The organism is Eubacterium sp. AF19-12LB, from assembly GCF_003479125.1.
Lineage (GTDB): Bacteria > Bacillota > Clostridia > Lachnospirales > Lachnospiraceae > Eubacterium_U > Eubacterium_U album.
Genome location: NZ_QUGP01000004.1, coordinates 172,038 through 229,708, shown reverse-complemented (window position 1 = coordinate 229,708; position 57,671 = coordinate 172,038). Strand labels below are relative to the sequence as shown.

The following is a 57,671-nucleotide window of genomic DNA, read 5'->3' as shown; positions in this document are numbered from 1 at the left end:
AATTGAAGATGCGGATTTGTTTATATATAATGGAGGCACTTTAGAAACATGGGTTGACTCTGTTTTAGGGGCATTGTCAAATGATGAACAGGTTATGCGAATGATGGACTATGTTGATGTTATGGAAGAAGAAACGGTAGAAGGAATGGATTTGAGATATGAGCATTCCCATGACCATAGTGAAGAAATGCATAGTCATAGTGAAGAAAGTGAGCATTCATATGACGAAGAAAGTGAACATTCACATGATGAAGAAAATGAACATTCACATGACGAAGAAAGTGAACATTCACATGATGACAAGGAATATGATGAGCATATTTGGACATCACCTGTAAATGCAATGAAGATGGTTGGGTATATATGTGATGAAATGATAAAGATTGACCCTGAAAATGCAGAAATATATAAAGCAAATGCGGATGAATATATAGGAAAAATACAAAACATTGATACACAGATAAGGAAAATTGTAAATAAGATGGACAAAAAAGAAATTATATTTGCAGACAAATTTCCATTATTATATTTTGCAAAAGAATATGGATTAAGTTATTATGCAGCATTTCCGGGATGTGCCGAAGACACAGAGCCAAGTGCAAGAACAATAGCGTTTCTTATAGACAAAATAAACGAAGATAAAATTAATAAGGTTTACTATTTGGAATTAAGCAGTAAGGCAGTGGCAAATACAATATGCGAAGACACAGGAGCAAAGGCATATGAGTTTAACAGTTGTCATAATATAACGGAAAAACAGTTTCAAAGTGGGGTTACTTATGTAGACCTGATGACAAAAAATCTTGAAGTATTAAAAAAATAGAGAGCAGGGATTGATATGATATTTGAATGTGAAAACGTAACGTTAGGTTATGAGAATAAAATAGTTACATCGAATTTATCATTTACAATTGATAAAGGAGATTATGTGTGTATTGTAGGTGAAAATGGAACAGGAAAAAGTACATTAGTAAAAACAATTCTTGGTCTTATAAAACCTCTTGAAGGAAAAATGAATTTAAAAGAAGGAAAGATTGGTTATCTTCCGCAGCAGACAATGATACAGAAGGATTTCCCGGCAAGTGTATGGGAAGTTGTATTATCCGGAAACTTAAATAATAAAAGAAAAATTCCATTTTACACAAAAGCAGACCGACAGGAAGCAATGAAAAATATGGAAAAACTTGGGATAACTAATTTAAAAAAGACATGTTACGGAGAACTTTCAGGAGGACAACAGCAAAGAGTACTTTTAGCTAGAGCATTATGTGCAATGAGCAATGTACTTATTTTAGATGAACCTGTTACAGGACTTGATCCTACAGCAACAAAGGAAATGTATGAATTAATAAAAGAATTAAATGTGAAAGACAATGTTACGATAATTATGGTAACACATGATATTGAAAATGCAGTAAATTATGCTAATAAAATATTGCATTTAGGACGAAAGAAATATTTTTACGGAACTGTAGAAGAATATGAAAAATCAAATACATCAGATGCTTTTTTAGGAGGTAATGAATAATGTCAGTAATTATAGAAATGATGTCATATCCATTTATGCAAAGGGCATTTATAGGTGGATTATTAGTGGCATTATGTGCTGCACTTTTAGGAGTGAGTCTTGTATTAAAGAGATATTCAATGATTGGAGACGGATTATCTCATGTATCATTTGGGGCACTTTCAATTGCGGTAGCATGCGGATTTGCACCAATAAAATTTTCAATACCTGTAGTAATTATTGCAGCCTTCTTTCTTCTTAGAATGGCTGAAAATGGAAAAATGCACAGTGATGCGGCAATTGCAGTTGTTTCAGCGTCAGCACTTGCAATTGGTGTAATTGTTACAAGTCTTACAACAGGTTTAAGCACAGATGTATACAGTTATATGTTCGGAAGTGTTCTTGCAATGTCAAAAGATGATGTGGAAATGAGTGTAATACTTTCGATTATCGTATTAACAGTATTTGTATTTTGCTATCACAAAATATTCGCAGTTACATTTGACGAAAATTTTTCAAAAGCTTCAGGAGTTACAGTAAATTTTTATAATACATTGATTTCTATCTTTACAGCAGTTACAGTAGTAATAGGTGTAAAAATGATGGGAGCGATGCTTATTTCAAGCTTAATAATATTTCCTTCCCTTACATCAATGAGAGTATATAAAAGTTTTTTAAGTGTAACAATATGTTCAGCTGTAATAGCGATGATTAATTTTATTGCAGGACTTATTGCATCATATGTATTATCAATACCGGCAGGTGCAAGTGTAGTAGTGGCAAATTTAATTATGTTTGTTGCGTTCATTATTGTTGGAAATATATTAAATGTAATTCGATTGAGAAAATATAGTAAATAAAATAGAAAAGAAAGGAAAGGACGAGCTATGGATATTCAGGTATTTTTAAATGGGTTAGATAAATTATTTGCAAAAAAGGCGATAGATGAGGTGGAGCCATTTTTAAATGAAAGTATGGAAAATGCAAAAAAAGAAAATGACAAATCAGCTCAGTTTACCATATTAAATGAAATGATGGGATTCTTCAGAGATACAAGTCAGTATGACAAGTCTATAAAAGCCTGTAATCAGTGCCTTTCTTTAATGAAAGAAATGAATATTGAAGGAACGGTTGATTATGCTACTTCTTTGCAAAATATAGCAAATGCCCATCGTGCTGCAGGTAAACTTGAACAGTCACTTATGTTTTACAATGAGGCAATGAAAATTTATGAGAAAAATATTGAACCAAATGATTTTAGAATGGCAAGCATAAATAACAATATAGCCCTTCTATATCAGGAAATGGGAGATTATGTAAATGCAGTAGCGCATTTGAAAATGGCATTGTGTATTATTGAACAACTAAGTGATTCCAGAATAGAGGTGGCAGTTACCCATTCTAATCTTGGAGCATCTTTGGTTCAGTTAGGAAGAATTGATGAAGCTGTAAAACATTTGAATAAAGCATTAGCACTTTTTAGACAGGATGAGGTAAAAGATTTTCATTACAGTGCCGCTTTATCAGCGATGGCATCATTAAAAGCTCAGATAGGAGAATATGAAGCAGCAGCTAAATTGTATGAGGAAGCCTTAGATGAGATAAGAATTAATATGGGCAAAGGAACTGCATATAAAATAACAGAAGGTAATTTACGACAGATTTACAGTATTTTAGGAGTTCATACAAATTTAGATTCAGATAAAATAGAAAATGGAGTTGAATTAAGCAGAAAATTTTATGAGACATATGGAGAACCGATGATTCACGAAAAATTTTCTGATTACGAAAATAAAATCGCAGTAGGTCTTGTTGGTGAGGGCTCGGAGAGGTTTGGATTTGATGATAAATATTCAAGAGACCATGATTTTGGTGCAGGATTTTGTATGTGGGTTAGCACATCTACATATGATGCAATAGGCAAAGAATTAGAAGAAGAATATGAAAAAATAATTTCTGAACACGAAGAAGAATTTATGAAAAAATATGGGTTCTTAAGTGAAAATGAAAAATTATATAAAACACCAACAGCTGATGGAAGATGTGGCGTATCAAAAATAGGTGATTTTTATGAAAAATATACGGGATATAAGTTACCACCAAAGACTGTAGGAGAATGGATAGAAATTGATGATTACAAATTAGCGACAGTAACTAATGGAGCTGTATTTAAGGATAATGAAGATAAGTTCTCAACAATAAGAAGTGAGTTCACAAACATTCCGGAAACAGTAAGAAGAGTTAAAATTTCAAGAGAATTAGCAGCAATGGCACAGACGGGTCAGAGCAATTACGAAAGGGCAATGGCAAGAAAAGATTTTGTTACTGCGAATATTTGTATTTCAGAATTTATGCAACATACAATGAAAATTGTTTATTTGCTTAACAGAAAATATGCTCCATATTACAAATGGATGCTTAAGGGAATGAAAGAACTGGAAATTTTGCCGGAGGTATCTGCGGTATTAAAGGCTTTAGCTGACTTGCCTGACCAAAGAGAAAACTGGGAAGATTATTCATATTCAAGTCGTGATAAGAACGAAAATGATATGAAAGTTGCAGCAATTGAAATAATCAGCAAGATGATAATAGAACAGCTAATTAAACAAAATATTATCGAAGAAGGCAGTTGCACAACAACATTTTTAAATGATTATTCAAGAATAATTATGGAGAATCTGACTTTGAAAAATAAAGAAAACGCATTTGACAGGGAAAAAGTAATAGATAAAATTATAGATTTGGAGTTTGAAGCATTTGATAAAGTACAAAATGTAGGTGGAAGAGCGGAATGTCAAAACAATTTTCCAATGTTTTACATTATGCGTAAAAGCCAGTATTTGACATGGACAGATGAAATGCTTTCATGCATACTTGAACTGTGGACGGAAAACAGGGAAAAAGGACTGAATATGATTACGGAAAAATATGCAAGGATGATGGAAAGCACTTCACCTGATGAATATGCTGAATTTGCAGATAAGCTTCCTAAAAAAACAGAGAAGACAAGAAAAATTGTGGATGAAATCGCAAAAATTCAGGTTGATTGGATGGAAGAGTTTTCAAAAGAATATCCAAAACTTGCAAATAATGCAAGAGACATAACCAGCGATTCTGATAATTTATATAACACATCTTATGAAACATATTTAAAAGGTGAGTTGTTGACATATTCAGAAAAATTATTAAAATTGTATGGGCAGTTTGTAATTAATCTTGCAAAAGAAGGCAAAAATCTTGCGGAAATGACAATAAAAAATACAGCTTTACTGTCAGGTTACAAATCGTTAGATGAAGCAGAGAAAAACAATTAGTATAAGGAATAAAAGTATGAGTTTTTTACCGGTATCAAAACAGGATATGATAGACAGAGGAATAGAGCAGTTAGACTTTGTCTATGTAATAGGGGATGCGTATGTTGACCATCCTTCATTTGGACACGCAATAATAAGCAGGGTTTTAGAATCTCACGGATATACAGTTGGAATTATTTCACAACCGGACTGGAAAGATGATAATAGTATTAACATATTAGGAGAACCAAGATTGGGATTTTTAGTAATGGGCGGAAATATGGATTCTATGGTTAATCATTATTATGTATCTAAAAAGCATAGAACAATGGATGCATATACGCCGGGTGGTGAAATCGGAAAAAGACCGGACCATGCAACGGTAGTATATTGTAATCTTATACGTCACACATATAAAAATAAGCCAATTATAATAGGCGGAATTGAAGCATCTTTAAGAAGAATGGCTCATTATGATTATTGGAGTAATAGTTTTAAGAGGTCTATTTTGTTAGATAGTCAGGCAAATCTCATATCTTATGGAATGGGTGAAAAATCTATTGTTCAGATAGCTGATGCCTTAGATAGTGGCTTAGACGTAAATGACATTACTTTTATACCGGGAACAGTATATAAGACAAAGAATTTAGATTCAGTATATGAACCGATTATTCTTCCAACTTATGAAGATATGAAAAATGACAAATTAGAATATGCTAAGAGTTTTAAAATTCAGTCTGAGAATACTGACCCATTTAATGGTAAAACTTTAGTAGAGGAATATCCGAATGGAAATTTTGTAGTACAGAATCCACCACAGGAGCCTTTAACTCAGCAGGAAATGGATGATGTGTATGATTTGCCTTATATGAGAACTTATCATCCGATGTATGAAGGAATGGGTGGAATTCCGGCAATTCAGGAAATACAGTTTTCGCTTATAAGTTGTAGAGGATGTTTTGGCGGATGTAGCTTTTGCGCACTTACATTTCATCAGGGAAGAATTATACAGACAAGAAGTCATGAATCAATTATAAATGAAGCAAAAAAAATAATTGAGATGCCAAACTTTAAAGGATATATACATGATGTAGGAGGACCTACAGCGAATTTCAGACATCCGTCATGTAAAAAACAGTTAAAATGTGGCGTATGTAAAAATAAGCAGTGTCTTTTCCCGGAACCTTGTAAGAATTTAAATGTAGACCATAAAGATTATTTGTCACTTCTTAGAAAATTAAGAAGTCTGCCAAAAGTAAAGAAAGTATTTGTACGTTCAGGAATAAGATTTGACTATCTTATTGCAGATAAGGATGATACGTTTTTTAAGGAATTGGTAGATTATCATATTAGTGGACAGCTTAAGGTTGCACCTGAGCATATTTCAGATAAAGTATTACAGAAAATGGGTAAGCCAAAGAATGCTGTCTATGAAAAATTTATAGATAAATATAAGAAATTAAATAAAGCTGCAGGAAAAGATCAGTTCGTAGTCCCTTATCTTATGAGCTCTCATCCCGGTTCAGATATGAAAGAGGCAGTAAAACTTGCAGAATATTTAAGAGATATAAATTATAATCCACAACAGGTTCAGGATTTTTATCCAACACCGTCAACAATGTCAACAGTAATGTATTACACAGGAGTTGACCCTAGAACAATGGAACCGGTGTATGTGCCTAAAAATCCACATGAAAAAGCAATGCAAAGAGCATTAATGCAATATAGAAATCCTGCTAACTATGAATTGGTAAAGGAAGCGTTGCAAATAGCAGGCAGAGAAGATTTAATTGGATTTGGACCGGAATGTCTTATCAGACCAAGACAATTTTCTAAGGAAAAACAGATGTATGGTAAGAATGGTGCAAATAAAAATAAAAGACAAAATAGTGGAAAGAATGATAAGGGTACAAATAGCAGAAATTTAAGAAACAAAAAAGGTGAAAAACAAAATAATAACAGCTCAAATGGTAAAAATACTAATAGGGATAAAATAAAGAAATTAGATAAAAGTAATAAAAAATCATTACAAAACAGTAGAAAATCACCAAAAAAAATAAAAAACGCACTAAAAAGTAAAAAAAATGTAAATAAAAGTAATAAAAAACAATAAAAAAGGTGGCTTGTTTAATGAATTTTTAGTATACTATAGTTTCGAGTAATATATAAAAAGATGCATGATATTAGTATCATCATCTGATATTATAGCTTTGCTATAAAAAATAAGAACAGGAGATAAAACATGGAAAAAAAGAATGAGTTTAAACCATTTATTCCTGCAGACAAAATTGTGCCTGAATTTACAGTGACATCTGTTATTCTTGGTGTTATTTTAGCAGTAATCTTTGGTGGAGCAAATGCCTACTTAGGACTCAGAGTAGGTATGACAGTATCAGCTTCGATTCCTGCAGCCGTTATTTCAATGGGTGTTATAAGAGTTATCATGAGAAAAGACTCTATCCTTGAAAATAATATTGTTCAGACAATAGGTTCAGCAGGTGAATCGTTAGCAGCCGGAGCAATTTTTACTATTCCGGCAATTTTTATCTGGGCATCAGAAGAAGGAAGTGGAATAAGTGAACCATCATTTATTACAATAGCCCTAATAGCACTTTGCGGAGGTATACTCGGCGTGTTATTTATGGTTCCGCTTCGTACAGCCTTAATAGTTGAAGAACATGGAGTTCTCCCATATCCTGAAGGAACAGCTTGTGCAGAGGTTCTTTTAGCAGGAGAAGAAGGTGGAAGGAAGTCAAAAGTAGTATTTTCAGGACTTGGAATTGCAGCATTATACAAATTTGTAGCTGATGGGTTAAAATTATTCCCAAGTGAAGTTGATTTTTCAATGCAGGGAAGTTACACATGTGGCATAGGTATGGATGTACTCCCGGCTTTATCAGGTGTTGGTTATATCTGTGGTATAAAGATTTCAAGTTATATGTTTGCAGGTGGTGTATTATCATATCTTGCATTAATACCGGCTATAGCATATTTTGGTGGAGACGCAGCCTCAAAGGTTGTCGACGATGCCGGAAAAGCAATTGCATTTAATCAGTTAGCACCGGGACAGATTTGGAGTAATTACATCAGATATATCGGTGCAGGTGCAGTAGCAGCAGGTGGTTTAATAAGCTTAATTAAGTCATTACCTACAATGGTTAAAACATTTAGTCGTGCAGTTAAAGGATTTGGTAAAAAAGGTGAAGCAGGAGATAGAACTCAGAGAGACATTCCAATGTCAGCAGTTCTTGGCGGAATCGTTGTTATAGCAGTAGCTATATGGTTACTTCCTGAAATACCGGTATCATTTGTAGGAGCAATTATTATTGTTGTATTTGGTTTCTTCTTTGCAACAGTATCATCTAGAATGGTTGGTATCGTAGGAAGTAGTAACAATCCTGTATCAGGTATGGCAATCGCTACATTAATTGTTACAACAGCTATCTTAAAAGCAACAGGAAGTACTGGTGCAAGTGGTATGGTAGCAGCAATCTCAATTGGAACAGTTATTTGTATCATAGCAGCAATGGCAGGTGATACATCTCAGGATTTAAAAACTGGATATATCGTAGGAGCAACTCCTGCAAAACAGCAGATTGGTGAATTAATTGGTGCTGTAGTATCAGCAATTGCCATTGGTGGTGTTATGTATCTTTTAAATGCAGCATGGGGATTTGGCTCAGAACAGATTCCTGCTCCACAGGCTACTTTAATGAAAATGGTAGTAGAAGGAGTTATGGGGGGAACATTACCTTGGGTATTAATATTTATGGGTGTGTTTATCGCAATAGTTGTTGAAATTCTTGGAATTCCTGTATTAGCATTTTCAATTGGTTTATATTTGCCAATTCATTTAAGTGCACCTATTATGGTTGGTGGTGTGATTAAATGGCTTATGGAAAATAAGAGAAAATATGCAAATGACAAAGAAAGAAAAGATTCAGTTGACACAGGCGTATTATATGCAGCAGGTATGATTGCAGGTGAAGGTATAATAGGTATTCTTCTTGCAGTTTTAGCGGTTGTAGGATTGGACAGTGTAATTGATTTATCATCAGTATATGGAGACGCTTTCCAGTCAGTAGGTAACTGGGTTGGATTAGTAGCATTTGTATTATTACTTTCAACATTATTTATCTTCACAAGACCAAAAAATGCAGTTGAAGTTGATGCAAAATTAGATAAATAAATTAGAAGCAAATTTAGAACAATAAAGCAAGGCACTGCTACAGAAAATGTGGTAGTGCCTTAAATAGTTAATAATTGGAGCGGCTATGAAGAAAGAAAATTATATTGATAATATTCCTAAAATAAATAAAAAATGGGAAATATTAGAAGATGGAATAGTTGAAGTTACAATAGAAAATAAAGGATTTTATAATACGTTGGCTCAGAAGTTATTTAAAAAGCCAAGATACAGTTTTATAAAATTAGATGAGTATGGAAGTTGTGTGTGGAAACAGATTGATGGTAAAAAAACAATATATGAAATTGGAAAAATATTAGAAAAAGAACATAAAAAAGCAGGAGCTCAGTTGTATGAAAGACTTGCTAAATATTTTAAAATTTTAGAAACAAATAAATATGTCGTATTTGTAAATGAGGAAGATAAATGAAATTAGTAACGGTAATTGTAGGAGTTTTATTATTTGCACTGGCTACAATGATTATTTATGGTTGGGGAATAGTAAAACAGAAAAATGAGTCACAGGATTTAATGAATCTTTTATTTAGCAAAGGTGAAAGTAAAGTAAAAAAATACTTAAAAAATCATGAGTACATTACAATAACAGATGTTGAAAAGTTAAGCGAAAATTTAGAAGCAAAACAGATATTTTCACCTAATAAAATAGTTGTAAAAGATAAGAAAGATTATGCAAAACAGCTTATGAATTATATGGTAAAAACAGGTCAGGTTGAAACAGAAGGAAACAGATATAAAAAGATAGGAAAACATTAAGACTTTGTGCTTATGTTATAATATGATGTTGGGGGCAAAAGCCCTTGACTTTGATGCCTATGTATTGTTAAAAATGTTAATGAAAAGCAGTTGAATTTGTGAAAATGTTAATAATATTAAAAATATCTCGAAATACTTTAAATTGTATTTTGTAATAGCATATTTTATATGGTATACTAAAGTATAAAAGTAAAAATACACGAATTAAGTGCTATATATGTACAGAGGAGGGTGTATCAATGGGATACGAAGAGTTGCAGGTGCGATGGATGTATTCAAAATTACCTGAAACTAAAGCAGAAGTTTTGAAACCACTATTACCACCTGAAAGTATATTACTAAACGTTGTTCTACAAAGAGGACGTTGGGACGAGTATGGTATATTGATGACAATAGATGCGACCTGTAAGGGAACCGCAGGATATCATGCAGCTTCGTTTTTTAAAGATTTTATTGTTATAACTGATGCCGGCATGAATCAGGAAAGAACTTTTGGTACAGGAAAGGTAAGAGGAATTATTCCTTATATAACTATAGAGAGATATGAAATTGCAAGTAATCAGATAAGTGAAGATTATACTGAATACTTTCTTGTTTTTTATATGAAAGACAAGAGAGAAAAGTTTTCATTCAGATTATTTGAAAAGAGAAAATATGATGATAACTTTAATTATCCATGGGAATTTACACCAAAAATGAACGGACGTGATATTAATTTCTATGACAAGGTAATGAAAGAAGTAATGGCAGACCCAATAGATTATGAAAGCAGGGCACATCTACTTTTGAAAGTAATGGGAATGCGTGAAGAAGGATTTACAAGAAAGTTCTTCGAACAGGAAATGGGTAAGTCGGAAGAGGAATTTTGGAAATCAGTTATGAAATTCCTTCAGGCTGAAAAAGAGGCCGGAAATAAAGAATTTGGAAATATTTATGATGAATACTCTAAGATAAGGGATGAGTCACAGAATTCAATTATAGAATTTAACAGAAGTATTAAGGAAAATCATCTTAGAGTAAAGAATATTGAAGAAGAAATGAGCAGACTTCAGGCAGAAATTCAGAATCTTGGAAGATTTTCTAAGAATATGAAGAATGAGAAACTTAAGCAATTAAGTGTAGACATGCAGATGATGCCTGAAATTACAAGAGAAAACGATGAGTTAAAGAGACAGATTGCAGAACTTAATGATAAAATTTATTCTGTAAGAAAGACTAAGCTTATTCAGGTATTTGAAACATTAGCTGCTGACGATGGAAATGACAAGGTTATTAATTGTGTATCAAATCTTATAAAAGCAACAGGAAAGATTTCTATTGAAGATTTGATATTTATAATAGACATGCTTGATTGGAAACATTATCCGCCAACAGAAACTGAGGCAAGAGCAGAGCTTACACCGCTTATTGCACAGGGCAAAGCAGTATATGAAAATGGTATTGTATATGATAAGTCAAGCATTGATGAATCATTACTTGAAGAAATTGAAGCAAGAAAAGATGAAATAGCTCAGGAAACATTTGACAGTTGTAGAGATAAGATTTATGACACAATATGTGCTCAGGTTATTAAGAGCAGAGTTGTAAGACGTCAGGCAATGGAAGATATGCTTAATCGTGAAATGATGGGCTCAATAGAATGTTTATCTGAGAAATTTAATCAGGAAATTATTGATATGCTTATTGATAATGGCGTAATGAAAGATATGAATAAAATTTTTGTTGCATTAAAATAGCAACTGGAAAGAAGGCATATAAATGGACATTAAAACATTACAAAAAGACATGATTGCAGCTATGAAAAACAAAGACAAACCAAGAAAAGAATCTATCTCAGCACTTATTCAGGCTGTAAAGAAAATGGCTATTGATGAAGGATGCAGAGATGATATTCCAACAGAAATGGTAGACAAAGTAATCTTAAAAGAAATGAAAACTGTAAAAGAACAGATTGATTCATGTCCTGCAGACAGAACAGATTTAAAAGACGAATATCAGGCAAGATACGATGTGTTTAGTGAATACGCTCCACAGCTTATGTCAGCAGAAGAAGTTGAAGCAATCTTAAAAGAAAAATTTGCAGATGTTCTTGCTACAAAGAATAAAGGTATGATTATGAAAACAGTTATGCCTGAATTTAAAGGCAAGGCAGATGGTAAGGTGATTAACCAGACGGTAGCAAAGCTTTGCCAGTAGATTAAATCTTAAAATAAATATAAAAAAATAAAAGCATCACAAATATGACAATTGATTAGTCGGATTTGTGATGCTTTTATTTTTTATGGTGTTGAGTTATTGCTGTTCGGGATATCGAAGTTGTAAAAGGTCTCAATGCGCTTACCAAAAATCTGGAGACCTGCAAAAACGATAACGGCTACTAATATTAACAGTAGTCCATATTCAACAAGACCTTGTCCATCTTCATCAAAAATAAAGTCTAGAATATTATTCATGTTAAAACCCCTTTTCTATTGAAAACTTACCTAACTCTATAATATAATAACGTTCAATATTTTACAATAAATATAGTAAATAAAAATGTATTTATTGATGTTTTATGCTAAAATTAGTAGAATAATTTGTAAAAGTTAAATGATGTGTATGAGGAATGTTAATATGAATAACAATGTGTCAATAAAGGATATTGCAAAAATGGCAGGGGTATCAATTGCAACGGTATCGAGAGTAATTAATAAAAGTGGAAAAGTGGCAAAGGAAACGGAAGAAAAGATTCTTCAAATTATGAAAGAAAATAATTATGTTCCAAATTTGTTGGCAAAAGGAATGCGAACTAATAAGGTTACGACCATAGGTATTGTTATACCTGATATTTCAAATGAGTTTTTCAGCAAGATAGCAAAACAAATTCAGACGTTATTTTTTAATAAAGGTTATGCATCAATTATATGTAATACAAGTGAAGATGATAAAATAGAAAAGCAATGTATAGAAATGCTTCAGGCACAGCAGGTAGGAGGCATTATCCATATTGTTTCAGAAAAAGCAAATAAAGAAAACAAAATATTAATTCCTACAGTATATTTAGATAGAGAGCCCAAATTTAGTAATAAAAGAAAAGATATGGCGATAATAGAAAGTGATAACTTATCAGGTGGATATATAGCAACAGATGCAATGATAAAGAAAGGATGTAAAAATATAATTTGCTTAAGCCCTAAAGACGTTGTTTCTACTCATAAAAAAAGATGTCAGGGCTATGCATATGCAATGAATGAGAACGGATTAAATCTAAAGATTATAATTGTAGATAATGTGTCTTTAGAAGAAGGATATAATAAAACAAAAGAATATATAAAGAATAATAAAATAGATGGGATTTTTGCAACTACAGATATTATAGCAATAGGAGCTATAAAAGCTATAAAAGAAGCAGGATTTAAAATACCGGAAAATGTAAAAGTATTTGGATATGATGCAAGCAATATGTCGGAAGTGATAGAAACACCATTGTCAACAATTGTTCAGCCAATTGAAGAGATGACATTGGCAGCAGTAGAAATGTTGGAAAAAAATATGAATGGAGAGAAGATAAAAGAAAACAGATTGATACTTCCGGTGAAAATAAAAGAAAGATAAGTACAGGTTAGATATTGTTTTTAATAAAAATATGGTAAAAAAGAACACGTTATAAATAAAAAATAGAATTAAAACGATTTTAATAAAAAAGGAGTTAATGTTTAGCTCCTTTTACTTGACAAGAAAAATGTAAACGTTTACACTAATGATAACATAAGAAAAAAATTTATACAAAAATGTAAACGCTTACATAAGATAAGAACTTAAAAATAAAAAAGTAATATGAAAAGCAATTCAAGAAAATATTTAAAGTTAATTGAATTGCAGAGTGCAGAAAGGAGAATACAATGGAAAAGTTATTATGTCCATCAATGATGTGCGCAAATTATGGAAATTTAAGTGAAGAGGTAGAAAAGTTAGAGAAGGCAGGAGCAGATATATTTCATATAGATATAATGGATGGACAGTTTGTTCCTAATTTTGGAATGGGACTTCAGGATGTGGAATTTATCTGCAAGAAAGCAACTATACCGGTAGATGCGCATTTAATGATTGAAAATCCTGGAAATTACGTTGAAAAGTTTGCAAAAATGGGAATTAAAATTATTTACATTCATCCTGAGTCAGATGTTCATCCTACAAGAACTTTACAGTCTATTATAGATGCAGGAGCAATACCGGGGATTGCAATTAATCCGGGAACGGCAGTAGCAACGATTAAGCCATTATTGCCATTTGTAAAATATGTAATGGTAATGAGTGTAAATCCGGGATTTGCAGGACAGAAATATATTAGTTCTGTTGATGAGAAAATTAAGGAATTAATTGAATTAAAAGAAGAATATGGATATGAAGTAATGTTAGATGGAGCATGCTCTCCGGAAAGAGTAGAAACATTATCTAAGATGGGTGTAAAAGGATTTATTCTTGGAACATCAGCTTTATTTGGAAAAGGAAAAACATATAAAGAACTTTTAGATGGATTAAGAGCATTATAGAATATGCGAAATTTGCATGACATCATATAGATGAAAAGAAAACGTATTAAGTTTATTTGGCAAAATGACACAGATAATTGATTGCCTGGTAGAGTGGTTAATGTGTATTAATAGGAGAAAACAAAATGAGTGTAATAGGAATAGATATCGGAGGAACAAATATCCGAATAGGTCATGATTGTAATGGTAAACTCAAGGATTTTGTTAAAATATCCACTAAGGAAAATTTAAAAGAAGGAAAAATAGTAGAGTGTTTAGCTAATATAATAAAAAAATATATAGGTGAATATTGCAAGGATGAAGAGATACAGCAGATAGCAATAGGTATACCTGCAACTTTGAGTGCTGATCGAAAAGAAATTTTGCAGGTTCCCAATATAAAAGGAATGAATAACATAAGACTGGGAGAGGAATTGGAGAAAGTTCTTGGAATTAAAGTGGCACTGGAGAGAGATGTTCATATGCTTTATTTTTGGGATAAATATGAGCAAAAAATTGCAGATGATGGAATTGGAATAGGAATATATATTGGTACAGGAGTTGGAAATGCAATATTCATAAATGGTAAACCTCTTGCAGGAAAAGATGGAGCAGCGGGCGAATTGGGACATATACCAATGATTGGAGGAAAAGAACAGTGCGGATGTGGAAATCTTGGATGCTCTGAATGTTATGCTTCAGGATGGAAACTTGTACAAATTAAAGATAAATGTTTTCCTGAAACAACTATGGATGAATTATTTGTAAAACATAGCAATAGTCATATATTACGTGAGTATGTAGATGCCATAGCTTGTGTGGCTTGCAGCGAAATTAATATATTAAATCCGGATTCCATAATATTTGGTGGCGGTGTAATTAATATGGATGGCTTTCCTAAGGATTTACTTGAAGAAAGATTATATGTTCATGCAAGAAAACCATATCCGGCAGAGAATCTGGATATCAAATATTCTGTAGATAAACCTGATAATGGAGTTAAGGGTGCAATTATTTTTGCAAAAAGTTTAATATAATTTCAAAAAACTTCAAATTGTTGAAAAGAGAAATTGGAAATATTCTAGTTTCTCTTTTTTTACTGTAAAATTAGTCTAAACTAACTTAATATATTTGGTAATAATTTCTAAAAGGAAAAAGGATGCTAAATTTAAATGAAAGAAAATGAAACGTTTTCAACTGAAGAAAATTGTGCAATATTCACATATAAACGCGTAAAAAGTTGTGATAATAGTTGAAAATGATGAAAGATATTGACATAAAACAACAAAAGGCATACAATTATGACAAGAGATGAAAATAAATGAAAACAAATGAAAGAAAAATAAAGAAAGGATGAGCATATGAATTACGCAGGAAGATTTAATTCTTTTATTTTAAAAGGTCAAAATGTATTTGATGCAATTAAAGCGTATCATGAAATGGATGGAATTACTCATTTAGAGTTTAACTATCCGGAACATTTTGAAGGATATGATTTAGAAGAAATTAAAAAAGCAATGGGTGATTTAAAGGTAAACGGTTTAGCAGTTCGTTGGAGAAATGATTTTACAAACGGTGATTTAACTAATCCTGATCCAGAGCTTAGAGAAAGAGCAATAAGGTATTGCAAAGAGGCAACAGATATTTGTAGAGAACTTGGAGGAACCTACATTACATTATGGTTAGAAAACGATGGTTTTGATTATGCGTTTCAGGTTGATTACGAAGAAGCATGGAAACAGATGGTAGATGCATTCAGAGAAATAGCAGACTATGGACCGGACATGAAGTACAGCATAGAATATAAACCATTTGAACCGAGAAACTTCTCAATGGTTGACAGTACAGGAATGACATTACTTCTTATTAAAGAAATTGATAAACCAAATGTTGGATGTACATTAGATTTTTGCCATATGTTAATGAAGAGAGACTCCCCGGCATATGGACTTGCACTTGCAGCAAGTATGGGAAAACTTTACGGATTGCATATGAATGACGGATATTCACAGATGGACAGCGGAATGATATTTGGTTCAGTTAATATAGCTCATGCAGCAGAATTTATATATTACTTAAAGAAATATAATTATCAGGGAGTTGTATTCTTTGATACATTCCCAATAAGAGAAAATGCAAAACTTGAAACACAAGCAAATATTAATTCATTCGAAAAGATTTCTAAGATAGTAGATGAAATCGGAATGGATAGAATTGCCAAAGTAGTATCTGAACGTGACGGAGTTGAGGCACAACGCCTTGTTCTGGACATGTTAAAATAAGGAAAATTAAAGCATAAGAAAAGGAGAAAATGCAAATGAGAAAGAAAATTTTAGCAACAGCATTAGTTGCAACAATGGTATTTGGTTTAGTAGGATGCGGAAGTGGCTCAGGAGATAGCAGCCAGGCATCAAACAGTGGTTCAGGTTCTTCAGCAAAAACACAGACAGAAGAATTTAACCCGGACACAGTTGAAGATAGTATGACAATCGAAGAAATTCGTCAGAACTTAGGAGATGAAGTTAAGGTTAAAGGTGGACTTCAGTTAGGAGCTATCGCAAAATCATTCTCAAATGAATTTTGGCGTAACTTCAAGAATGGTTATGAAGCAGCAGAAAAATCACTTAAAGATGCAGGAGTTGATGTTAAAATCAAAGTAGACGGAACAACAGATGAAAGTGATGAAATCGGACAGCAGACAATGACAGATAACTTAGTTAACCAGGGATATAACGCATTAATGTTAAGCCCAATTTCAGATTCAAACTTAACATCATCAGTTGACAATGCTAAGACAAAGAAGATTCCTACAATCAACGTAAATGACGGTTTAATTTCAGCAGCAGATTATTTCGTAGGACCTGATGCTTACCAGAATGGTGAATTGGCAGCTGAATGGGTTTCAAAACAGCTTGGTGACAAAGGCGAAGTTGCTATCGTAGTAGGTATGGCAAAGGCATTTGCAGCTCGTGAAAGAACAGCAGGATTCAAAGGATGGATTAAGGACAATAACTCAGGACTTAAAGTAGTAGCAGAACAGAATGCTGACTGGGATAGACAGAAAGCAAAAGAATTAGCAAGCACATGGATTCAGCAGAACCCTGACTTAAAGGCAATCTTCTGTAACAACGATGATATGGCTTTAGGTGTTGTTGAAGCAGTAGAAGAAGCAAAAGCAGACATCTTAGTAGTAGGTGTTGACGGTATCGGCGAAGCTTATGATTCAATTAGAGAAGGCAAGTTAGATGCAACAGTTGACTCATTTGGATACTATATGTCACAGGTTGCTACAGAAGTAACATTACGTGTATTAGCAGGACAGGATATTCCAAGAGTAACACATACACCACAGGCTCTTATTGATTCAACAAACGTAGACAAAGACGCAGCTGAAATCATTGGATGGACAGATGCTAAATATGTAACTGAATAGTAAAAAATAAAAAGGAACAGTTAGGTTTAGATAATGGGAGAAAGTGAGAACTTTCTCCCATCTATAAAGAAGGAGGAACTATTATGGCGAAGGCTGTTGAATTTGTTAATATTAACAAACGCTTTCCAGGAGTACACGTCCTTAAAGATATATCTTTTTCAGTAGAAGAAGGAGAAGTTCACGCACTATTAGGTGAAAATGGAGCAGGAAAATCAACTCTGCTTAATATTCTTCATGGTGTTTATCCGGAATATGAAGGTGAAGTAAGACTTCATGGAGAAAAAGTAAGCTTTAAAGACACAAATGATGCTATTGTAAATGGCAAAATATCTAAAGTTCATCAGGAAACACTTGTAGTAAAGGATCTTACAGTTGGTCAAAATGTAACAATGGGTTATGAACCTAAAAAAGGAATTTTTATAGATTTCAAAAAAATGAATAAAGAAGTAGATGAAATATTGGCAGAATTAAATTGTAACTTCAAATCATCTGATTTAGTTAGTACATTGACAGCAGGTGAAATGCAGATGTTAGCAATAGCAAGAGCGTTGTATCATCATTCAACGATTATTTCTCTTGATGAGCCAACAGCATCTATTACATTAAAAGAAACAGAAGCCCTTTTCGATGTAGTTAGAAAATTGAAAAAACAGGGTGTTACAATTCTTTATGTAAGCCATAGACTGGAAGAAATTTTCCAGATTTGCGACAGGGCTTCCATTCTTAGAGATGGTGAATACATTCAGACAATGGATATTGCAAACACAACAAGAGATGAACTTATACATGCAATGGTTGGTAGAAATGTATCAGCAGTTGCATCAAGACTTAAACCAAGTCCAAAAACTGATGAAGTTGTATTGAGTGTAGAACATTTAACAAATGAAAATTATAACGATGTTAGTTTTGAACTCCATAAAGGTGAAATTCTTGGTTTCTTTGGCCTGGTAGGTGCAGGAAGAACAGAAGTAATGAGAACCATTATAGGAGCGGATCAAAAAACATCCGGAAAGATTATCCTTAAAGGAAAAGAAGTAAAGAATGGCTGGAATACTACAAAAGCGTTGAAGGCCGGAATAGGATTATTACCTGAAGATAGAAAAACACAAGGATTTATGAATCTTTCTAACAACTATGAAAATATAGCAATTTCAAGTTTGGAAAAATATATGAAAGGTCCGTTTACGGATGAAAAGAAGAAAATAAAAAATGCAGAACGCTTTTTTGAAGAAATGGATGTACATCCAAGAAGAGTTGATTATCTGACAAGTAACATGTCAGGTGGAAATCAGCAGAAAGTAATTTTAGCAAGATGGATGGCTACAGATGTAGATATAATCATATTTGATGAACCTACAAAAGGTGTAGACGTAGGTGCTAAAGCAGAAATTTACAGATTGATGGAAGAACTTGTTGAAGAAGGTAAGAGTATAATCGTAGTTTCTTCAGAGTTACCGGAAGCAATGGGTATTAGCGACAGAATCATCGTAATGAGTGAAGGAAAAGTAACAGCTGAACTTACAAGTAAGGTTGATTTTGTAGAAGATTCAATTCTTGATTTGGCAATTGGAGGTAATTAGAATGAAAGGTATATGGAATAAATATAAACGTGAATTTGTAGTGTTAATAGCTACACTTGCAATGTGTGTAGTATTCACAGTGTTAAATAAAAATTTCTTAAATTACAGTAACTTTTTAACAGTTTTGCAACAGATGGTATTAAATGGTATACTTGCCGTAGGTATGATGTTTACAATCATTACCGGAGGTATCGATCTTTCAGTAGGATGTACATACGCAATCACAGGTATTGTAGTAGCTTCATGTACAGTTAACTATGGAATGAATCCATTTTTAGCTATTTTAGTAGGTATATTAATTGGAGCAGTTCTTGGAGCATTCAATGGTTTCCTTATTAATCAGTTAAAACTTCAGCCTTTCATTGCTACATTAGGTACAATGAGTTTATACAGAGGTATTGCTTACGTAGTAACAGGTGGTGTTCCTGTAACTAATGTTCCAACATCATACAGAGACATTTTCAATGGAATCGTGTTTGGTGGTGTAAGAAACTACATCATCGTAATGGTAGTAGTATTCGTAATAGCTCACATTCTTTTATCAAAAATGAGAAGCGGAGATTACTTATATGCAGTAGGTGGAAATGAAGAAGCAGCTAAATTATCAGGTGTTAACGTAATTAAAACAAAGTATATCGCTTACATTTTCTGCGGAATATGTGCAGCAATAGCAGGTATGATTATGTTAGCAAGTTTAGGTTCAGCAGAAGCTACAGCAGGTCAGGCTTATGAAACAAATGCCATCGCAGCAGCAGCTATCGGTGGAACAAGAATGGCAGGTGGTAAAGGTACAGCACTTGGAACATTCATTGGAGCATTAATGCTTGCAGTATTAAAAGTAGGTATGGTAGTTATCAACGTTGACTCTTTCTGGCAGTTCGTTGTAACTGGTATTATAATCATTGTAGCTTCATACTTTGAATTTATTCAGCAGGATATTAAAGGATTTGTTGCACGTCATAAAAAAGCTGCAAACTAAATAATGGCATTATATTATGAACATTATAAGAAACTAAAATAAATATTTGATTTAAGAGGTGCAGGAATATTAATTTAAATATTTATGCACCTCTTGTTGTATAATTACATAATGTAAGTGTCAAAAGAATAAATGGCGATTGTGTTTGTGAAAATAAGAAACTTGTGTTGACACTTAGCAATGTGAACGGAAAAATGTCAAAGGAGAAACATAAATGAAAGATAAGATTACAGTTATTGGTAGCCTGAACTATGATATTATTTTAAAAATATCAAGATTGCCATATAAAGGAGAAACATTGCCGGCAAATGAAGCTGCATACAGTGCGGGTGGAAAAGGCGCAAATCAGGCAGTTCAGGCAGCAAAGCTCCATACACCGACATATATGGTTGGATGTGTAGGAACAGATGCAGCGGCAGATTTTCTTGTAAGTACAGCGAAGCAGTATGGAGTAAACACAGATTATATAAGAAAAGTTCCGGGAAGCAGCGGAATGGGAATTATAAATGCAATTGATGACGGAAGTGTATTTGCTTGCATAGTAAGAGGTGCAAATTATGAAATAACAAAGCAGGATATAGACCATGCAATGCCTGCATTAAAAGAATCTAAAGTTTGTATTTTGCAAAATGAAATTCCTGTAGAAATGATTGAATATGCAATTGATAAAGCTAAGGAAGCCGGATGTATTGTAGTTTTAAATGCGGCTCCGGCGATAGAACTCAAAGATGAATATTTGGCGAAAACAGATATATTAGTTGTTAATGAAGTAGAAGCAGCTTTTTATTGCAAGACAGAAATTGATTCTCTTGATAAAGCAAAAGAAGAAATAAAGAAAACTGCTGAAAAATATGGAAACAATGTAATCTTTACATTAGGTAAGGATGGAGCGGTTGTATACGAAGATGGTAAAATAGAAGTAATTCCGGCAATGAAAGTAGATGCGGTAGAAACTACAGGTGCCGGAGATTCATATATTGGAGCAGTAAGTCATTCGATAGTTGAAGGAAAAGGATTAATAGAAGCTTGTAAATTTGCAACAAAGTGCAGCGCAATAACTGTATGCAGATATGGCGCACAGCCTTCAATGCCGACATTAGAAGAGATTGAATAAAATTGACAAAAATTGACGAAAAATGATTGAAAAGTTTTCCGCAAAAGTATAAACTATAAATAGGTATAATTTATCTAATAAAACCAAGAAGGAATAGGATATAGAAAGTATAAACTATAACTGTTTATTTATACTTTTCAATGTTAGGAGGCAGATATGATTCCATATGAAAGAAGGTTACAAATATTAGATTTACTGGAAAAAAGCGAAGTCGTGTCTTTGGATGAGTTCTGCAAATCTTTAGGGGGCGTATCGGAGTCTACCGTTAGAAGAGATTTGAAGACTATGGAAAAAGAAGGAGAGATAATTTTACTCAGAGGTGGTGGTGCCTGTTTAAAGAGAGGAAGTTATGAAGTACCTGTAATTTCTAAATTTAGTAAAAATGTCGAAGAGAAAGAACGTATTGCAAAGTATGCGGCTGATTTAGTTAAAGACGGTGAATCAATTTATATTGATTCAGGAAGCACAGCTTTAATGATGATAAAATATTTGAGAGAAAAAAATATTACTGTTGTAACAACAAATGCAATGATTTATCAGGAGTTGCAGACCAATAATATTAAATGTATTGTTGCAGGAGGAGAGATTAATATAACAACTGCATCAATAATAGGAATTACAACAAATAATTTCCTTAAAAAATATTATTTTGATAAAGCATTTATTGGAATGTCCGGTTTCTCAGAAGGGGCAGGATTCAACACACCTGATTTACTTGAAGCTGAAAAGAAGCGTATAGTACATCATAATTCAACAAAATCATACGTTCTTGCAGACAGCACGAAATCAGGCAAAAATACATTATGCAAAGTTATGGAATTAGAGGAAGCAACAATAATTTGTGATAAGAAAACAAGTGTTGTTGAAGCAGGCAATAATTACATAATAGCAGAATAAACATAGTATTAAATTTGTTGCAAAAATTTTCACAAAAATAAAACATGTGAATACAAAAATAAATATTAGAGGTGTGAACTATGAAGATAGGAATTGGAAATGATCATGTTGCAGTAGACATGAAAAATGAAATTAAAGAATATCTTGAAAGCAAAGGATATGAAGTTGTAAACTTTGGAACAGATTCTAAGGAAAGATGCAATTATCCTGTTTATGGTGAGGCAGTAGCAAATGCTGTTGTAAGTGGAGAAGTAGACTGTGGTGTTTTAATCTGTGGAACAGGCGTAGGAATTTCACTTGCAGCTAATAAAGTTAATGGAATAAGAGCATGTGTATGTAGCGAACCATATAGTGCAAAATTATCGAAGCAGCATAATAATTCTAATATCATAGCATTTGGCGCAAGAGTAATTGGTGTTGAAACAGCCAAGATGATAGTAGATGAGTGGTTAAATGCTGAATATGAAGGCGGACGTCATCAGGTTAGAATTGATATGATTAAGGAAATTGAAGAAAAACAAAAACAAAAATAAAAAAGGAGATAGAGAGCTATGAAGGTAAAAAATATTTCAAATCCCGAAGAATTTTTAAAGGTTATTGACAGTTGTGAAGGCAAAGTAGAATTAATTACAGATGATGGAGACAGATTAAATTTAAAATCAAAATTATGCCAGTTAGTTTCATTATCAACAATTTTTTCGTCAGCAGCAAAAATACCTGAAATGGAAATTATTGCCCATGAATTGGAAGATTCTAAAAAGATAATGGATTATCTTATGCGTGGATAAATAAAAAAGTAACTTAATATTTAAAGGAATAGTAATAAAGCCGATGCGAAAGCATCGGCTTTATGTTATAATGTGCGATATGGGTAATGAAATAAAAAAAGACAAGGAGAAGAGTTTTATGAAACGAAGAAACAAAGGTTTAATGTTGCTTGTTACATTGCTGTTGATAACATTATTTTCAACAACGGTATTTGCAGCAGATAAAGCAGAGTATGTTCCTAAATTATTTGGGACATTTTGGGCATTGATACCGCCACTTGTGGCAATTGTACTTGCATTGATTACAAAGGAAGTTTATAGTTCATTGTTTATCGGAATTGTAATTGGTGGAGTACTATATGCGGGTGGCTCATTTGAAAGAACACTTACACATGTACTTAGTGATGGAATAGTTGGTTCACTTTCAGATTCTTATAATGTTGGAATTTTAGTATTCTTAGTTGTTCTTGGAACAATAGTTGCATTGATGAATAAGGCAGGAGGATCAACAGCGTTTGGAGAATGGGCTTCTAAGCACATTAAGACAAGAGTAGGAGCACAACTTGCAACTATAGCACTTGGTTGTTTGATTTTTGTAGATGACTATTTTAACTGTCTTACAGTAGGTAGTGTTATGCGACCTGTAACAGACAGACATAATGTATCAAGAGCTAAGCTTGCATATTTAATAGATGCTACGGCAGCTCCTGTATGTATTATTGCGCCGATTTCTTCATGGGCAGCAGCAGTTACAGGATTTGTAAAAGGTGAAGACGGATTTGTAGTATTTATAAAATCAATACCATATAACTATTATGCTTTATTGACGATTGTTATGATGATTACAATTGTTGTAATGAAAGTAGATTTTGGCTCAATGGCAAAGCATGAAACAAATGCAGCTAAAGGAGATTTATTTACAACAGGTAAAAAAATATATGAAGAAATTGATAATGAAGTAAAAGAGAAAAAAGGTAAAGTATGTGACCTTGTAGTTCCTGTAATTACACTTATTATATGCTGTATTATTGGCATGATTTATACGGGAGGATTTTTCTCAGGTACAGATTTTGTGACAGCATTTTCAAATAGCGATGCATCAGTTGGTTTGGCATTAGGTAGTATATTTGCACTTATCATTACATTAGTATTTTATGTTGTACGAAGAATATTACCGTTTAATGAGTGTATGGATTGCCTTCCGGAAGGATTTAAGGCAATGGTTCCTGCAATTCTTATTTTAACATTTGCATGGACATTAAAGAATATGACAAGTAGTTTAGGAGCAGCAGAATTTGTTGAAGTAATAATGAAGAATAGTGCTGAAGGCTTTGCAATATTCCTTCCTGCGGTTATATTTATAGTAGGATGTGGACTTGCATTTGCAACAGGTACATCATGGGGAACATTCGGTATCCTAATTCCTATTGTTGTACAGGCATTCCAGAAAACTGACCCTGCAATGATGATTATTGCCATATCTGCATGTATGGCAGGAGCTGTTTGTGGAGACCATTGTTCTCCAATTTCAGATACAACAATCATGTCATCGGCAGGAGCACAATGCGAACATACAAATCATGTATCTACACAGATTCCATATGCAGTAACAGTTGCTGTAGTTTCATTTATAACATACATAATTTCAGGAGCATTGCAGAAAGCAGCAGGAATTGGATGGGCTGCACTTCCTATCGGAATTATTCTTATGATTGGAACTATTGTAGGAATTAAAGTTTTAGGCTCGGGAAAAGAAGTAGTTAATGATTAGTATTACAAATAAAAAACAGCATAAAATATAATTGAAAACAGTATGAAATATAATTAAAAAACAGTATGAAATATGATTAAAAAATCAAAAAATAATCAAAAGAAAAATGAATTCATTTAAAGAAACAGTGGCTAATTTATCATAGTCACTGTTTCTTTTGTAGTTGAAGTCTATTGTTCATTTTTTATCTGTTTTCCTTCTGAATTTATATGATAATTGTCAGTATAAATAAGCTGTGAAACGGGAACAATTTCATATCCTTTATTCTTTAACCCTTCAATAATTTTAGGAAGAGCCTGAGCAGTATATTTTGCTCCGTTATGCATTAGAATAATTGCACCGGCCTTTAATTCCTTATTGTTAAGAACTTCATTTACAATTGCATCAACACCATAGTTTTTCCAATCTAGAGAATCTACAGACCATTGTATTGTAAAATAACCACATTCTTTTGCTTTAACAATAACATGATTATCATAATCGCCGTAAGGAGGTCTAAACAAATTCATTTGATAGGAAGTAAGATTTTTAACGTTTTCGGTAACAGTATTAAGTTCATTGCATATTTCTTCGTTTGACAGAGAACTCATATTCTTATGATTTGCACTATGATTGCCTAAATCATGCCCTTGCTCGTAAATCGCTTTTACGTCATTAGGGTATTGCTTAACCCAGCCACCTGTCATAAAGAAAGAGGCTTTAATATTATTTTCTTTTAAAATATCTAATATTTTTTGTGTATCATCATTTCCCCAAGCAGCATCAAAACTAATGGAAACCTGAGGTTTAGCAGTATCTACACAATAAATTGGAAGTTCTTTTGCAGTAGATGAAACAGGGAGAGAATCAAATGTATCTTTATAGGAAAAACCCTGAAAATAATATGTAACACCAATTGCTAATGCGATAAAGAAAAGCCAGGAAATACTCCTTTTTGTCATACTAAGATATTCAGAATTATTTGACATTGTAACCTCCTATGTTTTATTGTACAGTTTATGAAAAATACGGGATGGATATGATTACAAATTTATAAATTATAGAGTATAATAAGCCGTGGAAAATATATGAAATTTTATTTAATTAAGAAACATAGGATGGCATAAAATGAGATACATGAGAAAATCAAAACGTAGAAAAGAAAGAATTAAAAAAATCGGAATATTATTAATAGTTGCATTAGTGGCTATGGTTGCATGGAAGGCAAGTGAAATTTATTATGGCAAAATAAATTTGAGTAAGTTGGAAAACATGGAAAGACCGGAGTGGATAGATGACCAGATTATAGATGTGGATGGAGCATCAAGAAGTGGAGAAAAACTTGACAGCGTTAAAGATATAGTTATTCACTATGTCGGAAATCCGGGAAGTACGGCACAGCAAAACCATGATTTTTATGCTGGAAATCAGTCAAATGTAAGTTCTCATTTTGTGGTAGGATTAGATGGCGAAGTAATTCAATGTATTCCGCTAGATGAAATGTCAGCAGCAAGTAATTGGCGAAACAATGACACTATATCGATAGAGGTATGTCATCCGGACAAATCAGGAAAATTTAATAAAAAGACTTATAAATCTTTGGTAAAACTTACTGCATGGCTCGAAATGGCATGTGGGTTAAATGAAGACCATGTAATTAGACATTATGATATAACAGGAAAAGAATGCCCAAGATACTATGTTAAACATGAAGATGCGTGGAAAAAATTTAAAAAAGATGTAAAGAAATACAGAAAATAATCTGAAAAAACCATAAGAAAATACTCACGTGAAAATAACAAAAAAGAAAATGTTATACGAATATAATCACTGAAAAGAAGCGAAGCGGATTTGGCATGTCAGGAAGAAAAAATAAAAGAAAATTTGCCTAAAGTGGCTATTATATGTGAATATGATGCAATGCCTGAAATTGGACATGGTTGTGGGCATTCGGCAAGTTGTGCAGCAGGAATTATATGTGCACTTGCAATTAAAGAAGAACATAGTGAGTATAGAAACCGATAATTGGGATTTTTTATATCCTAAATAAAAAAGGCAAAACTGGGGCAAATTCTTAATTTTACTAATTTGCCCTTTAAGAAATAAAAAAATGTATTATAATATGTTAGGTGTGTAAAGCACAAAAATATATGAGTAAGGAAGAAAATCATGGGAAATCAAGTAAAAAAAATGGGAAAAGCATTAATGCTTGTTCTTGCAATGTTAGTATGTTTTAACATTGGTGTTATGGCGCAGGAAATAGAGGCAACAATGGCACCGGAAAATGTAAAAGAAGCAGAAACGACAAAGGTAGCAGGAGAAACAGAAACAACAAAACATACAGGTGAAGTTGAAACAACAACTAAAGCAAATGAGACAGAAACAACAAAGCCTTCAGGAGAGACAGAAACAACAACCCCTAGTGAAAACAATAATGGAACAAATACAACGCAGCCAAATGTAAGAATTTTATTTGTTGGTAATAGTTCAACTTATTATAATGATATGCCACAGATGGTAAAAGGACTTGCACAGGCTGATGGAGTGAATGTAACAATTCAGGCACTTACAGCAGCAAATTACAAACTTTATCAGTTCGCTGATGAAAAGGATACATATGGTTCTCAGCTTATAAGTGCATTAAAAAATTATAAGTGGGATTATGTAATTCTTCAGGACCACAGAGAAATGATTATCACAGATATTGCAAAAACTCAGACAGCAATTGAAACATTGAAACCATTAATTCAGAGTTCAGGTGCAAAGATGCTTCTTTATGATACACAGGCTGATTATATTGGAAGGAGTTTTACTGCAACAGGATATAGCTATTATTTATCACATAATGAAATACAGCATTATATGATAAAGGGTTATTATATGATGGGAAATAAGTATGGCGCGCAAGTTATTTCATCAGGAGTTAATTTTGAAAGATGCTTAAAACAGTTTCCTGATATAAAATTATACAATGCGGATAACATACATCCTACACCTACAGGAAGTTATTTGGCAGCGTGTACAATTTATGGAACAATATTTAATACAACAGCATTAGAAAATAAGTATTTACCTGAAAGTGAATACGATTCTAATGGACTTCTTAAGAAAGTTACTAAAGAAGCTGCTTTAAAAATGCAGGCTATAGCAGACCCAAGATTGACAATTGATACTTCATATGTAGAGGTAAATAAAGGATTTAATTCAAAAGTAACAGCAACATTGATTGCAAATGAAAAGAATGAAATTTTGAAAGATTATAAAAATGAAATTCAGTATTCAAGTTCAAACGATACAGCTATTTCAGTAAACAAATATACCGGAAGTTACAATGCAATTGGCGTTGGAGATTCAATGATAATGGCAACAACAGACAGTGGATTGATTACAATGTGTACAATAAGTGTAAAGCAGCCTTCGACATCATTTGCAATTAACGAAACAGGAATAGCCAAATTATATAAGGGCGATACTATTCAGTACACAACAAAGATAGCACCAAGTGATACAACAGATACAGTTAAATGGACAAGTAATAACACAGCTGTAGCAACTGTAAGTGATACAGGTCTTGTTACAGCAAAGAAAGTAGGAACTGCAAAAATAACAGCAACTACAACAAGTGGTATTAAGGCAGTACGTTACATAAGAGTAAAACTTATTAAACCTAAAAATGTAAAAGTTAAAAAGCTTTCAACAAAAGCAAAAGGAAGCAGATATGCAAATATAAGAATTAAATGGACAAAGAATACTAATGCAGTTAAATATTATGTATATCGTTCATCAGGTTCAGGATACAAAAAAATTGCTACAACTAAAAAGCCGAAATACACAGATAAAAATAAGAAAAAAGGTGTTAAATACTATTATAAAGTAAGAGCAGTTTATTCAAACTCTAAATGCAATAGTTATTTGTCAGATACAAAATCAATTTCTTTAAAATAATAGAGAAATTGGTTAGAAATTAAGAATGATTAATCTATTAGAAATGACAGATGAAACAGAATAAATTAAGACAATAGTTTTAAATAAAAACGGAGTTGACATTTTACGACTATTTAAATATAATTACACGAGAAATTAATAGTCCGTGAGGGAGTAGTTCGCGTGAAAGCGTGATTTGTCAACAATCCCGATAGCATAAGCTATCTGGCAAATATTAAAGAATGAGACTTATGGTTTTGAAGATACTAATAATAATTAGTATCTTCAAAATTATGAGTCTTTTTTATACCTGTAATGTCAAGGCATAGACATATGAGATTAAATCTGTTTTGAATATGACAAAAATGTATATTTTAGATATCGTTAAAACATTAGATTGTTAAAATGTATATTTGGGACAAAAGACGTTAATTTTTAAATAATTTACATGGGAAATAAATTATTAAGTATAAATACAAGATATATACTATGAACAAATCGGATATTAAATCTAATTCTATTATACAAAAGGGCAGGAGATAAAAATGGAATATTTAGTTGAGTTCTTATTGTTGGGAGTTGGACTTGCAATGGATGCGTTTGCAGTGTCTATTTGCAAAGGATTAGCTATGCGCAAAGTCAATAAAAAACAGGCAGTTGTCATAGCGTTGTTTTTTGGTGGCTTTCAGGCAATTATGCCGATAGTCGGATGGTTTTTATGTAAGGGTTTTCAAAACTATATAGAAGCTTTTGATCACTGGATAGCTTTTGCATTATTGGCATTTATTGGAATGAAAATGATTATAGAAACATTGAGTGAAAAGGAAGAAGATGTAGTTGTTGAAAAAATGGATCCGCCACTTGACATGAAAGAAATGCTTATGCTTGCAATTGCAACAAGTATAGATGCATTGGCAGTAGGTATATCTTTAGCAGCCCTTGACAGACCAATAGTGGAATCAGCTACTATTATAGGTGTGGTTACATTTATTATATCTATTGTAGGCGTTTATATTGGAAACTTTTTTGGAAACAGATATAAGAAAAGAGCAGAGCTTGCAGGTGGAATTATTTTAGTACTAATAGGTGTAAAAATTCTGTGTGAACACATGGGATGGATAGCATTTTAAATTCTGTAATGAAAATAAATAAAATGAATGAAATTCATTTTTAATAAATGTTCTCAACAAATAGCCGCCGACCGGAGGGAGGGGCAGTACATCTTTTTATGGAGGAAAAAGATATGATAAAAACAATAATAACAGCATTAGTACTTTTGGTAGTTGGATTTATATTACTGGTTAAAGGAGCAGATTTTTTTGTAGAAGGAAGTGCAAGCGTTGCGAAAAAATTAAAGATTCCATCACTTGTAATTGGTATGACAATTGTGGCAATGGGAACCAGTTTGCCTGAATGTTCAGTCAGCATTATTGCTTCAATGAATGGAAGTAATTCTTTATCAATCAGCAATGCAGTTGGTTCAAATATATTTAATCTTATGGTTGTGTGTGGAATTTGTACTTTATTTATTCCACTTGAAGTAGCTAAAGATACAATAAAAAGAGATTTTCCATTTTCAATAGCATGTACACTCCTTTTATTATTTACAGGTTATACATCAATGACATTGGGAAGAACAGAGGGAATAGTATTTTTAGTTTGCTTTGCATTTTTTATTCTTATAATGGTTAAAAGTGCAATGAAATCAAGAAAGATTTCAGATGAGGAAATGCAGGAAATTGATGAAGAACTTGAAGAAATATCAGAGGATTTGTCAGGAATAAAATGTTTGCTGTATATAGTTGGAGGAGCTATTGCAATAAAATTTGGTGGTGATTTTGTTGTAAATGGTGCTACCTCTATAGCAAGAACAGCAGGAGTGACAGAAACCGTTATAGGACTTACTATCGTAGCACTTGGAACCAGCCTTCCTGAACTTGTAACATCAATTGTGGCAGCTAGAAAGAAAGAAGTTGATATGGCTGTTGGTAATGTAATAGGTTCGAATATATTTAATATTTTGATGGTACTGGGAATTGCAGCAACAATAAGTCCGATTACATTTTTAACAGAAAACATAATAGACATTATTGTATTAGTAGTATTTAGTGGTCTTGTATGGGCATTTGCATGGACAAAGAAGCAACTTGATAAAAAAGAAGGAATAATAATGTTAGTTCTTTATGCTATTTATACAGTTTATATTATTATGAGATAAAAGAAGTTCCACATTTAGAATCGAATGATCATGAGATGATTACGGAAGTGTAAGACTAAAATCTACTTTGCCCCACACTTCAAAGTGAAAATAAACTTTTAATTTCACAAATGATTACGGAATATTAAGTTTAGTTTGACAATAAAAAAAGAGTGGTTTATAATCACATTAATTAGGTGCATTTGCACAATATATCAGTAAGGCTATGACGAAGAGAAGTAACATAGATTATCGCTTCCAGAGAGCGGATGATGGTGAGATGTCCGCAGAATGAATTTATGTGAATAACACTTTCGAGCTGCAATCCGAAAGCAATGGCAAGTAGGTGCGACGTGGTTGTACGACACACAACAGGGTTTATCCCATGAGTGGCTGCAATGCAGCAAATCAGGTGGTACCGCGGAATAAGTTAGATTAACTGTCCGTCCTGAACTGTAGTAGTTTAGGATGGGCTTTTTTTGTTTGAATTTGCTATAAAATTTGAACAATATAGTTTAATTGTTTTCCTAAACAATATATAAAAATATGAAGGAGACTAACAGAATGGATACAAACACAAATAACATTTATCGTGATGTTACAATGGACAACATATCTGAAGCAAATGTTGGACAGACAATGAAGATTTGCGGATGGGTTGAAAACATCCGTGACCATGGTGGTGTTTCTTTTATCGATTTAAGAGACATGTATGGCCAGATGCAGGTAGTAATGAGAGATACTTCATTACTTGATGGAATTAATAAGGAAGATTGTATTTCTGTAGAAGGACCAATTCAGCATAGAGATGAAGAAACATACAATGATAAGATTACAACAGGAACAATCGAATTAGAAGCAAAGAAAGTAACAGTTTTAGGAAAAGTTTACAGACAGCTTCCATTTGAAATAATGACATCAAAGGAAACAAGAGAAGATGTCAGATTAAAATATCGTTATCTTGATTTGAGAAATAAGAAAGTAAAGGATAACATGATTTTCAGATCAAAGGTTATTTCTTTCTTAAGAGAAAAGATGACAGAGATGGGATTCTTAGAAATTCAGACACCAATTCTTTGTGCATCATCTCCTGAAGGCGCAAGAGATTACATTGTACCTTCAAGAAAATTTAAAGGAAAATTCTACGCTCTTCCACAGGCCCCACAGCAATATAAACAGTTGCTTATGGTATCAGGATTTGACAAATATTTCCAGATTGCACCATGTTTTAGAGATGAAGATGCAAGAGCAGACCGTTCACCTGGGGAATTTTATCAGTTAGATTTTGAAATGAGTTTTGCTACTCAGGAAGATGTTTTCAGAGTAGGTGAAGAAGTTTTAAGTGCAACATTTGAAAAATTTGCACCTGAAGGATTTGAAGTAACAAAGGCTCCATATCCTATTATCAGTTATAAGCAGGCAATGCTTGAATTTGGTACAGATAAGCCTGATTTAAGAAACCCATTAAGAATAGTTGATGTTACAGACTTCTTCCAGAGATGTACATTTAAGCCATTCCATGGCAAGACAGTAAGAGCTATTAAAGTTCATGCTGATATGTCAAAGGGATTCCATGAGAAATTATTGAAATTTGCTCAGAGCATCGGAATGGGAGGACTTGGATATCTTGAAGTTAAAGAAGATATGACATATAAGGGACCAATTGATAAATTTATTCCGGATGATATGAAGACAGAAATCAAGGAGATTGCAGGATTAGAAGCAGGAGATACAATTTTCTTTATCGCTGATAATGAAAAGCAGGCTGCTTTATATGCAGGTGAAATCCGTACAGCATTAGGAGAAAGACTTGATTTAATTGAAAAGAATGCATATAGATTCTGCTACATCAATGACTTCCCAATGTATGAATATGATCCTGAAGCAAAGAAGATTATATTTACACATAACCCATTCTCAATGCCACAGGGTGGACTTGAAGCATTAGAAACAATGAAACCTGAAGACATTCTTGCATACCAGTATGATATTGTATGTAACGGTGTTGAATTATCATCAGGTGCTGTTAGAAATCACGATATGGAAATCATGGTTAAAGCATTTGAAATTGCAGGTTATACAGAAGATGATTTGAAAGAAAAATTCGGAGCACTTTACAATGCATTCCAGTTTGGAGCACCTCCACATGCAGGAATGGCTCCTGGTGTAGACCGTATGATTATGCTTCTTACAAATGAAGAAAATATCAGAGAAATTATTCCATTCCCAATGAATGGTAACGCTCAGGATATGATGTGCGGAGCTCCTAGTGAAGTTACAGAACAGCAGCTTAGAGAAGTTCATATTAAAGTTAGACAGTAATAAAGATATAAATGCAGATCCCGGGGTTTTAACACTTGGGGTCTGTTTTACTTTATATAATGAGTTGGGCATTTGCGTAAATAATACAAGGCAATATGACAAAAAGCAATTTTATTAACATATTTTAAAATGAAATTAAACATTTAAACATATGTAGAAATGGGATAAGCAGATTGGAGAAAAATATGTACGATACAGTTATTTTTGATTTAGATGGAACGTTACTTAACACAATAGATGATATAGCAGCAGCAGTACAATATGCTCAGAAAAAATATGGCTTTCCGGTTCACACAGTAGACGAAGTAAAAAAACACGTCGGAAATGGTCTTAGACTTTTGATGCACCGTTCAATTCCTGAAGGTGAAAATAATCCGGATTTTGATAAGATATTTGCTGATTTTAGTGAATATTATCAGAAACATTGTCAGGTAAAAACAAGAGCTTATGACGGTACATTAGATTTGATAAAACAATTAAAAAAACGAAATATTAAAATGGCAATCGTATCAAACAAGAATTACAAAGCAGTTGAATCTTTGAAAAATATTTATTTTGAAGGTTTAATAGATGTTGCATTAGGAGAAAATGAAGCTGCCGGAATTAAGAAAAAACCGGCAAAAGACATGGTTATGTCAGCACTCGATAAATTAGGCAGTACACAGGAAAAATCAATTTATGTAGGAGATTCAGAAGTTGATAGTCAGACTGCTGTTAATTCAGGACTTGATTGCATTCTTGTAAGTTGGGGATTCAGAACAAAAGACATTTTAGAAAAACTTACTTATAAGAAAATAATAGATGAACCAATGAAGTTATTAGATGTGATTGCGTAAGTAATATAATAAAGAGGGGCGAATTTATTCGTCCCTCTTTATTATTAAATATAGATTATAAAACATTTGTTAGGCAGGTAGTAACCATTTTTCTGTATTAAATAAACAGGGTTTTCATTGTATCTAATGTTCGACCCACTTTATCATTGGTTACTTTCAAGACTATCATTCTGATAAACAATATTTCCTGAAAGACCATTTGAGTACGTAAGTTTTTTCCGTTTAAAATGGTTCAATATCTGAATCCACAATCGAATAAAATCATTGCCACAAAATATAAGAAAAAGAACAAGTCCTAATAAGGATGTGTATTTACCAACCTTTATAAGAGGTGCATGATAAACTAATTTAATAATATGATGTCCTGATGAAAGAGAAAATCCTAAAAAGGCATTATCAGTCATAAAGTAATCAATTTTTTGGCCGTCCACATATACTGAGAATCCGTTGTCGTAAGGAATTGTTGTAGTAAAATAACTATCTTTATCTAAAGTAATGTTCCCTGTAATCATATTATTTTCATAAGCAACATCAGTCATCATTGTAATGTTATTTTTTAAGGCAGAAACCTGGTCATAATCAATTTTATAAATTTCAAATTCACTGAATTCAAAACTACATCCTTTAGGAAAACGAATGTTTAATATATTATTGTCAGCAGAATCTGATACAACAAATTTAAAATTGAAATTTTTATTAGGATAAGCAGAATTAAGATCACTTAAACTATTTTGAATACCATTAATTTTAATTGTTGAACGGTTTCTACCATATCCTTTGATATTGCATTTTATAATATAAATGCAGTCCTTTAAATTATCAGGAATCTCAACATTAAAAGTTTTTGCACCCTTCATAGTATCAACATGATAATATCCATCTGTAGTACGCTCTAATTTTAAATCCATATTAAGATTAACCTTCTTTAACATAGAATGATAAGAAGAATTAACATCATCATCAACAACAATATATTTTAATAAAGCAATCTCTTTTTCTTCAGGTGAAAGAGAAAGATATTCGTCTAAACTCATAGTATCTTTAGATGCAAATCCAAGAGAATAAGCATTATCTGATTTATATACCTTGACATTGCCTGCCTGACAGACTGCCTTGTATCCTGCAGGAGCAGTTGTTGTGGAAGCAATGTATTTAACACCCATAAGTGTTTTAAACAAAACATCATTTGATGAAGTGATGGAAATGTCATTAACGGTAGGGTTACTAAGCTGAAGGTCATAATTACACATATTTAAATAAGGCTTATTAAAAACAGATGAGTAACAACCTTCTGAAAAATATTTCTTTCCATATATGATATTATTTGTAAATTTACTATCAGTTATATTGCTCGTTCTGAAAAATGTATCATCACCATTTAATGCAATTGCAATAGCAGCGTTTTTACTTTTATCATAATATTTTGCAGCATCTTTTTTTGCAACCAAAGTGTCAGAAGCATTTCCAACATAGCAACAGAAAATGGCAATTAAAATTGTAGGCAACATAAAAACATAGTTCTTATTTATTTGGCAATAGGCAGCAATAAAACAAAAAGTAATTATAAGGTCAATAACTATTGCAATGTATATTGGATTTTCATGCATATATGCAGAAATTGCAATAAGAACTAATATGCCAAATGTAACGAGTGCTAATTTACCGGTTTCATATTTTTTAGCTAATAAATCCCTTACAAAAAATGCGGTAACAAGCAAAATTAAAGGAACAAATGGAATAAGAGCTTTCCCTCTAATGTATAGAAAACCGTTTAATAAATATTGACCTACAGGAAATGCTGAAACAAACAAAATACAAATGCAAAGAAACTTCTTTGAAAAATCTTTGCTTAATATTAATATGCAGGCTAAAGCTAAAAATGCAATAGCGGTCACACCCATTCCATATGGTGTGTAAAACATTTCGTTATTAGGAAACTGAGGTATAAATAATTTAGCTAAAGAAATTGATTTACCATCAGAAGAACCACGTCCTGATAAAATAGCAGCAAGACTTGGAAGTAAAATTACTGCGGAAAGCAAAATTCCAATAATTGAACTTGCACCATATCTTAAAGCAAAGAACCAAAACGGCTTTTTACCAGCAGGAAGTTTGTAGTATAGTTCCTGATTTTCTTTGTACTCAAAAAATTTGTAAATAGCATAAATACTTATAGCAACAATTCCTGACACAGCAAAGAAATAACTTGTTAAAAACATACATGTAATGCTTAGAATAAGAAGTATCTTTCTGTCTTTTTTATATAAACGGTCAACACCAACTAAAGCTAATAATAAAAATGGAATATAATCCATGAACATTACCTGCTTATGGCTGTGGTATAATAATGGACCGGCGCAGGCAAATAGAAAAGTAATAAAATAAACAGTGCTTCGATTCATGTTGTTGTGTGATTTAAGCCAAAAGTAAAAAATATAAACAGATAACAAAACAACTACAATACTTGAAATGCTTATATATAATGCCATTTGGACATTTGGCAAAAGATAACTTATTAAAATAATTGGATTCATAAATCCGTAATAAGAAAAATTATAAGCATTTTGTCCGGCACCTAAATTAAGATTAAACTCAGGAAAAAGTCTTCCCGTATCATAAAATGACTGCCTAAAATAATCAGGGAGTACACTGTGCTGGGACAGCCAGTCTACGGAAGAACCATAAATATAATCAGAACCTGTTATAAGAAAAACAATTCCAAGAATAAAAGCAGTCACCAAAGAAAGGTAAATGAAATCATTTAACTCTATATATCTTTTGGACGATTTTTTTATAGATTTAATAAAATTCATAATTTACTCCTTTTCCCGAAAACAAATTTTATTTCAAATTAATAAGTACTAACTTCATTAATAGAATTATTAATAAATATGCCAAATAATCATCAAAACAGTTAATAACTTTATTTTTATCTTACATAAATAATGTACAATTCAAAATTTAAAGAACCATATTGAAATATCTTAAGTATTCTTTAAGAATGAAAAAAAGACCGCTTCGTATGTTACAATAAGTCGAAATAAAAACTTACCGGATAATCTTTAAAATAGAAAATAAAATGAACTAGGTTTAGATTTTATAAATATTTCCGATGACGAGTTACTGATAAAAAGAAAGGAGAAAGTAGCACACAGTATTTTGCGTTAAGAAAGCAAAAAATACTTATTTTGTAAAATTTTAGGACATACGATATAGTCGGCTGCTAAAAATAATTTATGAAGAAAAATATAAAAATAAAGAAAAAAATAGCGATTGTTTCTACAGTAATTGTAATAATAGCAATAGTTGTGGCAACGATAATGGAAATAGAATACGGAAAATTTTTATTTATTCCGTCTGTAAAAAACAAGCAAATGGACGAGCTTGATTTAGAAAAATATAATAAATTAATGATTGTGGCACATCCTGATGATGAACTTATATGGGGTGGAGCACATCTTTTAGAAGATGATTATTTGGTTGTATGCATAACAAGGGGGTATGATAAAACAAGAAAAAAAGAGTTTGAAAATGTAATAAATGCAACCGGTGATAAAGGACTTATATTGTTATATCCTGATAAAATAGCAGGGCAAAGAAGCGATTGGGGCAGATGGAAAAAAGATATTGAAAAAGACATTGAAACAATAATTAATTATAAGAATTGGGACGAAATAGTAACTCATAACGAAAAGGGAGAATATGGGCACATACATCATATAATGACACACAATCTTGTAGATGAAGCTTGCGATAAAACAGGAACTGATGCAAAAGTTATGTATTTTGGAAAATATTATAAGAAAATAAATTTACCCGAAATAGGGCTTGAAAAGATAGATGAAGATTTGCTTAAACAGAAAGATGAAATATCAAAACTTTACCCAAGCCAGAAAAAGACAATTGATAAATTACATCATATGTTTCCGTATGAAAATTGGACAGAGAGGGAGTAAGAGAAAAATATATAAATAATTTGCTTTATTATAATTAATATGATACAATTTTAATAATAAAAGAGGGGGTGGCAGTATGAAATTTTTTATTTATAATACAAATAAAGAAATTGCAGCGCAGATAGAAAATTATATATATGAAGAGAGAGAGTTACTTAATAAATGCGTAGAAATAGATGTATCATACAGCATAAATGATACTCTTAAAATATTGAAAACAGATGAGTGGTACGACTTACTATATTTAGGGATAAATAATTTTGATGAAGATGTATTCCGGATAGCCAGTATAATAAGGAATAAATATAAGACAAAAGGACCAGAAATAATTTTTACTGATTATGACACAACTGAATGTCATAAATTATTCAAATATGAACCACTAAATTTCTATTGTTATCCAATTAGAAAAGAAATCATTAAAGTTGATATTGAAAAAATATTTAATAGGGTGAATAAAGAAGAAAATGAAGTTTTGAAATTTCATTATGATGGTATTACAAAAGGAGTATCATTTGACGAAATTATATATATAGAAGCTAAGGGAAATAATAGTGAGATATATAAAAAAGATGGTAATGTAGATAATGCAACAGAAAGCATTTCAAAAATAGAAAGTAGAGTGAAAACTGAGGGATTTATTAAATGCCATAGATCATATATTGCTAATTTGAAATATATAGAAGGATATTCACATAATAAAATTTACATAGAGGGTGGTTATGAAATACCTATTGGTAGAACATACGCTAAAGAGGTAAAAAAAATCATATTTAAGTAATTAAAATGAGGTTATTTATTTTTATTTAAGAAAAATCTTAGATAACAAAATGAATAACCTTTTGTTGTTTGTCAAAAAAAATTGTAGTTTATCACAATAAGAAAGATGCAACAGTTTATGATGTATAATTAAAATGTAGCTACAACAGTTAATGATTATAATCATTAAACTAATGAATAAATAATAAACAGGAGGTTTTATAACATGAACAAGAGAAAAATAATTAGTTCTGTTGTTGCAGCATCTGTATTATCTATAGGAATGTCTATGGGTATATGCGCTAAAACAATAGACACATCAAATTCAATTGGAAGATTAGAATTTTTAACAATAGCCAATACTGGTTTTAAAACAGCTAGGGCTTCAACAAGAATTTCTACTGCTTCAAAGCCAGCAACTGGATATGCAGGAACTGTAATTATGTATACAACTAACGAAAAGGGAACGGTAAAGGAAGTAAGTAGCACTAGCGCTAATAGTGTAACGGAAGTTAGTAGATCAGCAGCATCTGGACATTACTTAGTCAAAGCTAGAGGGATTCATAAACAACTATATATGAATAATGTAATATTAACTGAAAATACACAGTTGCCATAAAAGAAAAGTGATATTAATTATGGTACTAATTGAAAAATATTAGTACCATAATTGCTATTAAAATAAATGCTATTGGAGGTTTTATGAAGAAGGGACTATTATTGCTTGGAATTATGATTGCAGCAATATCACTTGTAGGATGTAAAAATGAAAAAGAGACAAGTAAAAAGATTGATTTATCTAACAATCAAACGAAGATAAATACTAGTAAGTCTAATGATAAAATAATTCCTGATACCGAAGATATAAGCGATGATTATTTAAATGAAAGATATCCCGGCAAAGAAATATTACATTGGGTATATGGAGAAAAGTTCAAATTATCAAACGAAGATATAGAGGAATTTGGTTCAAAATATGGAACACATTTAATATCAAATGAGCAAATTATAACATTAAATGATTATCTCGTATCAAAAGGAAAAAAATATGTAATCAATTTTATAAGAATGGGATGCGGGCAGGAGTATATTAATCAGGTTAAACATATGATTTCTAATAACAATTCTCCGGATATTATAAATGCAAATGTATTTTATGATTACGATGCAAAAACATATAGTATTTTATTAAAGTATGACTTTATAGACGCAGAGTTATTAGAGAATTTAGAACCATATATGTCAGAAAACATGAAAGAATATAAAGAAAATATTCCTGATAGTGTTTATAACAAAAGTAAAGTTAATGGAAAATTTTATGGCATAGGTTCTATGGAAAAAACAACAACTAAAATGTATTGGTATATAAATGAAGATATTGCAAAAAAATATGATATAGATTTAGAATCTATGAAACAGATGAATTACGAAGATTGGGCTCCGTATTTTGAAAAAATATATAATGCTGAAAAAAATGAGGGAACAAGTGATTTTAAGATAATGGATAATTATCCATATACACAAGTTGAAGACACTGCTTTAGGCTATATTGGTAAATTTAGTGGTGAGAATTACATAGATACTAAGTTATTTGGTAAAAACGAAGATACAGGATTGATTGAGAATTATTATGCATCCGACAATGTAAGACAGGCTTTTAAAAATTATACGGATTATTATAAAAAAGAATATTTTAATTATTTAAATCCAACTAAAAAAAATGAAGATGAAATCTTTACCGGAAATTGTTTTGCGTTTTTACAACAGGATATGGATGTGGATAGCTTTGTGGAAAATAACAAGACTAAATATCCTAAATTAAAAAGTGTTAAAAAAATTTATTGCTATAATCAAATTGAGCAATTTGATGAATTGGAAGATATAACAGGAATATGTAGTAAGTCAACTAAAAAAGAAATGGCTATGGATGCGTTAAATACCATATATTCAGATAGAGTGTCTTCGAATATTGCATCTTATCCTTTATATAAAATTGATAGAGAAGATTATACGGAAAATATGGATATAGAAAATTATGCAGGACCATCTAAAATTTTTGCAAATGTGTTTGTGAGATATAGCAGTGATTATAAAAAAGAAGGTAGTGAATTAAAGAAAGAAGAAGATTTAGCAAAAACTTCAGACAAAATTTCGGGTAGATATTTTGATTTGAATGACTCAAAAGATAAGATAAAAAGATTAGTAGAGATAGAAAAAAAGTATATAGATTACAGTGCAGAGTTAAAAGGAAAATTTTTAAATGGGGATTTTGACACTACATGGAATGAATTCCTAAAAGAATTAGATGCAGCAGGAATAGAAGAAGTAATACAATTAATAAATGGACAGATAGATAAATAAATTTGTTTATAAAAAAGTAATAATGGACGGAGAAAATTATATGAATAAAAAGATAATTCAAATAATGTTAGCAATATTATTAGCAATATTATTAGCATTTGCATTAAGTGGATGCGGAAAAGGTAAAGTTCAGACAGGCGAAAATGATAAGTATATTGAATTGGAAGAGAATAAATCGTGCTGCAATGATTTGATGGTTGAAATTGAAAGTTATGGAGAATATAGTGTAATTTATTTTTATGATTATTCCAGTAAAAGTGAAGTTTATGCATGCAGTCAGGCAAATTGCACGCATAATGTTGAAGACTATCAGTCAGGTAAAATAAATTGCAATGCTATCGTAAAAGGTGAGGCGAAATATCCATTTATATATAATGAAAAATTATATTATATCTGTGTAGACACAGATGATTCCGTGTTATGGAGAAGTAATATAGATGGAAGTGAAAAAGAAAAAGTAGCAAAATTAGATAAACCGCTAATTAATATAGGAGCAACTTTCTGCGTTTATGATGGAAAGTTGTATATTGCCAGTGGAGTTCAGGAAGAAGTTGAATATAGTGAGAATTCATCATCATGTTTTATAGTTGAATCAGAAGTATATGAAATTAGTATTGATAGTGGAAAAATAAGACAACTTACAAATATGGGAAAGAAACCGAGTGTATCTTGTGATATGATTCAATGTTTTGAGGGGAAAGTTTATATTAAGTATAGTTTTAATGAAAAAACATATAATGAAGCTGGATTTAAAGATGCTAAATCTTATTCAGATTGGCATACTAGTGACGATTTTTCGATGAAAGAGGATATTGATAGATTAGGAAAAAAACAAAATTATTATGTATATGATTTGAAAAATAACAAACTGGACAAGTTAGATATTGAATTTCAAAGTACTTTGGAGGAATACAAAGGAATTGAAGATAATGATTGTTACTACATAATATGTGTAAAGGGTAATAAGTTGTATTATCAGGATCCGGTACTTGCGAATAGAACCATAGTTTCCTATGATTTTAATACTAAAGAGAAGAAAGAAATATTAAATGCCTACAGTATAGTTTATAAATATATAGATGATAAGATATATATGGTAAGTACATACATGAATGAAAATACTAAAGATGAAGTAATACCTAAAGCCGATTTAAATATATCGCCTAAATATTATATATACGATTTGAATAAAGAAGAATTAATAGAGCAACATTATGGAGTTGATGGAAAAATTTTGTATGTAATTGATGAGAATGATGAAGGATTATTAACATATGAGAAGGCATTTGACGAAAACTATGATTTTATAGATGAACATAGCTTTTATGAAATTCAAAAAAACAGTATAAGTAAAAAATAGAATAATAGGGGGTGCTTTATGCTTATTAAAGAATTAAAGAAAATAATATCGAATAAATGGATATTATTTTTACTTTTTGTTCTAAGTATATTTAATATATTTTTTTGCATTAATTCTCAAAGCAAAGAGTTAAAACAAAGTAATGAAAAAATAGAACAACAACAGGAAAAGATAAACAATTATTCAGAATATATTCAAAGTATGCAGGAAAATCTGAACAAAATATCTTCATTTAAAATGTTTAACGGAAAAAATAATTATCATAAAAAAAGTGCGGAAAAAGTAATCAATGCATATGATAAAGTGAAAAATGTTAAGCCTGAATTTGGAAATTATTCAGTAATTGATAATATTACAAAATTAGGATTTTCAGATGTTGTAATTTTTATAATTATTCTACAGTGTGTGGTTGTGTCTATAAATTGTGACAGAAGGAATGGTATGATGAAACTTATAAAATCCTGTAAAAAGGGAAGAGTTTCTCTAATCATTTCAAAAATAGGAGCGATAATTGTTTCAGATTTAGCTGTAGTCTTACTGATATATATTCCATTATTTGTTGCTTCTATTAATATTATTGGATGTGATAAACTAAATGTCCCGATTCAATCGGTACCTGGATTTTATGAGTCAGCTTTTAATGTATCGGTAATTCAGTATTTGATTTTTTATATTGTATTTAAATATATAGCTGCTATAGCATATTCAGTTATATTATTAGTATGTGTGATATTATTTGAAAATATAGGAATATTGTATACATTAATTGGAATAATAATGACTTTATCTATATTAGCAAAACAATTTATAAATTGGGATTATAAATTAGCAGTATTAAAGATATTAAGTCCGGTAACTCTGATTGACACAACATCATTAACTTATAAATATTACAATATGAATATTTTGGAACAACCATTCAATATAACAGGCGTAGCTATAGTAACTATATGTATTTATTTCATAGCATTTGCCACAATGGGAATAATATTTTTTTCAAATAATGTTGATATAAATATCAAGCTTAAAAAAAATAACAAAGCCTTATCCCAAAAATTCAGAGTTAGAACAATGACATTTATGGAATATAAAAAAGTGTTAGTAATTAATAAGGGAATATTTATACTAATTGCATTAGCCATAACTCAGATATACATGATGAATAATATAGATACACAGATGGACGAAACACAGAAATATTATTCAGAGTATATGCAGAAATTAGAAGGAACAACAAATGACAGCAAAGATTTATATATAAAACAGGAACAGGAAAGATTTGATAATATTCAGAAAGAATATGATGAAAACACAAAACTTTATATGAATAATCAAATAAGCTATGAAAGTTTTATGATAATAAGCAGTCAGTATAGTTGGGATATATTACCTAAAGAAGCGTTTGATATGGTAAAAAATAATAACGAATATGTAAAGAAATTAAAGCGTGAGGAAAAAATAAACGGCTGGTTAATTGATGATATAGGTATAAAATATTTAATAGAACCAAAAAAGATTTATAACGAAATCATCGCATGGATATTTATGATTTCAGCTATAATTTTAATTGTAGTAAGCTGTTTTGCATATGAAAGTGAAACAGGTATGAAAAAATTGACGGATTCAATGCTTTACGGTACTGAAAAGCTTAATAAAAAGAAATGGGGTGTATCAATTGTAATAACAACATTAGCATTTGTTATTGCTAATGTGCCATTCATATTTGTAATAGTAAATAATTTTAGATTATCAGGTGTATTAGCCCCGGCAAAAAGTATGCAAATGTTTTCAGAGATTCCAATTAACGTAAATATACTTACAGTATTAATTGGAATATATTTACTTAAATACATTGTAGTTTTAATAGCGATGATTGTAATAATACTAATTTCAAAACTATGTAATGGACAGATAAAACAAATGGCAATATCTTTTATGGTTTTAGTTATTCCATTAATTGTATATCAGTTATATATAGGGTAAAGAAAAGGAAAATTAATATGGAGGGAATATAGTATGTTGGAAATAAAGGGACTTACAAAAAAATATAAAGATAAACTTGCATTGGATAATTTTACATATACATTTGAAAAAGGCGTGTATGGATTGCTAGGGCCTAACGGTGCCGGAAAATCTACTTTAATGAATATACTTGTTGATGGCATTAAAAAAAGTGGTGGTGATATTCGATATAATGGTGAGAATATTACTAAACTTGGATATAAATATAGAGATATAATCGGATATGTGCCGCAACAACAAGGAATGTATGATTCGTTTACAGCTGAAGAGTTTTTGAATTATATAGCAAATTTAAAAGGCATAAATAAAAAAGAAATTTCTGATAAAGTTACAGAAATGCTTGAGTTTGTTAATTTAGAAAATGTTAGAAAGAAAAAATTAGGCGGATTTTCAGGTGGAATGAAACAGAGAATATTAATAGCCCAGGCATTGATTAATGATCCTGACATTTTGATTTTAGATGAACCGACAGCGGGATTAGATCCAAATGAAAGAATAAGAATACGAAATTTAATAGCACAAATAAGTATAAATAAAATAGTTATTATAGCAACACATATTGTTTCGGATATAGAATTTATTGCAAATAAAATAATAATGCTTTCAGCAGGTAAGATAATCAAAAACGGCAGCCCGTCAGAACTTCTGTCAGAAATTGATGGATATGTATTTGAGGAAATGATTGAAAAGTGTAATGTTGAAATGTATAATCAGAAATATTTGGTAAGTGGACTTATGGCAGGAGCACAGCAAGTTAAAATCAGATATATATGCAATGAAAAAGCGTGTAATGGGCATAAAGTAGAACCCAATTTGGAGGATTATTATTTATATAATACAATAAAGTAGTATAGCTATTTGAAGAAAAATAGGTATATAATAAGAATAGCAGAATTATTTTGAGAATGTTATGTTGCTGTTAGTTTTTTTGTTATATAAGGTAAGTAGAAAGCATAAGAAAGTGAATCAAATGTATGAATTTATTAATGGTGCTGTCGCATTAGCGACAGCACCATATCTGTGTATGGCAAAGCCCTGATTATGCAATTAAGTTTTAATTTTTTTAGTTTATCCCACAGGCTTCTTTGGCAAGCTTATCGGCCAAGTCATTATATTTGTCACCAGAATGACCTTTAACTTTACAAAATGTAATGTCAACTTTTTTCTTCGCCTGTTCATAATATTTTTTATATGCAATTGTGCCGGGCTTATTTGCACGCCAATCGCCCGTACACCATTTTTCTATACCGGCATAATCGTGGTAAATTGCGATATGTTTTATGCCGTGTTCTATAGCAAAATCCATTGCTGCCATTGAACCAAATATTTCACCTGAGACATTTCGCATAGAAGCGAGTTCAGGGTCATCAAAATCTTTAGAAAGATGAAATTCCTCTCCATTATAGAAAATAACACAACCATATGAAAAATGCTTTGTAGCAATATTATAACTTCCGTCTACATAAGCAACGGCTTTTACGGAATTAGAAAATGGTTTGTCATCATCTTCAACAGATTCTTTTATGACAGGAAAATCAGAATCATCAACAGAATCGTCAGATGGCATATCGAAGAGAGACATCTGCTTACTTTCCAAATTAAGATATGCGTAAGCGTCAGCCATATTTGTGAAACTTTTATACAAGGCACCGGGATATCCGTTTACACTTGCTTTACATTCATCCCACGTTTCAAATATTCCGTTTGTTCTTCCAACTTTAACAGCATATATTTTTTTTGCCATAAAACATATTCCTTCCTTAATTATTTTGTGGTTGTTTCTAAATCCTTTTTGGATGTAGTTTTAGAAACTGATTTATCTTTAACTTTAGAAGTAGTTTCTGAATTGTTTTTAGAAGTAGTTTCTAAATTATTTTTATTAGAAGTAGTCTCAGAAGGATATTCCATATATTCTTCGCTTTCATCAGTCTCTTTACCATCTTTCCAAGGATTTCCTGCAACCGGGTCAGTAGGGTCCCAATTAGCTCTCTCATCGTTTAAGTCGATTTTTTTTACTTTTTTAATTTTTACAGGTGGAACTTCTGAATCTGAATCGTAAATTGTAACAGGAGTTCCTTTTGGACAATTATCATATATCCATTTTATTCCGTTAATGTTAAGTCTTACACAGCCAAGGGAAGCGTTGCTTCCAAGTTTATTATATTCTTCACTTTCCAAATCATCGTTGTGTGCACTGTAATATGGAATAGAATGAAGCATGATTGAACCGTTGATACGGATTGCATATTGGGCATAAGAACCATCAACCATTAGTCTCCAAGGATAATAATCGCTTGTTTTAAATGAACCTGTAGGGGTGTCTTTTACATCTTTTCCGACAGAGCACATAAATCCTTTATAAGGAATGGAGTATCTTCCGTTCTTGTCAATTCCATATATAATTACATAATTCTGAGTTCTGTTAACTCTTATCTGATAAGGAAAATCAGCATCAAAATCAATCAAATGCTTTGCAGCATCGCCTGAAGGAGCTGTACTCATCTCTTCTATGGCAGAATCAGCAGGATTGTATGATGTTGTTTCTTCAAATGAAGATGAATCTTCGGTATTTTTTGTTGTAAGTTTTTCAGAATTACTTTTATTATTCATATTTGCATCAGACCTGTGTTCGGTTATTGATATTAAGAATATGCTGATTATTGCAAATAATGCTAAAAATATTATTACAAGTACGTATTTGTTTATTGGATTATTTTTTTTCATGTGTATTAATTCTCATCTTTCAAGTTTTGTCATATAAAGTAAATAAATAAGAAGGCATATATTAATCATGATATGATGTCGGGATTAAAAGTCCCCGACTTTGATGCCTGTTTTCTCACATAATTCTATTGTAAAAATGGAGTAATTGCAATAGGCGGATTTTGTAAATTTAATTAAATTTTATTTAAATTTTATTTATGAATCTAACGTTGACTATCAAATTGTGGTTTGTTATTATTTTATAAGGGTTAGACACCACATACTTTGTTTGGTGAAAGGAGAAACACATGAGATATACAAAACAGGAAATTATTAAAATTGCAGATGAAGAAGATGTTGAATTTATACGTCTTCAGTTCACAGATTTATTTGGGACATTGAAGAATGTTGCAATAACAAGAAGTCAGTTAGAAAAAGCATTGGATAATAAATGTATGTTTGATGGTTCTTCAATTGAAGGATTTGCCAGAATCGAAGAGTCAGACATGTATTTATATCCTGATTTAGATACATTTGAAATATTACCTTTCAGACCGCATCAGGGAAAAGTTGCAAGACTTATTTGCGACGTATATAAAACAGACGGAACACCTTATGAAAGTGATCCAAGATATGTCTTAAAGAAAGTATTAAAAGAAGCAGAAGATATGGGCTATACATTTAATGTAGGACCTGAATGCGAATTCTTTTTATTCCACACAGATGACAATGGATGTCCAACAACAATTACACATGAAAATGCAAGCTATTTTGATTTAGCACCTACAGATTTAGGTGAAAATGCAAGAAGAGACATGGTTCTTAATCTTGAAGATTTAGGATTTGAAATCGAAGCATCACATCACGAAGTAGCACCTGCACAGCATGAAATTGATTTTAAATATGATGAAGCATTAAAGACTGCTGATAATATTATGACATTTAAGCTTACAGTAAAGACAATAGCTAAGAGACATGGACTATATGCATCATTTATGCCTAAGCCAAAATACGGAGTATGTGGTTCAGGAATGCATACTAATATGTCATTGTTTAAAGAAGGAAAAAACATTTTTGCAGATGAAAATGATGAAAGAGGATTAAGTAAGGAGGCTTACAGTTTCATAGCAGGTATCATGGAACATATGAGAAGCATTTCAGCAATTACAAATCCTATCGTAAATTCATACAAGAGGCTTGTACCGGGTTATGAAGCACCTACATACATTGCATGGTCAGCTACTAACAGAAGCCCGCTTGTAAGAGTACCGGCAGCCAGAGGTGTAGGTACAAGAGTTGAACTTCGTTGCCCTGACTGTGCAGCTAATCCATACTTAACATTAGCAGTATGTCTTGCAGCAGGACTTGATGGAATTAAGAGAGGATTAGTTCCGAAAGAAAGTGTACAACAGGATATTTACTCAATGACAAGTAAAGAAAGAGATGAGGCGGGAATTGAAAACCTTCCAAAGAATCTTTATGAAGCTGTTAAGGAAATGAAGAAATCTTCATTTGTTAAGGATGTTTTAGGAAAAGAAACATTTGATAAATATGTATATGCAAAAGAATCAGAATGGATGGAATACACATCTCAGGTTACAGATTGGGAAATTAACAAATATTTAGACAGAATTTAATATTATAGTTTAAACTTAAGTAGATTTTGTAACAGAAACCGGAGGAATGAACGTGGTTGGAATTATAGTAGCATTTCCAAAACCTGAGGACAGCCGGGCAATCAGAAGTTTGTTATCCCGAAATGGGTTTAATGTAGTGGCCAATTGTACTACGGGGGCCAGTGCAATAAACAGAGCTGACGATATTGGTGAAGGCATTATTATAACAGGATATAAACTGCCTGATATGTTATACAGTGATATTGTAGACAATGTAGGAAGCAGTTTTGAAGTGATATTACTTGCATCAAAAAACAGACTGATGGAAGATAATACCGGGGTGGCAACTCTTGAGATGCCATTAAAGGTTAGAGATTTGATTAATTCCGTTGAAATGATGGAAAATCAGATTTTGTCAAAAAGACATAAGACAAAGCGCAAACCGGGTACTAGGAGCCCGGAAGACCAGGCGATAATTAATCAGGCAAAAGAGGCATTAATGACGGTACAGAATCTGACTGAAGAACAGGCACACAGATATTTGCAAAAGAACGCTATGGATAGCGGTTGCACAATGGTTGAAGTGGCAAAGATGGTTTCAGTTATGTTGTATCGCGATTAGCATATATAAATGAACATTAGGAGGATTGAAAAAAATGTTTAAAATTAATGAAAATTACTTGAAACTTAGGGGAAGTTATCTTTTCTCAACAATTGCAAAAAAAGTTGCAGCTTACCAGGAAGCACATCCTGATAAAGAATTAATCAGATTAGGAATTGGAGATGTTACATTGCCATTAGCACCGGCAGTAATTGACAGCCTTCATAAAGCAGTAGATGAAATGGCATCTGCAGAAACATTTCATGGATATGCACCTGATTTAGGATATGAATTTTTGAGAAAAGCAATTGCCGACAATGATTACAAGGCAAGAGGTGTTGAGATTGCGCTTGATGAAATATTTGTAAGTGATGGTGCTAAATCAGATTCAGGTAATATTGGAGAGATTTTCTCACAGGATAATAAGATTGCAGTATGTGACCCTGTTTATCCTGTATATGTAGATACAAATGTAATGGCAGGAAGAACAGGAACTTTTCTTGAAGATGAAGAAAAATGGAGTAATGTAATTTACATGCCATGTACTGCTGAAAATAATTTTGTACCTGAACTTCCTAAGGAAACACCGGATATCATTTATCTTTGCTATCCAAATAACCCAACAGGTTCTACTATTACAAAAGCACAGTTGCAGGAATGGGTTGATTATGCAAATAAGGTTAAGGCAGTTATTATTTATGATGCAGCATATGAAGCTTACATTTCAGAAGAAGATGTTCCACATACAATCTATGAATGTGAAGGTGCTAAAACATGTGCCATTGAATTGAGAAGCTTTTCAAAGAATGCCGGATTTACAGGGACAAGACTTGGCTTTACAGTAATTCCTAAAGAATTAAAGCAGGGCGATGTAATGTTAAACAGCCTTTGGGCAAGAAGACACGGAACAAAGTTTAACGGAGCTCCATACATTATCCAGAGAGCCGGCGAAGCAGTTTACTCAGAAGCAGGAAAGAAGCAGACAGCTGAGCAGGTAGCTTATTACATGAACAATGCAAAGACAATTCGTGAAGGCCTTTCTGAAGCAGGATATAAAGTATCAGGTGGTGTTAATGCACCTTATGTATGGTTACAGGTACCTGAAGGAATGACATCATGGGAATTCTTTGACTACTTATTAGAAAATGCAAATGTAGTAGGAACACCTGGTTCAGGATTTGGACCAAGCGGTGAAGGATACTTCAGACTTACAGGATTTGGAACATATGAAAATACAGTTAAGGCTATTGAAAGAATTAAGGCTTTGAATAAATAGAGGATGTATCGTAAGGTTGAAAGTATAAAACTTTAGTAAGTACAACTATAGAATAATTGAAATAAAAATATGGACTATTAATTGATAAGTTTTCTTACAGTAGGCAGGCAAAATAGTATAGCCTGAAACTTAATAAATATTATTAATTGATAGTCCTTTTATTGTTGCTTTTGTGAAAAAAAGTAGTGAAAATAACCAAAAATACAAAAAAAGGTTGATTTTATAAAAAGAAAATTTGTATAATGTATTTAATATAGATACGTGATAAATAGTTAGTTTATTTATTTTTGTATGGAGGGTTAAACAATGGAGAGGTTTTTAGGAAATCGTAAAGATAAAGACGAAGAAGGATCAGTTATAATTCTTGTTGCAGTTCTTATGGTTGTATTTCTTGGAATGGCAGCATTAGTTGTTGATTTAGGTGCAGATTATGTGTATAAGGCAAAGATGCAGACAGCGTGTGATACTGCATCAAGAGCAGCAGCTTCAGCCTTGCCTGATACTACGAAAGCTACGGAACTTGCTAAGTATTACATGAAGGAAAATGGGTTCACGGATACAAGAAATGTGCAGGTGGAATTTAAAGATTCTAATTCAAAAGTGCAGGTATATCTTAAAGAAGAAAGAAAGACAACATTTGCAAGAGCCCTTGGTATTAAGAGTAATAAGATAAGTACGGTTGCAGTAGCTACAAAAGGTGGAACAAGTAATCCGAGAGGATTTAAATATGCTATATTTTCCGGAGATAAAGATGCAACATTGAAACTTGGAGCAGTTTATAAAGTTGATGGAGCAGTGCATGCAAATGGAAAGATTTGGTCTGACCCTGGAAATGGATATGCATTTTCTTTTGAAGCTTCAAAAGGATTTGATAAATTGAATTCATCGACAACAAAGGTTGGTGTTAAAAATGGAGATAATGTAAATCTTTTAGATGTTACAACTGATGAAGCTAAGAGCCATATAAATTCAAATGCACGATATGAAGAAATGCCTATGTACTTAGGAGAAAACATTGAAAAATTAATTGTAAATCCTTCAGTTCCGGAGAATTTTGATTTAACAATAGCTGAAGTTAATAAAAAAGGAAGTGAAGGTTGTAAGAGTATTAAATATATAGGAAATGAAACGTGGTGGGGAGGCACTTGGTCATTTGGAAATGACTTGTTAATAGATAATAGTTCTAGAAGTGGAGACTATGATTTGGGAGGAGGAAAACTAATAATCAATGGAGATTTATATATAAATGGAGATGCAAACAAAAACACTACATTATCTTTCTATTCGGGAGGAATAGAAATAAATGGAAATGTATATTGTGCTGGCAAATTAAAACTAGCTGGAACAAAAGTGCATATTAAGGGAAATGTATATTGTGTTGGAGATTTGTATTTGGAATCAGGAGATGTAAAGTTTGACTCTACATATATATATGCAAATAGTTTTACAGCCTCTAATGGTTTTGTGTTGTCAGGAGCATTGGTAACGGAAAAAGATATAAACATTACTGGTGCCATGGCACAGATAAATAGTAGTTCTGATTCTACAATGACTATGTATTCAAAATATGGAAATATAAATGGTGGACAGGCATCATCAGAATATCACGGACTTGTATTTGCACCAAATGGAGATATATCATGGTGTGGTAATTCTATTAAAATATATGGTAGCATTATTGGAAAAACAATTAGTGGAATACCGGCAGATGTTATTATTCATCCATTGGATAGAGATTTAGAATATGATACAAATAATCCTAATGGTTCAGCTACGGGTAGTGGAATAATGTTAGTTAAATAATTTAATTATGATTATAGATAAAAAAACACTTTGGCAAAACGACTTGTCAAAGTGTTATTTTTTATCATCGAAAACCTGAACTTAGAAAAAATTACACCATTCATATTTAAACTCTTGTAACCTGTTCTTCTAATTCTTTTAATTCGTCAATTGATAATGTGGGAACATATGTAGCAATTTCATCAAGGGACATTTTGCCGATTTTTATCATCCGTTCTGCAGTTTCTTTCGCAGTTGCCTTAGCAGTTTCTTTTGCAACTTCATTTCTCATATCTTCTAATATTTGTGACATAGATGCAACACCTTCTTTCTCTTCTTTGAAATATCTTGCTTTTTTTGCTAATTCTTTATAATTCATATCGTTAGGATTTGTACATGAAAAATCATGCATGAGTCTTCCAATCGCATCATTTCCCCGATATGCTCCATTAACATATATTATATGAGAGCCATCACCAAAAAGTTTCTTTTCGCCTTCCATCACAACGTATCTGTCTATATGATATAAAGGTTGATTTCCATGCATAACATCATTTTCTGTAATGAAAATCACATAACTATCGGGCATGTTATCAGTACTATCACCAGGCTTTAATATATGAGCGTCTAACAGGCTGCTGTTATAACGGGCTCTTTTGGAACCTGCACCTTTATTAGCTCTTTGAATTTCAATATCAAATTTTCTACCGGTACTGTCTGATGCATGCACATCTAATACAGCAGAGCGTCCTTGTAGATTTTTAAGAGGATCCTGTGTCTTTATAGACTTAATAATAATATCATCTTGGTTCAATATTATTCTAAGTATTAGTTCAACAGCTTCGAAGTTATCTTCTAAGCATACTGTCATAAAATCATCATCTATATATCGTAGAGCCTGTAGGCGTTCTAAATCTTTATTGTTTTGTAGTTGTTCACTTATGCTCAATCTTTTATTACCTTTCATTATAATTGTTCTTTTGTTCATTGACAACTATATAAAAATCTAAATTATGCAGAAATAATACTTTATTACGTAGATAATTTGATTTATACCATAGTTTTCACCGATTGTACACATACTGTATGTGTACAACTAATTATACATCACAATTTATCAAAATGTCAATAACAACAATATGTTGCGTATTACTAGCCGGAATAATATTAAATATTAGCAGAGAAAAATAAGATTTTACATAAAAAGGTATTGCATTTAGTCGATGCAATACCCTTAAAATATTATTACTATTCAGTTTTATATTTCGTATAGTAGTCTGACCTTTAATGCAAAGATTACATTATAATTCACTATACCCATATCCATTAACGATGGCTTCAATTTTCTCATTTGCCTTGCACATAGGGCAATCATTGTGAGAGTAAATGTTGTATCCCGGAATATCATCTGCCTTAAACAGAGAATCGATGTGGTAACCGTCAACGTTATCAACGGCACTGAATATAGCAGATATACCCTGAAGAATTCCACCATAGTAGGAAACACATTCAATACAATTCTTTACAGTAGTTCCGGTACTTGCAGAAGCAAGCAATAAAAGAACATTTCTATTCTTAATTTCATGCTTAAGATTATCCCTAAATATCATAAGGCCGTTAGAATCATATTCAGGTGAAATAACATAAATTGTCTTGTGTGCATTCATAGATAATACTCCGGCCTTAGTAAGTTCGCTTGCTAAGAAAGCTCCAATGACCTCGCATCCGTCCATACATACGATTGTGTCAATAGGTTTCCCCATAACGTTGTAGTAATCCTTCATTGCGACTGCAATCTGCTCAGCTTCACGTTGTCTTGTTTTCATTGTAGTCATATCAAGATAATGACTAACGTGTGAATGAGTAGTAGCAAAATGTCCCTTTATAACTTTAAGGGCAATGTTAGGATTTTTTGAAGCATAATATTTTACAATTCTTCCCTCGTCCATAATGTGTCTACCTCCTTGTAGTAACAGAGCATTATGCTCTTTATTATTTATAAAATCTGAGAAATTGTTTCTACTCAAATTTATTTGTCTCCGCTCAAAAATATACTAATATTATACATCACAAAGCTGACAAATGAAATAATTAAGTGTAATTTAAAGGTTAAAAATCGTTATTAATTTAGTGGAAATCTTTAATGGAAGAATGATAAAACCTGCATTATGAATAAAAATGAAGAAATTCGTGAAACTATTTGCAAGTAATATGGTGATTATGCTATATTGAAGAGTAGATGTTTATGGTTTAATGGGGTAAGTCTGTATATTTAATATAAAAGTTAATTTATTTGAATAAAACAGATTGTTCGTTATAATAACCATAACTTAAAGGAATGCTAGAGGAGGAAGATATGGCAAATATAATTTCAGACGAGACAATAGAGTATGTTGGAATTTTAGCAAAGCTTGAACTTTCAGATGATGAGAAAGAAAAAGCAAAGAGTGATATGGGCAGAATGCTTGATTATATTGATATGTTAAATCAGTTAGATACAAGTAATGTTGAGCCAATGAGCCACATATTCCCTGTAAACAATGTATTTAGAGAAGACGTTGTTGTAAACGGTGATGACAGAGAAAATATTCTTGCAAATGCACCGGAGGAAAGAGGCGGAGCATTTGTTGTTCCAAAGACAGTAGAATAATTTACTTACAGCAAATGAAAGGATATAGTGTTATGAATTTAATGAGTTTAACAGCCGTTGAACTTGGGAAAAAGATTAAAAGCGGCGAGGTTAAAGTTGTAGATGCGGTAAATGATGCATTTGCTCATATAGAAAAGCAGGACAAGACAATTAATAGTTTTGTTACTGTAACGAATAAAGAAGAGGCATTAAAGAAAGCTGAAGAAGTTCAGAAGTTAATTGACGAAGGAAAACTTACAGGACCATTAGCAGGCGTGCCTGTAGCTATTAAGGATAATATGTGTACTAAAGGCATGCTTACAACATGTAGTTCTAAAATTTTAGGAAACTTTGTTCCTACTTATACAGCTACAGCAGTTGAAAATCTTGAAAAAGCAGGAGCAGTTATAATTGGAAAGACTAACATGGATGAATTTGCCATGGGAAGTACTACAGAAACTTCTGCATTTGGAGCAACAAAGAATCCTTGGAACACAGAACATGTACCGGGTGGTTCATCAGGTGGTTCATGTACAGCTGTTGCATCAGAAGAATGCTCATATGCTTTAGGTTCAGATACAGGTGGATCAATCAGACAGCCAAGTTCATTTTGCGGAGTAACAGGAATTAAACCAACATACGGAACGGTTTCACGTTACGGACTAATTGCATACGGTTCATCATTAGACCAGATTGGACCTGTTGCAAAAGATGTTACTGATGTAGCTACAATACTTGAAACAATAGCGGGTCACGATGAGAAAGACTCAACATCAGTTAAGAGAGACGATTATAACTTCACTGAAGCATTAGTTGATGATGTTAAGGGATTGAAGATTGGTATCCCTAAAGACTATTTTGGTGATGGATTAGATAAAGAAGTAAAAGATTCTATTTTAAATGCAGTAGAAGTTTTAAAGAGCAAAGGCGCAATCGTAGAAGAATTTGATTTAAGCCTTGTTGAATATGCAATTCCTGCATATTATGTAATTGCCAGTGCGGAAGCAAGTTCAAACCTTGAAAGATTTGACGGTGTAAAATACGGATACAGAACACAGGAATATGAAGGTCTTCATAACATGTATAAAAAGACACGTTCAGAAGGTTTTGGTGAAGAAGTTAAGCGTAGAATTATGCTTGGTTCATTTGTATTAAGTAGTGGATATTATGATGCGTACTATTTAAAAGCTTTAAGAACAAAAGCTTTAATTAAAAAGGCATTTGATGAAGCATTCGCTAAATATGACGTTATTATCGCACCGGCTGCACCTACAACAGCTCCTAAGATTGGAAGCAGTCTTGCTGACCCTATTAAGATGTATCTTGGAGATATTTATACAATATCAGTTAATTTGGCAGGTCTTCCGGGAATTACGGTTCCTTGTGGAAAGGATTCTAACGGACTTCCAATAGGAATGCAGATTATTGGAGACTGCTTTAAGGAAAAGACAATTATAAGAGCAGCATATGCTTATGAACAGACAAGAGAATATGAGCATTGCCCATTAGTAGAAGCATAAGGAGTGAAGTAAATGAAACAGTACGAAACAGTCATTGGACTTGAAGTTCATGTAGAATTAGCAACAAAAACAAAGATTTTTTGCTCCTGTTCAACAGAATTCGGAGGAGCACCAAATACACATACATGTCCTGTCTGTACAGGAATGCCGGGTTCACTTCCTGTATTAAATAAGCAGGTTGTTGAATATGCAGCAGCAGTAGGACTTGCAACAAATTGTAAAATCACACAGAATTGTAAATTTGACAGAAAGAATTATTTTTATCCTGATAATCCACAGAATTATCAGATTTCACAGTTATATCTTCCAATCTGTAGAGACGGATATGTAGAAATTGAAACAGAAGAAGGAAAGAAAAAAGTAAGAATCCACGAGATTCATATGGAAGAAGATGCAGGTAAGCTTGTACATGATGATTGGGCTGACTGCTCATTAGTAGACTTTAACCGTTCAGGTGTACCGCTTATTGAAATTGTATCAGAACCAGATATGCGTTCAGCAGAAGAAGTAATTGCATACCTTGAAAAATTGCGTATGATAATTCAGTATTTAGGAGCTTCTGACTGTAAGTTAAATGAAGGTTCAATGAGAGCTGACGTTAACCTTTCAGTAAGGGAAGTTGGAGCAGCTGAATTTGGAACAAGAACAGAAACAAAGAACCTTAACTCATTTAAGGCGATTGCAAGAGCAATTGAAAATGAAAGAGAAAGACAGATTGATTTATTAGAATCAGGACAGGAAGTTGTTCAGGAAACAAGAAGATGGGACGATACAAAAGAGTATTCTTATGCAATGCGTTCAAAAGAAGATGCACAGGATTACAGATATTTTCCGGACCCTGATTTGGTTCCAATCAATATTAGTGATGAATGGTTAGAAAGATTAAAATCAGAACAGCCTGAATTCAGAGATGAAAAGAAAGAAAGATACATTGAAGAATATGGACTTCCTGAATATGACGCGAATCTTTTGACTTTATATAAACCTTTAACAGTTTTATTAGAAGCAGCAGT

General features: G+C 32.0%; 49 protein-coding genes and 1 other annotated feature (2 of these 50 cut by a window edge). Of the genes, 43 read left to right on the top strand and 6 right to left on the bottom strand.

Annotation, left to right across the window (positions count from 1 at the left end; translation table 11 throughout):
• The 22 genes from DWX29_RS05760 to DWX29_RS05650 form a co-directional block, all read left to right on the top strand.
• Positions 1 to 823: the 3' portion of a metal ABC transporter substrate-binding protein gene (locus tag DWX29_RS05760; RefSeq protein WP_158574508.1), read on the top strand. 242 nt of this gene lie to the left of the window's left edge; the window shows 823 of its 1,065 coding nt (coding positions 243-1,065); its start codon lies off the left edge, out of view; the stop codon is at positions 821 to 823.
• A gap of 15 nt (positions 824 to 838) precedes the next feature.
• The gene (locus DWX29_RS05755; protein ID WP_022089698.1) at positions 839 to 1,528 is read left to right on the top strand and encodes a metal ABC transporter ATP-binding protein; all 690 of its coding nucleotides are present in this window, start codon (positions 839 to 841) and stop codon (positions 1,526 to 1,528) included.
• Entirely contained in the window at positions 1,528 to 2,367 is an 840-nt protein-coding gene (locus DWX29_RS05750) for a metal ABC transporter permease (RefSeq protein WP_022089699.1), read from the top strand. The genes DWX29_RS05755 and DWX29_RS05750 overlap by 1 nt, the downstream gene beginning before the upstream one ends.
• Before the next feature lie 27 nt (positions 2,368 to 2,394).
• Positions 2,395 to 4,821 (top strand): DUF4125 family protein, encoded by a 2,427-nt coding sequence (locus DWX29_RS05745; RefSeq protein ID WP_118565376.1) that lies wholly within the window; start codon positions 2,395 to 2,397, stop codon positions 4,819 to 4,821.
• 16 nt (positions 4,822 to 4,837) lie between these two features.
• Positions 4,838 to 6,913 (top strand): YgiQ family radical SAM protein, encoded by a 2,076-nt coding sequence (locus DWX29_RS05740; RefSeq protein ID WP_243053237.1) that lies wholly within the window; start codon positions 4,838 to 4,840, stop codon positions 6,911 to 6,913.
• Between the two features lie 129 nt (positions 6,914 to 7,042).
• On the top strand, positions 7,043 to 8,989 hold the full coding sequence (locus tag DWX29_RS05735) for an oligopeptide transporter, OPT family (protein WP_118565374.1): 1,947 nt from the start codon (positions 7,043 to 7,045) through the stop codon (positions 8,987 to 8,989).
• Positions 8,990 to 9,074: 85 nt separating this feature from the next.
• On the top strand, positions 9,075 to 9,416 hold the full coding sequence (locus DWX29_RS05730) for a PqqD family protein (RefSeq protein ID WP_022089703.1): 342 nt from the start codon (positions 9,075 to 9,077) through the stop codon (positions 9,414 to 9,416).
• A complete protein-coding gene (locus DWX29_RS05725) occupies positions 9,413 to 9,760 on the top strand; it encodes a hypothetical protein (protein ID WP_118565373.1) in 348 nt (115 codons plus the stop codon). The genes DWX29_RS05730 and DWX29_RS05725 overlap by 4 nt, the downstream gene beginning before the upstream one ends.
• Positions 9,761 to 9,999: 239 nt before the next feature.
• Positions 10,000 to 11,496, top strand: coding sequence for a hypothetical protein (locus tag DWX29_RS05720; RefSeq protein WP_118565372.1), 1,497 nt, complete (start codon positions 10,000 to 10,002; stop codon positions 11,494 to 11,496).
• Between the two features lie 22 nt (positions 11,497 to 11,518).
• On the top strand, positions 11,519 to 11,956 hold the full coding sequence (locus DWX29_RS05715; protein ID WP_022089706.1) for a GatB/YqeY domain-containing protein: 438 nt from the start codon (positions 11,519 to 11,521) through the stop codon (positions 11,954 to 11,956).
• A 420-nt stretch (positions 11,957 to 12,376) separates the two neighbouring features.
• Positions 12,377 to 13,357 (top strand): LacI family DNA-binding transcriptional regulator, encoded by a 981-nt coding sequence (locus DWX29_RS05705; protein WP_158562625.1) that lies wholly within the window; start codon positions 12,377 to 12,379, stop codon positions 13,355 to 13,357.
• Positions 13,358 to 13,644: 287 nt separating this feature from the next.
• Entirely contained in the window at positions 13,645 to 14,295 is a 651-nt protein-coding gene (locus DWX29_RS05700; protein WP_118565371.1) for a ribulose-phosphate 3-epimerase, read from the top strand.
• Between the two features lie 125 nt (positions 14,296 to 14,420).
• Positions 14,421 to 15,311, top strand: coding sequence for an allose kinase (gene alsK, locus DWX29_RS05695; protein ID WP_118565370.1), 891 nt, complete (start codon positions 14,421 to 14,423; stop codon positions 15,309 to 15,311).
• 324 nt (positions 15,312 to 15,635) lie between these two features.
• Positions 15,636 to 16,556 carry a sugar phosphate isomerase/epimerase family protein gene (locus tag DWX29_RS05690; protein WP_022089711.1) on the top strand — a complete coding sequence of 307 codons (921 nt, stop codon included), beginning with the start codon at positions 15,636 to 15,638 and terminating at the stop codon, positions 16,554 to 16,556.
• Positions 16,557 to 16,591: 35 nt separating this feature from the next.
• Positions 16,592 to 17,707 carry a substrate-binding domain-containing protein gene (locus DWX29_RS05685; RefSeq protein ID WP_117908694.1) on the top strand — a complete coding sequence of 372 codons (1,116 nt, stop codon included), beginning with the start codon at positions 16,592 to 16,594 and terminating at the stop codon, positions 17,705 to 17,707.
• An 83-nt stretch (positions 17,708 to 17,790) separates the two neighbouring features.
• The gene (locus tag DWX29_RS05680) at positions 17,791 to 19,287 is read left to right on the top strand and encodes a sugar ABC transporter ATP-binding protein (RefSeq protein ID WP_117908696.1); all 1,497 of its coding nucleotides are present in this window, start codon (positions 17,791 to 17,793) and stop codon (positions 19,285 to 19,287) included.
• A gap of 1 nt (position 19,288) precedes the next feature.
• On the top strand, positions 19,289 to 20,266 hold the full coding sequence (locus DWX29_RS05675; RefSeq protein WP_117908698.1) for an ABC transporter permease: 978 nt from the start codon (positions 19,289 to 19,291) through the stop codon (positions 20,264 to 20,266).
• Between the two features lie 214 nt (positions 20,267 to 20,480).
• The gene (locus DWX29_RS05670) at positions 20,481 to 21,380 is read left to right on the top strand and encodes a ribokinase (protein WP_118565369.1); all 900 of its coding nucleotides are present in this window, start codon (positions 20,481 to 20,483) and stop codon (positions 21,378 to 21,380) included.
• Positions 21,381 to 21,536: 156 nt separating this feature from the next.
• Positions 21,537 to 22,277 carry a DeoR/GlpR family DNA-binding transcription regulator gene (locus DWX29_RS05665; protein ID WP_118565368.1) on the top strand — a complete coding sequence of 247 codons (741 nt, stop codon included), beginning with the start codon at positions 21,537 to 21,539 and terminating at the stop codon, positions 22,275 to 22,277.
• An 80-nt stretch (positions 22,278 to 22,357) separates the two neighbouring features.
• Positions 22,358 to 22,810, top strand: coding sequence for a ribose 5-phosphate isomerase B (gene rpiB / locus DWX29_RS05660; RefSeq protein WP_022089717.1), 453 nt, complete (start codon positions 22,358 to 22,360; stop codon positions 22,808 to 22,810).
• Between the two features lie 18 nt (positions 22,811 to 22,828).
• Complete coding sequence (locus DWX29_RS05655; protein WP_022089718.1) at positions 22,829 to 23,065, top strand: hypothetical protein; 237 nt, start codon at positions 22,829 to 22,831, stop codon at positions 23,063 to 23,065.
• Positions 23,066 to 23,183: 118 nt separating this feature from the next.
• Complete coding sequence (locus DWX29_RS05650; RefSeq protein WP_118565367.1) at positions 23,184 to 24,815, top strand: Na+/H+ antiporter NhaC family protein; 1,632 nt, start codon at positions 23,184 to 23,186, stop codon at positions 24,813 to 24,815.
• A gap of 170 nt (positions 24,816 to 24,985) precedes the next feature.
• Here the strand turns inward: DWX29_RS05650 and DWX29_RS05645 are convergent, their stop codons facing one another.
• The gene (locus DWX29_RS05645; protein ID WP_243053236.1) at positions 24,986 to 25,783 is read right to left on the bottom strand and encodes a polysaccharide deacetylase family protein; all 798 of its coding nucleotides are present in this window, start codon (positions 25,781 to 25,783) and stop codon (positions 24,986 to 24,988) included.
• 139 nt (positions 25,784 to 25,922) lie between these two features.
• Here DWX29_RS05645 and DWX29_RS05640 point away from each other — a divergent pair, with 139 nt between their 5' ends.
• The 7 genes from DWX29_RS05640 (at position 25,923) to DWX29_RS05615 (ending at position 34,073) form a co-directional block, all read left to right on the top strand.
• Positions 25,923 to 26,555: a peptidoglycan recognition family protein gene (locus DWX29_RS05640; RefSeq protein ID WP_117908702.1), complete on the top strand. Its 633-nt coding sequence runs from the start codon at positions 25,923 to 25,925 to the stop codon at positions 26,553 to 26,555.
• A gap of 90 nt (positions 26,556 to 26,645) precedes the next feature.
• A complete protein-coding gene (locus DWX29_RS12555; RefSeq protein ID WP_147339787.1) occupies positions 26,646 to 26,819 on the top strand; it encodes a M20 family metallopeptidase in 174 nt (57 codons plus the stop codon).
• Positions 26,820 to 26,963: 144 nt separating this feature from the next.
• Positions 26,964 to 28,739 (top strand): Ig-like domain-containing protein, encoded by a 1,776-nt coding sequence (locus DWX29_RS05635; protein ID WP_118565366.1) that lies wholly within the window; start codon positions 26,964 to 26,966, stop codon positions 28,737 to 28,739.
• 524 nt (positions 28,740 to 29,263) lie between these two features.
• Entirely contained in the window at positions 29,264 to 29,848 is a 585-nt protein-coding gene (locus DWX29_RS05630; protein ID WP_118565365.1) for a manganese efflux pump MntP family protein, read from the top strand.
• A gap of 113 nt (positions 29,849 to 29,961) precedes the next feature.
• Positions 29,962 to 30,936 carry a calcium/sodium antiporter gene (locus DWX29_RS05625; protein ID WP_118565409.1) on the top strand — a complete coding sequence of 325 codons (975 nt, stop codon included), beginning with the start codon at positions 29,962 to 29,964 and terminating at the stop codon, positions 30,934 to 30,936.
• Between the two features lie 196 nt (positions 30,937 to 31,132).
• Positions 31,133 to 31,369, top strand: a binding site (T-box leader).
• Between the two features lie 110 nt (positions 31,370 to 31,479).
• Positions 31,480 to 33,237 (top strand): aspartate--tRNA ligase, encoded by a 1,758-nt coding sequence (aspS, locus tag DWX29_RS05620; RefSeq protein ID WP_118565364.1) that lies wholly within the window; start codon positions 31,480 to 31,482, stop codon positions 33,235 to 33,237.
• A 185-nt stretch (positions 33,238 to 33,422) separates the two neighbouring features.
• Positions 33,423 to 34,073 carry an HAD-IA family hydrolase gene (locus DWX29_RS05615; RefSeq protein ID WP_118565363.1) on the top strand — a complete coding sequence of 217 codons (651 nt, stop codon included), beginning with the start codon at positions 33,423 to 33,425 and terminating at the stop codon, positions 34,071 to 34,073.
• A gap of 143 nt (positions 34,074 to 34,216) precedes the next feature.
• On the opposite strand, the gene DWX29_RS05610 is transcribed toward DWX29_RS05615, so the two are convergent.
• Positions 34,217 to 36,886: a YfhO family protein gene (locus DWX29_RS05610; protein ID WP_118565362.1), complete on the bottom strand. Its 2,670-nt coding sequence runs from the start codon at positions 36,884 to 36,886 to the stop codon at positions 34,217 to 34,219.
• A gap of 423 nt (positions 36,887 to 37,309) precedes the next feature.
• Between DWX29_RS05610 and DWX29_RS05605 the strand changes: the two genes are divergently transcribed.
• The 7 genes from DWX29_RS05605 to DWX29_RS05575 all read left to right on the top strand — a co-directional run bounded on the left by DWX29_RS05605 (position 37,310) and on the right by DWX29_RS05575 (position 45,380).
• Entirely contained in the window at positions 37,310 to 38,029 is a 720-nt protein-coding gene (locus tag DWX29_RS05605; RefSeq protein ID WP_118565361.1) for a PIG-L family deacetylase, read from the top strand.
• A gap of 76 nt (positions 38,030 to 38,105) precedes the next feature.
• Positions 38,106 to 38,810 carry a LytTR family DNA-binding domain-containing protein gene (locus DWX29_RS05600; protein ID WP_118565360.1) on the top strand — a complete coding sequence of 235 codons (705 nt, stop codon included), beginning with the start codon at positions 38,106 to 38,108 and terminating at the stop codon, positions 38,808 to 38,810.
• 204 nt (positions 38,811 to 39,014) lie between these two features.
• On the top strand, positions 39,015 to 39,407 hold the full coding sequence (locus tag DWX29_RS05595; RefSeq protein ID WP_118565359.1) for a hypothetical protein: 393 nt from the start codon (positions 39,015 to 39,017) through the stop codon (positions 39,405 to 39,407).
• An 83-nt stretch (positions 39,408 to 39,490) separates the two neighbouring features.
• Positions 39,491 to 41,149 (top strand): hypothetical protein, encoded by a 1,659-nt coding sequence (locus tag DWX29_RS05590; RefSeq protein ID WP_118565358.1) that lies wholly within the window; start codon positions 39,491 to 39,493, stop codon positions 41,147 to 41,149.
• A 40-nt stretch (positions 41,150 to 41,189) separates the two neighbouring features.
• The gene (locus DWX29_RS05585; protein WP_118565357.1) at positions 41,190 to 42,509 is read left to right on the top strand and encodes a hypothetical protein; all 1,320 of its coding nucleotides are present in this window, start codon (positions 41,190 to 41,192) and stop codon (positions 42,507 to 42,509) included.
• 18 nt (positions 42,510 to 42,527) lie between these two features.
• Positions 42,528 to 44,492: a hypothetical protein gene (locus DWX29_RS05580; RefSeq protein ID WP_118565356.1), complete on the top strand. Its 1,965-nt coding sequence runs from the start codon at positions 42,528 to 42,530 to the stop codon at positions 44,490 to 44,492.
• A gap of 33 nt (positions 44,493 to 44,525) precedes the next feature.
• On the top strand, positions 44,526 to 45,380 hold the full coding sequence (locus DWX29_RS05575; RefSeq protein WP_118565355.1) for an ABC transporter ATP-binding protein: 855 nt from the start codon (positions 44,526 to 44,528) through the stop codon (positions 45,378 to 45,380).
• 214 nt (positions 45,381 to 45,594) lie between these two features.
• On the opposite strand, the gene DWX29_RS05570 is transcribed toward DWX29_RS05575, so the two are convergent.
• Positions 45,595 to 46,275 (bottom strand): ribonuclease H family protein, encoded by a 681-nt coding sequence (locus DWX29_RS05570; RefSeq protein WP_118565354.1) that lies wholly within the window; start codon positions 46,273 to 46,275, stop codon positions 45,595 to 45,597.
• 20 nt (positions 46,276 to 46,295) lie between these two features.
• On the bottom strand, positions 46,296 to 47,255 hold the full coding sequence (locus DWX29_RS05565) for a L,D-transpeptidase (protein ID WP_118565353.1): 960 nt from the start codon (positions 47,253 to 47,255) through the stop codon (positions 46,296 to 46,298).
• 287 nt (positions 47,256 to 47,542) lie between these two features.
• On the opposite strand from DWX29_RS05565, the gene DWX29_RS05560 reads away from it, so the two are divergent.
• The 4 genes from DWX29_RS05560 to DWX29_RS05545 all read left to right on the top strand — a co-directional run bounded on the left by DWX29_RS05560 (position 47,543) and on the right by DWX29_RS05545 (position 52,530).
• Positions 47,543 to 48,871: a glutamine synthetase family protein gene (locus DWX29_RS05560; RefSeq protein WP_117908717.1), complete on the top strand. Its 1,329-nt coding sequence runs from the start codon at positions 47,543 to 47,545 to the stop codon at positions 48,869 to 48,871.
• A 52-nt stretch (positions 48,872 to 48,923) separates the two neighbouring features.
• Positions 48,924 to 49,472 (top strand): ANTAR domain-containing protein, encoded by a 549-nt coding sequence (locus tag DWX29_RS05555; RefSeq protein WP_118565352.1) that lies wholly within the window; start codon positions 48,924 to 48,926, stop codon positions 49,470 to 49,472.
• 34 nt (positions 49,473 to 49,506) lie between these two features.
• Entirely contained in the window at positions 49,507 to 50,727 is a 1,221-nt protein-coding gene (locus tag DWX29_RS05550; RefSeq protein ID WP_118565351.1) for an LL-diaminopimelate aminotransferase, read from the top strand.
• 306 nt (positions 50,728 to 51,033) lie between these two features.
• Positions 51,034 to 52,530 carry a Tad domain-containing protein gene (locus DWX29_RS05545; RefSeq protein ID WP_118565350.1) on the top strand — a complete coding sequence of 499 codons (1,497 nt, stop codon included), beginning with the start codon at positions 51,034 to 51,036 and terminating at the stop codon, positions 52,528 to 52,530.
• A 106-nt stretch (positions 52,531 to 52,636) separates the two neighbouring features.
• Here DWX29_RS05545 and DWX29_RS05540 read toward each other — a convergent pair whose 3' ends face one another.
• Together DWX29_RS05540 and DWX29_RS05535 are read right to left on the bottom strand one after the other, a co-directional pair.
• Positions 52,637 to 53,476, bottom strand: a complete 840-nt coding sequence (locus DWX29_RS05540; protein ID WP_118565349.1) for a PD-(D/E)XK nuclease family transposase — start codon at positions 53,474 to 53,476, stop codon at positions 52,637 to 52,639.
• A 334-nt stretch (positions 53,477 to 53,810) separates the two neighbouring features.
• Complete coding sequence (locus DWX29_RS05535; protein WP_117908729.1) at positions 53,811 to 54,458, bottom strand: orotate phosphoribosyltransferase; 648 nt, start codon at positions 54,456 to 54,458, stop codon at positions 53,811 to 53,813.
• Between the two features lie 407 nt (positions 54,459 to 54,865).
• Between DWX29_RS05535 and gatC the strand changes: the two genes are divergently transcribed.
• The 3 genes in view from gatC to gatB are tightly spaced (at most 32 nt apart) and all read left to right on the top strand, a layout consistent with a single transcriptional unit that may run on beyond the window.
• Complete coding sequence (gatC, locus tag DWX29_RS05530; RefSeq protein WP_022089739.1) at positions 54,866 to 55,159, top strand: Asp-tRNA(Asn)/Glu-tRNA(Gln) amidotransferase subunit GatC; 294 nt, start codon at positions 54,866 to 54,868, stop codon at positions 55,157 to 55,159.
• Between the two features lie 32 nt (positions 55,160 to 55,191).
• Positions 55,192 to 56,658 carry an Asp-tRNA(Asn)/Glu-tRNA(Gln) amidotransferase subunit GatA gene (gene gatA / locus DWX29_RS05525; RefSeq protein ID WP_118565348.1) on the top strand — a complete coding sequence of 489 codons (1,467 nt, stop codon included), beginning with the start codon at positions 55,192 to 55,194 and terminating at the stop codon, positions 56,656 to 56,658.
• 12 nt (positions 56,659 to 56,670) lie between these two features.
• Positions 56,671 to 57,671 carry the 5' portion of an Asp-tRNA(Asn)/Glu-tRNA(Gln) amidotransferase subunit GatB gene (gene gatB / locus DWX29_RS05520; protein WP_118565347.1) on the top strand. Its footprint extends 427 nt past the window's final position, so the window shows 1,001 of its 1,428 coding nt (coding positions 1-1,001); the start codon lies at positions 56,671 to 56,673; its stop codon lies off the right edge, out of view.

Excerpts from the sequence above, each read along its gene's own strand:
- DWX29_RS05665 (WP_118565368.1), top strand. The coding sequence starts at position 21,537 with ATGATTCCATATGAAAGAAGGTTACAAATATTAGATTTACTGGAAAAA.
- DWX29_RS05690 (WP_022089711.1), top strand. The coding sequence starts at position 15,636 with ATGAATTACGCAGGAAGATTTAATTCTTTTATTTTAAAAGGTCAAAAT.
- DWX29_RS05605 (WP_118565361.1), top strand. The coding sequence starts at position 37,310 with ATGAAGAAAAATATAAAAATAAAGAAAAAAATAGCGATTGTTTCTACA.
- rpiB (WP_022089717.1), top strand. The coding sequence starts at position 22,358 with ATGAAGATAGGAATTGGAAATGATCATGTTGCAGTAGACATGAAAAAT.
- DWX29_RS05595 (WP_118565359.1), top strand. The coding sequence starts at position 39,015 with ATGAACAAGAGAAAAATAATTAGTTCTGTTGTTGCAGCATCTGTATTA.
- DWX29_RS05755 (WP_022089698.1), top strand. The coding sequence starts at position 839 with ATGATATTTGAATGTGAAAACGTAACGTTAGGTTATGAGAATAAAATA.
- DWX29_RS05725 (WP_118565373.1), top strand. The coding sequence starts at position 9,413 with ATGAAATTAGTAACGGTAATTGTAGGAGTTTTATTATTTGCACTGGCT.
- DWX29_RS05565 (WP_118565353.1), bottom strand. The coding sequence starts at position 47,255 with ATGAAAAAAAATAATCCAATAAACAAATACGTACTTGTAATAATATTT.
- DWX29_RS05640 (WP_117908702.1), top strand. The coding sequence starts at position 25,923 with ATGAGATACATGAGAAAATCAAAACGTAGAAAAGAAAGAATTAAAAAA.
- DWX29_RS05560 (WP_117908717.1), top strand. The coding sequence starts at position 47,543 with ATGAGATATACAAAACAGGAAATTATTAAAATTGCAGATGAAGAAGAT.
- gatA (WP_118565348.1), top strand. The coding sequence starts at position 55,192 with ATGAATTTAATGAGTTTAACAGCCGTTGAACTTGGGAAAAAGATTAAA.
- DWX29_RS05705 (WP_158562625.1), top strand. The coding sequence starts at position 12,377 with ATGAATAACAATGTGTCAATAAAGGATATTGCAAAAATGGCAGGGGTA.
- DWX29_RS05685 (WP_117908694.1), top strand. The coding sequence starts at position 16,592 with ATGAGAAAGAAAATTTTAGCAACAGCATTAGTTGCAACAATGGTATTT.
- DWX29_RS05730 (WP_022089703.1), top strand. The coding sequence starts at position 9,075 with ATGAAGAAAGAAAATTATATTGATAATATTCCTAAAATAAATAAAAAA.
- DWX29_RS05715 (WP_022089706.1), top strand. The coding sequence starts at position 11,519 with ATGGACATTAAAACATTACAAAAAGACATGATTGCAGCTATGAAAAAC.
- DWX29_RS05635 (WP_118565366.1), top strand. The coding sequence starts at position 26,964 with ATGGGAAATCAAGTAAAAAAAATGGGAAAAGCATTAATGCTTGTTCTT.
- DWX29_RS05735 (WP_118565374.1), top strand. The coding sequence starts at position 7,043 with ATGGAAAAAAAGAATGAGTTTAAACCATTTATTCCTGCAGACAAAATT.
- DWX29_RS05615 (WP_118565363.1), top strand. The coding sequence starts at position 33,423 with ATGTACGATACAGTTATTTTTGATTTAGATGGAACGTTACTTAACACA.
- DWX29_RS05655 (WP_022089718.1), top strand. The coding sequence starts at position 22,829 with ATGAAGGTAAAAAATATTTCAAATCCCGAAGAATTTTTAAAGGTTATT.
- DWX29_RS05580 (WP_118565356.1), top strand. The coding sequence starts at position 42,528 with ATGCTTATTAAAGAATTAAAGAAAATAATATCGAATAAATGGATATTA.
- DWX29_RS05575 (WP_118565355.1), top strand. The coding sequence starts at position 44,526 with ATGTTGGAAATAAAGGGACTTACAAAAAAATATAAAGATAAACTTGCA.
- DWX29_RS05740 (WP_243053237.1), top strand. The coding sequence starts at position 4,838 with ATGAGTTTTTTACCGGTATCAAAACAGGATATGATAGACAGAGGAATA.
- DWX29_RS05590 (WP_118565358.1), top strand. The coding sequence starts at position 39,491 with ATGAAGAAGGGACTATTATTGCTTGGAATTATGATTGCAGCAATATCA.
- alsK (WP_118565370.1), top strand. The coding sequence starts at position 14,421 with ATGAGTGTAATAGGAATAGATATCGGAGGAACAAATATCCGAATAGGT.
- DWX29_RS05550 (WP_118565351.1), top strand. The coding sequence starts at position 49,507 with ATGTTTAAAATTAATGAAAATTACTTGAAACTTAGGGGAAGTTATCTT.
- DWX29_RS05680 (WP_117908696.1), top strand. The coding sequence starts at position 17,791 with ATGGCGAAGGCTGTTGAATTTGTTAATATTAACAAACGCTTTCCAGGA.
- DWX29_RS05750 (WP_022089699.1), top strand. The coding sequence starts at position 1,528 with ATGTCAGTAATTATAGAAATGATGTCATATCCATTTATGCAAAGGGCA.
- DWX29_RS05625 (WP_118565409.1), top strand. The coding sequence starts at position 29,962 with ATGATAAAAACAATAATAACAGCATTAGTACTTTTGGTAGTTGGATTT.
- DWX29_RS05650 (WP_118565367.1), top strand. The coding sequence starts at position 23,184 with ATGAAACGAAGAAACAAAGGTTTAATGTTGCTTGTTACATTGCTGTTG.
- DWX29_RS05720 (WP_118565372.1), top strand. The coding sequence starts at position 10,000 with ATGGGATACGAAGAGTTGCAGGTGCGATGGATGTATTCAAAATTACCT.
- DWX29_RS05610 (WP_118565362.1), bottom strand. The coding sequence starts at position 36,886 with ATGAATTTTATTAAATCTATAAAAAAATCGTCCAAAAGATATATAGAG.
- DWX29_RS05545 (WP_118565350.1), top strand. The coding sequence starts at position 51,034 with ATGGAGAGGTTTTTAGGAAATCGTAAAGATAAAGACGAAGAAGGATCA.
- DWX29_RS05585 (WP_118565357.1), top strand. The coding sequence starts at position 41,190 with ATGAATAAAAAGATAATTCAAATAATGTTAGCAATATTATTAGCAATA.
- aspS (WP_118565364.1), top strand. The coding sequence starts at position 31,480 with ATGGATACAAACACAAATAACATTTATCGTGATGTTACAATGGACAAC.
- gatC (WP_022089739.1), top strand. The coding sequence starts at position 54,866 with ATGGCAAATATAATTTCAGACGAGACAATAGAGTATGTTGGAATTTTA.
- DWX29_RS05745 (WP_118565376.1), top strand. The coding sequence starts at position 2,395 with ATGGATATTCAGGTATTTTTAAATGGGTTAGATAAATTATTTGCAAAA.
- DWX29_RS05570 (WP_118565354.1), bottom strand. The coding sequence starts at position 46,275 with ATGGCAAAAAAAATATATGCTGTTAAAGTTGGAAGAACAAACGGAATA.
- DWX29_RS05630 (WP_118565365.1), top strand. The coding sequence starts at position 29,264 with ATGGAATATTTAGTTGAGTTCTTATTGTTGGGAGTTGGACTTGCAATG.
- DWX29_RS05540 (WP_118565349.1), bottom strand. The coding sequence starts at position 53,476 with ATGAAAGGTAATAAAAGATTGAGCATAAGTGAACAACTACAAAACAAT.
- DWX29_RS05535 (WP_117908729.1), bottom strand. The coding sequence starts at position 54,458 with ATGGACGAGGGAAGAATTGTAAAATATTATGCTTCAAAAAATCCTAAC.
- DWX29_RS05645 (WP_243053236.1), bottom strand. The coding sequence starts at position 25,783 with ATGTCAAATAATTCTGAATATCTTAGTATGACAAAAAGGAGTATTTCC.
- DWX29_RS05670 (WP_118565369.1), top strand. The coding sequence starts at position 20,481 with ATGAAAGATAAGATTACAGTTATTGGTAGCCTGAACTATGATATTATT.
- DWX29_RS05700 (WP_118565371.1), top strand. The coding sequence starts at position 13,645 with ATGGAAAAGTTATTATGTCCATCAATGATGTGCGCAAATTATGGAAAT.
- DWX29_RS05675 (WP_117908698.1), top strand. The coding sequence starts at position 19,289 with ATGAAAGGTATATGGAATAAATATAAACGTGAATTTGTAGTGTTAATA.
- DWX29_RS05600 (WP_118565360.1), top strand. The coding sequence starts at position 38,106 with ATGAAATTTTTTATTTATAATACAAATAAAGAAATTGCAGCGCAGATA.